Annotated in this window: 36 protein-coding genes, 5 pseudogenes and 1 riboswitch (1 of these 42 running past the window's edge); of the genes and pseudogenes, 16 read left to right on the forward strand and 25 right to left on the reverse strand. The window is 58.2% G+C overall.

The window, feature by feature from the left end:
- The first annotated feature begins 1,387 nt into the window (after nucleotides 1–1,387).
- Nucleotides 1,388–2,509, forward strand: coding sequence for a nodulation factor fucose acetyltransferase NolL (gene nolL / locus AC0L21_RS31700; RefSeq protein WP_473265640.1), 1,122 nt, complete (start codon nucleotides 1,388–1,390; stop codon nucleotides 2,507–2,509).
- 247 nt (nucleotides 2,510–2,756) lie between these two features.
- On the opposite strand, the pseudogene AC0L21_RS31705 reads toward nolL, so the two are convergent.
- The 6 genes and pseudogenes from AC0L21_RS31705 to AC0L21_RS31730 form a co-directional block, all read right to left on the reverse strand.
- Nucleotides 2,757–3,997: pseudogene (locus AC0L21_RS31705) on the reverse strand (aminotransferase class III-fold pyridoxal phosphate-dependent enzyme).
- A pseudogene (gene bioD / locus AC0L21_RS31710) lies at nucleotides 3,994–4,509 on the reverse strand (ATP-dependent dethiobiotin synthetase BioD); the annotation flags it as partial. The pseudogenes AC0L21_RS31705 and bioD, both read right to left, overlap by 4 nt.
- Nucleotides 4,508–5,089 carry an aminotransferase class I/II-fold pyridoxal phosphate-dependent enzyme gene (locus AC0L21_RS31715; protein WP_473265641.1) on the reverse strand — a complete coding sequence of 194 codons (582 nt, stop codon included), beginning with the start codon at nucleotides 5,087–5,089 and terminating at the stop codon, nucleotides 4,508–4,510. The pseudogene bioD and the gene AC0L21_RS31715, both read right to left, overlap by 2 nt.
- 170 nt (nucleotides 5,090–5,259) lie before the next feature.
- Nucleotides 5,260–5,597: pseudogene (locus AC0L21_RS31720) on the reverse strand (aspartate 1-decarboxylase).
- A gap of 24 nt (nucleotides 5,598–5,621) precedes the next feature.
- Nucleotides 5,622–6,434 carry a biotin synthase BioB gene (gene bioB, locus AC0L21_RS31725; protein ID WP_473265642.1) on the reverse strand — a complete coding sequence of 271 codons (813 nt, stop codon included), beginning with the start codon at nucleotides 6,432–6,434 and terminating at the stop codon, nucleotides 5,622–5,624.
- 490 nt (nucleotides 6,435–6,924) lie between these two features.
- Nucleotides 6,925–7,407 (reverse strand): DUF7694 domain-containing protein, encoded by a 483-nt coding sequence (locus AC0L21_RS31730; protein ID WP_473265643.1) that lies wholly within the window; start codon nucleotides 7,405–7,407, stop codon nucleotides 6,925–6,927.
- Nucleotides 7,408–8,908: 1,501 nt separating this feature from the next.
- Here AC0L21_RS31730 and AC0L21_RS31735 point away from each other — a divergent pair.
- The 5 genes from AC0L21_RS31735 to tcuC all read left to right on the forward strand — a co-directional run bounded on the left by AC0L21_RS31735 (nucleotide 8,909) and on the right by tcuC (nucleotide 20,077).
- Nucleotides 8,909–10,795 (forward strand): hypothetical protein, encoded by a 1,887-nt coding sequence (locus tag AC0L21_RS31735; protein WP_473265644.1) that lies wholly within the window; start codon nucleotides 8,909–8,911, stop codon nucleotides 10,793–10,795.
- A 3,147-nt stretch (nucleotides 10,796–13,942) separates the two neighbouring features.
- Entirely contained in the window at nucleotides 13,943–15,028 is a 1,086-nt protein-coding gene (gmd, locus tag AC0L21_RS31740) for a GDP-mannose 4,6-dehydratase (protein ID WP_473265645.1), read from the forward strand.
- Nucleotides 15,009–15,992, forward strand: coding sequence for a GDP-L-fucose synthase (gene fcl / locus AC0L21_RS31745; protein WP_473265646.1), 984 nt, complete (start codon nucleotides 15,009–15,011; stop codon nucleotides 15,990–15,992). Before gmd ends, fcl begins: the two co-directional genes overlap by 20 nt.
- A gap of 209 nt (nucleotides 15,993–16,201) precedes the next feature.
- Complete coding sequence (gene glmS / locus AC0L21_RS31750) at nucleotides 16,202–18,028, forward strand: glutamine--fructose-6-phosphate transaminase (isomerizing) (protein ID WP_473265647.1); 1,827 nt, start codon at nucleotides 16,202–16,204, stop codon at nucleotides 18,026–18,028.
- Nucleotides 18,029–18,760: 732 nt separating this feature from the next.
- A complete protein-coding gene (gene tcuC / locus AC0L21_RS31755) occupies nucleotides 18,761–20,077 on the forward strand; it encodes a tricarballylate/proton symporter TcuC (RefSeq protein ID WP_473265648.1) in 1,317 nt (438 codons plus the stop codon).
- Nucleotides 20,078–20,697: 620 nt separating this feature from the next.
- Here tcuC and AC0L21_RS31760 read toward each other — a convergent pair.
- From AC0L21_RS31760 to AC0L21_RS31820, 13 genes are all read right to left on the reverse strand, one after another.
- Nucleotides 20,698–21,555, reverse strand: coding sequence for an electron transfer flavoprotein subunit beta/FixA family protein (locus tag AC0L21_RS31760; protein WP_007605808.1), 858 nt, complete (start codon nucleotides 21,553–21,555; stop codon nucleotides 20,698–20,700).
- A 450-nt stretch (nucleotides 21,556–22,005) separates the two neighbouring features.
- Nucleotides 22,006–23,820 carry a nif-specific transcriptional activator NifA gene (gene nifA / locus AC0L21_RS31765; protein ID WP_473265649.1) on the reverse strand — a complete coding sequence of 605 codons (1,815 nt, stop codon included), beginning with the start codon at nucleotides 23,818–23,820 and terminating at the stop codon, nucleotides 22,006–22,008.
- Between the two features lie 186 nt (nucleotides 23,821–24,006).
- The gene (locus AC0L21_RS31770; protein WP_473265663.1) at nucleotides 24,007–24,774 is read right to left on the reverse strand and encodes an SDR family NAD(P)-dependent oxidoreductase; all 768 of its coding nucleotides are present in this window, start codon (nucleotides 24,772–24,774) and stop codon (nucleotides 24,007–24,009) included.
- 888 nt (nucleotides 24,775–25,662) lie between these two features.
- On the reverse strand, nucleotides 25,663–26,682 hold the full coding sequence (locus AC0L21_RS31775; protein WP_473265650.1) for a nodulation protein NodZ: 1,020 nt from the start codon (nucleotides 26,680–26,682) through the stop codon (nucleotides 25,663–25,665).
- A 120-nt stretch (nucleotides 26,683–26,802) separates the two neighbouring features.
- On the reverse strand, nucleotides 26,803–28,815 hold the full coding sequence (locus AC0L21_RS31780) for a carbamoyltransferase family protein (protein WP_438744234.1): 2,013 nt from the start codon (nucleotides 28,813–28,815) through the stop codon (nucleotides 26,803–26,805).
- A 197-nt stretch (nucleotides 28,816–29,012) separates the two neighbouring features.
- Nucleotides 29,013–29,801: an ABC transporter permease gene (locus AC0L21_RS31785; RefSeq protein ID WP_438744235.1), complete on the reverse strand. Its 789-nt coding sequence runs from the start codon at nucleotides 29,799–29,801 to the stop codon at nucleotides 29,013–29,015.
- Between the two features lie 3 nt (nucleotides 29,802–29,804).
- Complete coding sequence (nodI, locus tag AC0L21_RS31790; RefSeq protein WP_231189077.1) at nucleotides 29,805–30,719, reverse strand: nodulation factor ABC transporter ATP-binding protein NodI; 915 nt, start codon at nucleotides 30,717–30,719, stop codon at nucleotides 29,805–29,807.
- Nucleotides 30,720–30,723: 4 nt separating this feature from the next.
- Nucleotides 30,724–32,436: a nodulation protein NodU gene (nodU, locus tag AC0L21_RS31795; RefSeq protein ID WP_473265651.1), complete on the reverse strand. Its 1,713-nt coding sequence runs from the start codon at nucleotides 32,434–32,436 to the stop codon at nucleotides 30,724–30,726.
- An 11-nt stretch (nucleotides 32,437–32,447) separates the two neighbouring features.
- Nucleotides 32,448–33,077, reverse strand: coding sequence for a nodulation methyltransferase NodS (gene nodS / locus AC0L21_RS31800; RefSeq protein WP_438744237.1), 630 nt, complete (start codon nucleotides 33,075–33,077; stop codon nucleotides 32,448–32,450).
- A gap of 22 nt (nucleotides 33,078–33,099) precedes the next feature.
- The gene (nodC, locus tag AC0L21_RS31805; RefSeq protein ID WP_317245128.1) at nucleotides 33,100–34,458 is read right to left on the reverse strand and encodes a chitooligosaccharide synthase NodC; all 1,359 of its coding nucleotides are present in this window, start codon (nucleotides 34,456–34,458) and stop codon (nucleotides 33,100–33,102) included.
- A gap of 14 nt (nucleotides 34,459–34,472) precedes the next feature.
- Nucleotides 34,473–35,132, reverse strand: coding sequence for a chitooligosaccharide deacetylase NodB (gene nodB / locus AC0L21_RS31810; protein WP_438744238.1), 660 nt, complete (start codon nucleotides 35,130–35,132; stop codon nucleotides 34,473–34,475).
- A complete protein-coding gene (locus AC0L21_RS31815) occupies nucleotides 35,129–35,761 on the reverse strand; it encodes a NodA family N-acyltransferase (RefSeq protein ID WP_085348247.1) in 633 nt (210 codons plus the stop codon). Before AC0L21_RS31815 ends, nodB begins: the two co-directional genes overlap by 4 nt.
- The gene (locus AC0L21_RS31820; protein WP_473265652.1) at nucleotides 35,758–36,138 is read right to left on the reverse strand and encodes a response regulator transcription factor; all 381 of its coding nucleotides are present in this window, start codon (nucleotides 36,136–36,138) and stop codon (nucleotides 35,758–35,760) included. The genes AC0L21_RS31815 and AC0L21_RS31820 overlap by 4 nt, the downstream gene beginning before the upstream one ends.
- Before the next feature lie 477 nt (nucleotides 36,139–36,615).
- On the opposite strand from AC0L21_RS31820, the gene AC0L21_RS31825 reads away from it, so the two are divergent.
- The 8 genes from AC0L21_RS31825 (at nucleotide 36,616) to AC0L21_RS31860 (ending at nucleotide 49,575) form a co-directional block, all read left to right on the forward strand.
- Nucleotides 36,616–37,560: a LysR family transcriptional regulator gene (locus AC0L21_RS31825; protein WP_438744241.1), complete on the forward strand. Its 945-nt coding sequence runs from the start codon at nucleotides 36,616–36,618 to the stop codon at nucleotides 37,558–37,560.
- Between the two features lie 2,620 nt (nucleotides 37,561–40,180).
- Nucleotides 40,181–40,900 carry a MerR family transcriptional regulator gene (locus AC0L21_RS31830; RefSeq protein ID WP_473265664.1) on the forward strand — a complete coding sequence of 240 codons (720 nt, stop codon included), beginning with the start codon at nucleotides 40,181–40,183 and terminating at the stop codon, nucleotides 40,898–40,900.
- Between the two features lie 647 nt (nucleotides 40,901–41,547).
- Nucleotides 41,548–42,660, forward strand: coding sequence for a branched-chain amino acid ABC transporter substrate-binding protein (locus AC0L21_RS31835; protein WP_473265653.1), 1,113 nt, complete (start codon nucleotides 41,548–41,550; stop codon nucleotides 42,658–42,660).
- 674 nt (nucleotides 42,661–43,334) lie between these two features.
- The gene (hisC, locus tag AC0L21_RS31840) at nucleotides 43,335–44,411 is read left to right on the forward strand and encodes a histidinol-phosphate transaminase (RefSeq protein ID WP_473265665.1); all 1,077 of its coding nucleotides are present in this window, start codon (nucleotides 43,335–43,337) and stop codon (nucleotides 44,409–44,411) included.
- Nucleotides 44,412–44,628: 217 nt separating this feature from the next.
- Complete coding sequence (locus AC0L21_RS31845; protein WP_473265654.1) at nucleotides 44,629–45,657, forward strand: LLM class flavin-dependent oxidoreductase; 1,029 nt, start codon at nucleotides 44,629–44,631, stop codon at nucleotides 45,655–45,657.
- A 1,256-nt stretch (nucleotides 45,658–46,913) separates the two neighbouring features.
- A complete protein-coding gene (locus AC0L21_RS31850; RefSeq protein ID WP_473265655.1) occupies nucleotides 46,914–47,258 on the forward strand; it encodes a hypothetical protein in 345 nt (114 codons plus the stop codon).
- Nucleotides 47,259–47,895: 637 nt separating this feature from the next.
- A complete protein-coding gene (locus AC0L21_RS31855) occupies nucleotides 47,896–48,210 on the forward strand; it encodes a hypothetical protein (protein ID WP_231189093.1) in 315 nt (104 codons plus the stop codon).
- 1,134 nt (nucleotides 48,211–49,344) lie between these two features.
- Nucleotides 49,345–49,575, forward strand: coding sequence for a hypothetical protein (locus tag AC0L21_RS31860; protein WP_231189095.1), 231 nt, complete (start codon nucleotides 49,345–49,347; stop codon nucleotides 49,573–49,575).
- A 618-nt stretch (nucleotides 49,576–50,193) separates the two neighbouring features.
- On the opposite strand, the pseudogene AC0L21_RS31865 reads toward AC0L21_RS31860, so the two are convergent.
- Nucleotides 50,194–50,388, reverse strand: a pseudogene (locus AC0L21_RS31865) (response regulator transcription factor); the annotation flags it as partial.
- A gap of 610 nt (nucleotides 50,389–50,998) precedes the next feature.
- Here AC0L21_RS31865 and AC0L21_RS31870 point away from each other — a divergent pair.
- Nucleotides 50,999–51,820, forward strand: a pseudogene (locus tag AC0L21_RS31870) (isocitrate lyase/phosphoenolpyruvate mutase family protein).
- A 735-nt stretch (nucleotides 51,821–52,555) separates the two neighbouring features.
- On the opposite strand, the gene AC0L21_RS31875 reads toward AC0L21_RS31870, so the two are convergent.
- The 5 genes from AC0L21_RS31875 to AC0L21_RS31895 all read right to left on the reverse strand — a co-directional run bounded on the left by AC0L21_RS31875 (nucleotide 52,556) and on the right by AC0L21_RS31895 (nucleotide 55,602).
- On the reverse strand, nucleotides 52,556–52,903 hold the full coding sequence (locus AC0L21_RS31875; RefSeq protein ID WP_473265656.1) for a GntR family transcriptional regulator: 348 nt from the start codon (nucleotides 52,901–52,903) through the stop codon (nucleotides 52,556–52,558).
- 388 nt (nucleotides 52,904–53,291) lie between these two features.
- Nucleotides 53,292–54,305 (reverse strand): succinylglutamate desuccinylase/aspartoacylase family protein, encoded by a 1,014-nt coding sequence (locus AC0L21_RS31880; RefSeq protein ID WP_204513551.1) that lies wholly within the window; start codon nucleotides 54,303–54,305, stop codon nucleotides 53,292–53,294.
- 12 nt (nucleotides 54,306–54,317) lie between these two features.
- Nucleotides 54,318–54,758 carry a M24 family metallopeptidase gene (locus tag AC0L21_RS31885; protein ID WP_473265657.1) on the reverse strand — a complete coding sequence of 147 codons (441 nt, stop codon included), beginning with the start codon at nucleotides 54,756–54,758 and terminating at the stop codon, nucleotides 54,318–54,320.
- 33 nt (nucleotides 54,759–54,791) lie between these two features.
- Entirely contained in the window at nucleotides 54,792–55,034 is a 243-nt protein-coding gene (locus AC0L21_RS31890) for a hypothetical protein (protein ID WP_473265658.1), read from the reverse strand.
- Between the two features lies 1 nt (nucleotide 55,035).
- Nucleotides 55,036–55,602 carry a hypothetical protein gene (locus AC0L21_RS31895; RefSeq protein ID WP_473265659.1) on the reverse strand — a complete coding sequence of 189 codons (567 nt, stop codon included), beginning with the start codon at nucleotides 55,600–55,602 and terminating at the stop codon, nucleotides 55,036–55,038.
- Between the two features lie 794 nt (nucleotides 55,603–56,396).
- Between AC0L21_RS31895 and AC0L21_RS31900 the strand changes: the two genes are divergently transcribed.
- On the forward strand, nucleotides 56,397–57,572 hold the full coding sequence (locus AC0L21_RS31900; protein WP_473265660.1) for a trans-sulfuration enzyme family protein: 1,176 nt from the start codon (nucleotides 56,397–56,399) through the stop codon (nucleotides 57,570–57,572).
- Nucleotides 57,573–57,625: 53 nt separating this feature from the next.
- Nucleotides 57,626–57,671, forward strand: a riboswitch (glycine riboswitch) (it continues 54 nt past the right edge of the window).

A 57,671-nucleotide genomic window follows, 5' to 3' on the forward strand; every position in this document is an offset into this window, starting at 1 on the left:
ATCGGGTGGCCGCTTTCGATCGGAATCGGTGGCCGCCTTCCGTCGGAATCGGTGGCCGCTTTGCCCCGGATTCCGCACCTGCCGGCACACGAGAGACACTGGTCCTAGCGACAGCATCGCCGCCAACGACACTGGCGTCGGCCCTTGCTTCGCGCCGAAACGGTCAGGGGTTGTGAGGCAATAATGTGGAGCTAACGCCTGAACGCCAGCGCTGTTTGTGATCCGCTGAGTCGCTGGTGCGCGAAGAACGCCTTGCTCCCTGCTTGGTCCGCAACACGTGAGTGTGGAGCCCCCTAGGTCCGCCGAAGGCGACCTCGTTGGCGGAGCGGAGTCGAATGGTGTAGTAGGCCTTCAAAGTGCTGCGCGACGAGTTATTGAATGACGATCGCATCTAAGCCAGTCCACAAGTGAGGAGAGTCCGCCCGCCGCTGCGATCTACCGCCTCATCCCCACGCCAAGCTCAGCTGATATTGATCGAGAAGCCTGCCTCGGCGACGTCGCGCACGCGCATCTGACCGTGCTCTTTCACGCACTCCTGCGTTAGATCTGGGCTCCTTGGAGCATTAGGTCATGTTGCTCGAACGCAGTTGGTCATCCGCCCAAGTACGATCAACCAGGCCTCCCCCGGATGCACATAAGCGACGAGCTTCAGCTAGAGATGGTACTCCACACGCGCAGCCCGTTTCACGCCTGGCCTTCATGAGCACGGGTCCATCACACGGGTGCGGACTTTGTCAGGACCGTAGACATTCCGCAGCTGCGATCCAGCCGAGCCGTTTACACCATAAATGCGGCAGCAATCACTGCGGCGGCGGCTTTACGACAAAAGTCGTCACGGCAAGCGCGGTTCAGGCGTGAGTTGCACGAAGCCGAACGAGCAGCTCAATTCAAAGGCGTTGGTCCTCGGCTTTTGCTCCACAACTCGGAGCACCGATATCCGTGTGCCCCCCAGCCCGATGCCATAGCCCCAAGTTGGCGTGATCGAGTTCAGCTATCAGACGCCCCGTTAGCTTGATCACCCCGGCGTCGACGGGACCAAATGTCGACTATGCTGCGCGAACCGAAGAAGCCCGACGCATCTGCCGGGTCCGAGATGCGTCGGGCTGAGTGGGAGACTGAGTGCGACAGTCTTCCTCCCAGAGCCGCGTCTGCAACTAGCATGCCGTGCCCGCACTGCTAGCCCAGCGTCTCAAACCAAATATCGGCTCTCTACCGCACAGTTTGCTGAGGCGTACAGAGATGCTCGGCCCACGGCTAGTTCCTCAAGGCCTAACCAGTTGAGCTTGTTGCCCTTCCAAAAACTCCCACCATCACCTTTCGTCTCAACCAAAAATGAGGCAGAAGAAGCGGACAACGGGCCGCCGGCTCATCAACAACAGATATCTAGATGTTTGATAGATTGCAACGCGTGACTGGAATAATGGCCCCGAGCTCGCGCACGACCGGGGCAAGCGATCGAGATCTGAGCTTAGATTTCGCGAAAGGTGCGCTCATTGTCTTGGTAATCGTTGGGCACCTGATCCAGTATGTCATCTATCGAGACGGCGGCTTTTGGTATTCGCCGTACTACAAAGCAATCTATATGTTTCACATGCCACTCTTTATGGCGATAAGCGGCTATCTTTCTTCTCGATCGTTGCTGCAGAAGTCGTTCACTCAGGCCGCCATCGCCCGTGCGACGCAGCTCTTACTGCCCATGCTGTTTTGGTGGGCGCTCATGGAGACAGCTAAGTCAGCGGCATTGTGGCGCGCGACCAGCCTAACTACCGGACTTTTGGAATTTGTAGACGATCTTGCCGGCACATACTGGTTCATCTGGGCCACGTTTGTTTCTTACCTTCTCATCAAGATACTCACCAGGCTGAGCCACCGATCGTTGGTCATATCTGGCTCAGCGATACTGATTGCACTCGTTCCTCTGACGTTCTCCATATCACCCTTGATCAGGTTCACTTACCCGTTCTTCTGCTTGGGATTCTTGTTTGCTCAATCGAACGAACGATGGACGACTACATCGCGATCTCACAAGCCGCTCTTGATTTTATTTCTCTCGGTCTTGACTTGCGTATGTTTTGTAGCCTGGGGCAAGGACACTTATGTCTACAATAATCTTGGACTAATTCACGATTTTCGGTCGGCCAAAGACGTGCTTCTGATGTTTGTTGGCGCTGCAGCTGCCTCAGCAATCGCCATCGGACTCTTGCTGCAATGCTGGCGCTTTAGCCACTCAACCCGAATCGCCCGCTTTATAGCTATGGAGTTGGGCCAGACCACGCTGCTGCTCTACCTTGTCCAGGGTACCGTGTTCCGTCTAATGGATTTCATACAGCTCGGAGAACGTTGGGATCTCACGACCCAGTTGATCATGGCGGGTCTGCTCGGGGCGGCAATTGTTGCGATCGCGCTAGTGGTCCGCTCGACTGTTCGCGGCGTTCCATATCTGTCTCAGCTCGTCCTTGGAATGCCACCGCGGTCAGGTCTCCCGCGAGCCAAACCCGCAATGAACTAGCTGTATGCATTTGATCGTCCGAGTACGGCAGGATGTTGCGATGGCATCGCCTTGTGCTGCCGCCGGAATAGCGTTCGAAGCCCGATCGGGCGGCGTCGGCGTCCACCGGCCGAGCCGGTCGGCATAGAGTAACGTAAGATGCGAGTAACCATCGTCCATTTCGGCACCTTATGGCAAGGCACTCTCAACTCGTTCCGGAAGCCGACGACAACTCAGACTCCCTAGTCTTGCGGAGCCGCGCGCGTCTTCAGGCCAGCGCATCGGCAGCGTCATAGACGCCCGCATATATTTCGTTTAGGTCTCCTGGTGTTACACAATATGGCGGCATCACATAGATCGTATTACTGCAGCAAGAGATTGCGCACTTTAAAGAAGGCGTGAAGCTTCGGGCCGACGCCTGCCAATGGCCGGTATCCTTCGTCTTCAGATCGAGTGCACTGTGACGGCGCCGCTACGGCGAACGTTTGCAAAGCGCCGATCGCCGCGGAATGGTTCAATTGCCTGCTCTTGCATGGTTGCGAGCGCAGCAATGCGTCTGACCTGTCTTTCCACAGTTCCAGGTTAGCCTTGGCGGCGGCACAGGCCAGCGGATTTGCCGTGGACGAACTCGAGTGAAGGATTGTGCGTACGGTCTTTCGAGTAATGAGCATCGAAAATCCCTGGCCAGCACAGTGTCACAGCGAGCGGCAGCGCCCCTCCCGTGAGGCCCTTGAATAGCACGCTCGATCTGGCACAACATTGGCCTGCTCACAGGCGAGATTGTTCCGGTGCGGCTCCAGCCCGTCATGACCTCATCGGCAATGAACAGGACGTCCGACGCCTCGCAGATCCGCTTCATCTCACTTAGCACCCAAGTTGGGTACCTCAGCATTCCGCCTGCCTCAACACCAGGCTCGACAATAAGGGCTGCGCGATTTTCGTGCCGACATGCTGATTCAAGCGCATCAAGCGTTGCCTGCTCACGACCGCTCGCAGGGAATGGCATTGAGGTCAGGTCGAACAGGAGCGGTCCGTACGCCGCGTTGAAGACACCGCGGGCACCAATCGACATCGCGCCGAACGTGTCGCCGCGATAGGAGTGCTTGACAACGATGCGTGTTCCCTGTTTGCCTCTATTGTGCCAATAGCCGAGTGCCATGTTCAAGGGCGACTTCAAGCGGCTGAGCCACTGTCCGAGTAGAACACATGGTCCAAGCCTTGGGTTATGAGTTTCAAAAGGAGCCGAGCGACCTCCTCGGCCGGATCATGCGCGTAGCCGGCGAAAATGACTCGCTTCAATTTGCCGGCCTATTCGTGAATCGCGCTCACGATCTGCGGATGGCAATGGCCGTGAGTGACGACCCCACCAGGATGCGACTGCATCTATGATTCGATGATCATCCGCAGTGTGGAGATAAGCACCGTCGCTACGCACAACCTTGGTCATCTCTTGTGAAGCGCATGCTGCGCGAATGGATGCCAGATGGGCCACCTGTTGTTTGGCTTCATGGCTGGAAGTCGCTGGAAATGAACGAGTCTTTGAAGACGACCGTAGGCTGTCTGCCGTCAGAGGAGAAATCCAGGGCAGCCGGCCTAACCAACGCACCCGCGCGATGTCACAAATTGCGCTTTCAGTTTCAGCATTTCTTTCCCCCGATAATGCGATCCCAAGAATGTCGATCTGGCGCTTTCGCAAGGCCTCAATCGGCAGCAGGGAGTGATTGATGGTCCCGAGTAGCGTGCGGGCGCGGAGCACGACGGGAAGCCGCCACCGCTCGAAGATGTCGATGTAGAGTGGGCTACGGTTCAGCGGCACCATCAGCCCGCCGGCGCCTTCGATGACGAGCGGTCGCTCCCCGGCCTGCGGCCCGATGAGCGAATCCGGGGTCGATGCGAATTCCGTCTATCTCGGCCGAATGATGCGGGGAAGCGGGTATTTTAAGGCGGTAACGCTCCGGAACGATCCGATCGGCCGGAAGACCCCTCAGCCGTGCAACCAGCTGGCTATCGGTCTCCCCTTCAAAACGATTCTCGCCAACGATATAGGGCAGGATCTGCGAATTCGAAGGACTTCTCTCGCTTCGCACAGCCATCTCCCGATGCAAGAACGCGACCAGCTTCGTCAACCATTCTTCGCTCCGGCTCCTCCTGCAGGATCAAGAGAGACTCCCGCACGGCCACCGCCATCAACAGCGACCGAGCGGTCGCGAAGATGAGCGGGCGACAGCGATTGATCGTGCGCAGCACGCCTGTGGCAGTGACAAGCGCGCCGGAAGCTCCCAGCGCCTTACCGCAGGTATGAACAACGAGGAGATTCTCGCGTCCTTCATAGGCCGCCGTGAGCCCTCGCCCTTGCTCGCCGTAAACGCCCGTTGCATGAGCTTCGTCGACAACCATGAACGCGTCGTGCAGGTGCGCGATCCCGAGCAGGTCTCCAAGCGGTGCGACTTCGCCATCCATGCTGTAGAGGCTCTCGACTACGATCCAGACCCGCCCGGCTCCTGCGGCCGGGCGCCAGTCGCAAATTGCCGCTTTCGATAGCCTGCGGATTGTTATGGGCACTGATTCGAAACGTTGCTCGGCCCGTTCGCGCTCCTTCATGAATACTGGAGTGAACCGGCGAATTCGAGCAGGTCGTCTTGTTGCGACAGCCTTGTCAGCACAGCAACATACCCGCAATGACGGAATTCATTCATCACTCGCTGAGCAACGATGGACGCCGCAAAACTCCCAACTGGCCGGACAGGGTCTTCCCGCGTTGGCTTGTGGGTTCAAACTTGCAGGATGGGATTTTCTCGATCAGCCGGCACAATGCGCGGCCTGAAGATGCTCGCATCCTCCTCGTCAAGTGACGCGTATGCAACAATACTTATCTTATCTGCGGGCATCGCCAGTCGCGCCGCCGCACCGTTTACGTCTACGGTGCCGGACCCTTGTGGCGCTTCTGTCACAAACGTTGCAAAGAGTGTTCCCGTCTCGAGGTTGTACAGTTCGACGCGAACGTTAATCGGATACCGGCCGCGTCCAGCAGCGCACGATCAATCGAGATCGAGCCTTCATAGTGCAGGTCGGATTCAGTGACCGAGGTGCAATGAATCGTTCCCTTCAATCAGGACAATCTGCATTTCTTTACCTACGCTGAGGCTTGCGCGCGCCACGCCCATTGTTCTGGATGACTTAAGCGGTCAGACATAATACCGAGCCGGGCTAGCACACTTGCATCCCGGTCAACTTGCGGATTTTTGGTCGTCAGCAACACATCGCCGACAAAGATGGAATTCGCACCAGCCAAGAAGCATAGGGCCTGGAGTTCATCAGTCATGTACTCACGCCCGGCGGCCAACCGTATGACGCTGTTGGGCATCATGATCCGCGCGGTCGCCACCAGGCGCACCAGTGCAATCGGATCGGGACGCTCCGCCGTGAACCTCACCGGCACGCCATTCACCTTGTTCCAGAGCTTGATCCGGATGCTTTCCGGATGGTTCGGAAGATTGGCGAGCAGTAGCAGCATGCCGAGACGGTCCTCGGCGTCGTCACCGATGCCAAAAATTCCGCCGCAGCAGATTTTGATGCCCGCCTGGCGCGCGGGCGTAAGAGTGTCGATTGGCTCTTGCAAGGTCCGGGTCGTGATGATGCTGCGGTAGAACTCAGGCGAGGTGTCCACGTTGTGATTGTAGAAATCGAGGCCGGCGTCGGCGAGCCGTGCGGCGTGCTTTGGCGTGAGCATGACGAGCATTACGCACGTCTCCATGCCAAAATCTTTAACGGCGGCAATCATATCGCAGACCTGATCGAGGTCGCGGTCCTTTGGATTGCGCCAGGCCGCGGCCACGCAGAAGCGGGTCGCCCCGGCGGCCTTGGCCCGTTGCGCGGCGGAGACCACGTCAGACCGATCCATCAAGCGAGCCGCCTTCAGTCCACTGGATGCAAGCAACACCCACATGCGCAGCTCCAGAAACGCACTCTTGCCCGGTAATGAAGGAGAAATATCGCCGAGTTGCGCGGGCCATCGCGCGCATATCAGGCTAATAGCCGGCCCGCCTTCCAGTATTTGATCGCAGCATCGAGGCACGCGCAACAACGCTGCCCGACGCGCCTCACCCAGGTCACTAGCCGATGCGTACGTAGTTGCGCCCCGTAGGTCTTTTACCGATGCGAGGATTTGGCCGCCCGCAATGTGTACCGGATCGACCGATCCGCTCTAATTCGTCACCTGGCCGATTCCTCGCTGGCGTTGTTATGCGCGTCATATTGCGCACAATAGACGAGCCGATTCTGCGGCGTGCCTTGCCGCTTTGAGAAGCGCAGCGGCCTTTGGTGCGCAGAGTGGTGCCCGCGGGCCCTTGGCGGGCCTGTGGCCGCCTAGGCTCCAGCGCCACTGCGCTCTCGATTGCGTGCCGCCGCTCGACTTGGCATCGATGCGGCCGGGTCCGTTAAGACATGGCACTCATCTGCGCAAACAGAATTGCCGCTTCAGACGGCCCCAGCCCGACGATGCCCACGAAGGCTGACGGAGGCATCGGAATGACCTGACGGGTCGGCCTCCAGAGATGCAGGCAATAGCGACTGTTGTTCACATACTGTGACTGAGGAGGATGCAGCTGCATCACGCATTCCTCCTGATGCCAAAACAGATCTTTGGCGAGACACATCTCCTCCCAATTTGGAGATCGCCGAGGCGTCGACACACAGAGACATGCTCCCATCCCGGACGAACGAAGCCGATGATCTTGAGCTGGCAGCCACAAGGCCCCTGCACGAAGAAGAGACCGGAAGGACCAGATCCGGGTGCGGTGGCGAACCGGCCATCGCGCACGCGTCCCGCTTCGAGCCTTTCTACAATTTGCTTCCTCACACCTCCTCCCTCTTTTGACCGATAGGGTCGAATCCGGCACCACTCGTGTTGTCCGACTCATACATTGACCGGCCGCCGCGCCGGCATGGGCAATCCCAACTACTGCGGACCATCTGCACCAAACTTAGTTGGAAGACGAACATCGGCTTTGTCCGGATCGTCCAGCGGAGAGTTTCTCCTGCAGTTTATCTTTCGACATCTGAATCTTTCCTTGGATTTTCGCGTCATTCGTGCCTTCGTTGCGAACTTGCCTCATGCAGACAATCGGCACAGACATCTACGATGGTTGTCGCGGCAAGCCGGGCCTGCAGGAGCTGCTGCCGCCCCTTCGCCTAAACAAGTCCGCAAGGTATGGCGTTGGTGCTTGATGCCAGAACCGACTGAAATGCCTTAGATCAACAATGGCGGCGGAGGCCATTTGGCGCGGCATGATCCGGGGAACCGGCTAGTTTGGCACCAAACAGACGTCATCGGCTTCAGCACATGATGCAAAGCGACGCCAATGTATCGCCAGCTCGTCAACGAGAGGCTTTGCTCTTGCGACGATCTGACGGTGGGCTTTCATCTCAGTCCTTTTCATGTCGAGCGGTTAGCCGGTTACCGCCTGAGACACCGCCAATGCGTCATCTATGTGGCCGGTCACAATGGATCCACGGCCAGGGAACGCGTGACGAAGTTTCGCAGTTCAGCCCTAGAGGGCCTCGAGCTCCAACACGGCGAGACTTCGGTGGCCGCAGTCACAGTTCGCTCCGGTAGCGATCAGAACTGCCCGTCAAGCTCGCTTCTTTGCCGCCCCTCCGCGAGGCGAGCCAGCTTGTCATATTCCTCAGCGACCTTGAGGAGCCTGCATCTAGATGTGTCGTCCTCGATCGACTCCGCTTTTAGTCGGGTCGCTTCCGCACGGCCTCGCCAATGTTTGGCGTCTGAGAATAGATTTTTCTGCTTCATGCAAAAGAGGATGCAATGTTTAGATCAAGAAAATGCGACACGGGCCCTACGTAAGATCCCGTAGGCTGGCTTTCACTAAAGCACCTCATTTGCCGTTAGCGCTGTCACTCGCTTGTTAATGTCCGACATGCGACAAGCCGCTGGGCGAAACGTAAGCGCGGCGAGTAAGCTTCACTGCAATCCCTCGGTTGAGAAGGCCGATTGGAAGGGCCACGCGGCATGATGGACGAGATTTGGCTTCACCGGCCGTTCACGCAGAATTCTGCGCGAAATGCGCGGCTCTCGACATAAATGGCTTGAATCGGACGCAGCGTCAGATTGTAGGGTCTTCTTGCGGGCGAGCGTCCACGATCGCCTGCCGATGGCTTGGGAGCGACGGCTTGCAGACGGAACGCACTTGGCCTGTGCAGCAGACATTACGGGGTGAGGGCGCCAGCGCTACCTGTCCGAACTCGAGTCAGCTTGCGTGAGCAATGTCGCGATCCGATTTCAGTTCGAGATCCTGGCCAGGGAAGGGTCGACAGATGACGCGCCCTGGACAAGCAGTCTCACTCGACCGGCTCCGCTTCGAGCAGCACGTTCGCGCGGAGCACTCAGAGCCACCAAATCGAACGATGGCCACACTCGATGAGCTTCTCGCAACAATCAGGCACGCTTGCCGTTGTCAGGACGTGCGCGCGTTCTCAGGTTCACTATTCGACGATTCCAAGCAACTCACGAGATCAAATCGCGCACGCTTCCTGCGAAAGGCCGCGACTGCGTTCAGGATCGCATTTGTTCCACGATTTGAGGAAGACATCCGCCTCAAGCTAGCATCGAAATACGCCACAGTATGTGATGCGCTCAGCCGGCAGTCTGGCGGTCAGGCAGGTACCGATCTTTCCAAAGCTCTGGCGGCTCAGCTCTCCCGCCTTAGTGATGCACTGATGGAACAAGTCGACTTCACATCACTTTCGCTCTTTGCGTGTTCATTTGGCCGCCATCCTGCGTCTTCCGACTGCCGCGATGGCATGATCAGAATTGCTGAAGTTTGCCGCGACAAGAGCGAGCCGCTCCAGGACCTAACCGGCCAGCACCTATCATTGCTGATAAGCGGCTTTAGCAAGTGGCCGGATCAACCGGCGGTTCGTGAAGCCGCTCTCAGGATCGCGACTGAGATTTCTTGCCGTACGCGTTCGGATGATCGCCTCGCAGCGCTCACCCCGCGGCATCTATCATTGCTCGTGAACGGCGCCGGAAAATGGCTAGGAGAGGAACGCTTTCACACGGCAGTTGTGATCGTCGCAGATGAGCTTGTGCGCCGAAGCGATCGACTCTCCGATTTTACCCAGGAACAGCTGGCGAATCTGATCAGCGTCTTTAGCAAGCGGCCGGAAGATTCGAGTTGTCGCAAGGCAGCGATCGCGATCAGCAACGAACTTCTCCGCCGCTCCGATCAGCTCTCCGATGTCAGTCAGCAGCGCCTGGCTAAGCTCGTAAACGGATTCAGCAGGTGGCCGGACGAGCTCGCGCCTCGGCAAGCCACCGCCAAGATTGCAGGAGAACTCGTTCGTCGCGGGCTTTCCGTCGATCACCATGAGTTGGCGAGTCTGGTAAACGGCTTCAGCAAATGGACGGCGGAGGTTGCCTGTCTCGCGGCGAGCGTCGCGATCGCGGATCAAGTCATCCGTCACGCTCGCGGTGCCGAGCGCCTCTCTTATTTTCGTTACCAGGAACTCGGGTTGCTGGTAAACGGTTTCAGCAAATGGCGGCAGGACCCGAGCTGCCGCCAAGCCACAATTGAAATTGCCGGTGAAGTGCTCGCCCGCTGTGACCGCGCCGACGGCGTCTCCTGCATTACTGAACAGGCACTGGCGAACCTCGTAAATGGGTTCAGCAAGTGGCCACAACAGCTGTCTCTTCGCGCCGCGACGGCTGCGCTCGCCCGGGAGGTCGTTTACCGCGCCCGACGGGCCGGTCAGCTCTGTGATTTTACGCAGCAAGGACTGGCTATTCTGTTGAACGGCTTCAGCAAATGGCCAACGGAAGTTCCGCTGCGCGAAGCTAAGACTGCGATCGCGCACGAGGTCCTTTCTCGGGCCTGCCGTTCCGACCGGCTTTCTCATTTTACGCGTCGAGCACTGGCGATCCTCGCCAACGGCTTCAGCAAATGGCGACAAGAGGAGATCTCTCGCCATGCGACGGTAGCCATCGCGCAGGAGATTCTTCGCCGCACTTTCCAGGTTTGTGATTTTAGCGAGCAGGAGCTTGCTCAGCTCATGCGTGCGTTCAGTCACTGGCCGAAAGAGGTCACCTGTCGCGAAGTCGCCGTCGTAATCTCCCAGGAGGTCCTGCGCCGCCTCACCGGGACTGCGCGTTTCACCGAGCAAGAGCTCGCATACTTGGCGAATGGGTTAGCCAAGTGGCCCGAAGTGGCGATCTGTCTTCGAGCCGCTGCGGCTATCGGCAATTGGACAGCGCTAGGTGACCGACGACGAACACCATGTCATGCGGCGTTTTGAAGCAAACGGAACACGGCTGCACACCGCTCGTAAGGCACGAAGGGCAACGCTGCTCCAAAGGACGATAACTCAATGCAGGATGACGCGAGCAAGCGGCGCGACCAACGGCACCACACTTTTAGGCGCGAGGTGATCGAGATAGGCGACGAGATGGGCTCGCAAGCTCGTTCAGCGGAGCGGATTTCTGGTCGTACTTTCAGCCATCAAAGGCAATGATCCACGCGTAGTGAGTAGCGAGGTTTTGACGGGCGGCACTATGTCGAATGGTGCATTGAACGGCCGCGGCAGATCTCTGCAGGTGCTCGGCGCTCTGCGTTCAACGGATTTTCCAGAAGAGCACGGAGGCGCGTCATCGCCGCCGCTCTCGGCAGAGATGCATCAAGTGTTCGCTCACGCCGCGGCCCTTTCGGGCGGATTGCTCCGGAGCCCGCGTACATCGTGTTTTTCAGGACGGCAACAGCGCCTCCAGAGTGCAGTGGCTTCTGCAGCTTTGGATGCCAAGCAGTCGTTCAACAGACGACCACGTAGCGCGAGCTCAAACCACAAGGAACTCTCTAATTATGCTCTGCCAGAAATGTCACGGAGATAACTGGTGCGAGATCGCAATGCACGACCCCTGGGCCGGCCGACCAGTGATCACCTGCAACATTTGCGGCGAGTATGCCGAGTACGACAGCCTCCAGCGCAAAACGGCTCACGCGATCATGGCAGCTACCTTGGCCTGTAGCGTGAGCATAGAGGACCAGCGCGATCCCCGGGTGGTTGCTGATAGGATCTTGGATGCACTGGAGAATGCCGGCTTAACAGTCGCTCGCGCCTCAAGATGAATGGGGAGGAGCGCCGATCGGCGCGTACGAGGCCCTGCTTGGCGATCCGAGAGCATGGGCTGCGCCGCTCGTTCCAACAGCCGTTTGATTGCCGTCAGACTTTCCGCCTTTTCCGTGGCCGCTCTGGAGTTGCACGCGCCCATAGCAACTGTTGGAGACCAGCCACGATTGTAGCAAACGCACCAATCCGGACTTAAACCGCGATGCCCTGAACGGGACCAGGGCTGAGCACCGCTTGGGCGCCGTCTTCCAACGCATGACGGCCCCCACATGGATCGAACCCGCAATCATCGCTGACCTGACGCGGCCTGCACCTGACGGCGCCTTTCGAGGTCCATCGTCCAAGTTGTCTGGAACGGCAAAGTCACTGCTCAGTGCCTTGACGGGAATTGCACTCATTGACCGGAATAACCGCTGCCGATGGACCTCGTTTCCCATTCTGCCTAGCGACGCCAGCCTCTAGAAATCCCGGGAAGCAGCCCCATCCAGACAGCGTAGCGGGAGAGCTCGGCCGGATAGACGAGGCGCCAATTCGCACAGATGCCACAGAGCATCCTCGCCATGGACGCTTGATTCGGCCGGCGAGCGCGCTCCTATTCCATGGACCTTACAAGAACTTCATTGACACGCGTGATCGCTCATTGCCACGACCAGCAGCCTCACTGCCGCGGCGTGGCTATGCCGGCACACTTGAGCAGACCCTGGCTGCGCAATTCCGCGGAGGACGAATAGCGAAGGCCAGCCGCTTTGGCGCAGCGCCTCCCGCCCTCCTCCCGTCGCGGCTGGCTCCTGGCGTGACATATTCCCGCGATAACCCCCGCAGGGGATTGAATCGTACGTAGCGTCAGATTGTAGAGTGCCCCTGCTAGTTGGCTCCAATCTTCAGTCGCCCTAGAATTCCTGTGGACAAAAGCGGAGCAAGCCGATCGCGTGTCATGAGAGGTGTTCTGCCAAAGCGGCTGAGGATCGCGCTGAGTGCGAAGGACGCTGTTCCTCTTCTGTCTACGCAAATCGCCAAGTCGCATGAGGTCACGATTGCCCAGATGTAAGAAGGACCAATCCAGCATTGGAGACTTCGAAATACGGTTGCGAGCGCCAAGTGCCAACGAGCCGCCGCGAGACTGATGCGCTATCCTGGAGCGGTGATGTGAGAAGACCCGATGGATCCAACACGGTGTTGCTCGTCGACCATTGTGAGGGCCAATGTCGGGCAATTGTTGGCTTCAAGAATGGCGATCCTGGAAGAGCGTATATGTGCGGGGAACCAATTGTGACGGGACTGCGCCAAAAGCCGTCATCATGGTGCGCTTATCACCATGTCCGAATGCACGTCATGCCATGGTCGGACGGACGCGCCCGTCCTTAAACGAAAAGCAGACTAGATGACAACGAGTAGTCCGGGACGAGCGCGCGGCATGGTAAGCGGCTGATTGCGGCAGCAAGAGAGCTGCCGCTAGCTCCGCGAGCTGGGCCTGCTCGAGATGCAGGCCTAACGATTGCCCCAGGGCCGAACGCCGATGCAGGCAACGAGCCCCTCAACACCCGACGAACGAGCATTGGAAGCCTCATGTGATCGCCTTGGAACGGAAATGATGTGGAAGTTTAGACACGCGAGCGATCGAAGATTGATCTCGGCGGCGTTCAAACCCGATAAGGCAGCGATCCATTTCGATGGCGCGCCTCTAAGCTCACGCCCCTTTTGGCGCATTCGAGCAGGCGGCGCGTGCTTAAACAGCCCGAGTCGGCTCCCTCCACGATCAGCTCATCCCGCGTGTTTCTGCCGTGGGACTGCAATATGCGCGCCTTCACCTATGCTTATCCGACCACCAACACGATCGTCCCGAGATTGATCGATGATACGGACTGCGCGACAGAGAACAACTTTCAAGGCTTTGTTTGCCGGGCTTGCTCGCAGTTGCACTGGATGAACAGCAAGACTCGAAATTTCTAGGCAAGGACAAGAAATGAGGGACACTCCTTGGCTCGACGCGCGAGCTGAGCATGGAGAGACTGCAGAACGCTTCTCGGCCGAACGGCCTGCTTACCTTTTGACTGCGCCGCAATTCATTGAGCGCACTCAAGCAATAGAGAAGCGCCTGACGAAGGCCGAACGAAATCTGCCGGACTACAAACTTTCGTATAGTCCTTCAAAACTCTTTCGAGGTGGGAGGTTTACCTCCGTACAGTTGAGCAATCGACGCAATACCTGTAGAGGTCCACACTTCGGCAGTTCGAGAGCGTGACGCTTCCGCATTTCGAAGAGCCAGCCGCGATTGACGTCGTCGATCGGGGACGACATTAGCCTGCGCAGAGGAATCATTTGTTAAGCCAAGAGAGCAAACGGCGGGTCGCTCTAATCACCGGCGTGACCGGCCAGGACGGCGCCTATCTTTCCGAACATCTGCTGTCGCTCGGCTATGTCGTGCACGGCATCAAGCGGCGCTCGTCCTCGTTCAACACCGCGCGCGTTGATCATCTCTACCAGGATCCGCATGTCGGCGACGTGCCGTTCCTGATGCACTACGGCGATATGACGGATTCGAGCAATCTGATCCGCCTGGTGCAGCAGATCCGGCCGACCGAGATCTACAATCTCGCCGCCCAGAGCCACGTCGCCGTCAGCTTCGAGAGCCCGGAATACACGGCCAATGCCGACGGCATCGGCGTACTCCGCCTGCTGGAAGCGATCCGCATCCTCGGCATAGAGAAGGAGACGCGGTTCTACCAGGCGTCGACTTCGGAGCTCTACGGCCTCGTCCAGGAGATCCCGCAGAAGGAGACCACGCCGTTCTATCCGCGCTCGCCTTACGGCGTCGCAAAGCTCTACGGCTACTGGATCACGGTGAATTACCGCGAAGCCTATGGCATGTTCGCGAGCAACGGTATCCTGTTCAATCACGAGAGCCCGATCCGCGGCGAGACGTTTGTGACCCGCAAGATCACGCGCGCTGTTGCCCGTATCGAGGTCGGGCTGGAGGAGACGCTCTATCTCGGCAATCTCGAAGCCAAGCGCGACTGGGGCCATGCGCGCGACTACGTCGAGGGCATGCACAAGATCCTGCAAGCCGACAAGCCCGACGATTTCGTGCTCGCCACCGGCGAGATGCACTCGGTGCGCGAGATGGTCGAGCTATCGTTCGCCCAGCTCGGTCGCCGCATCGCATGGCGCGGGACAGGCGTCGAGGAGACCGGCGTGGACGAGATGAGCGGCAAGACGGTGGTGAAGATCGATCCGACCTATTTCCGGCCCACCGAGGTCGATCTCCTCGTCGGGGACGCCAGCAAGGCGCACGAGGTGCTCGGCTGGAGGCCGAAGCGGAGCTTTGCAGAGCTCGTCGCGGAGATGATGGCGAGCGATCTGGCGCTAGCAAAACGGGACGCGACGAGTGGCAAACGCTCCGTTTGAGCTGACAGGCAAGAGTGTCTACGTAGCCGGCCATCGCGGCATGGTCGGCAGCGCGCTTGCGCGCCGGCTGGCGCGGGAGGACGTCAAGCTCGTCACCGTGGACCGGCGCGAGGTTGATCTGTGCAACCAGGCGGCGGTGTTCGACTGGTTCGCAAGAACGCGGCCGCAGGTGATCTTCCTCGCCGCGGCAAAGGTCGGCGGCATCGCCGCCAACAACACACTGCGTGCAGAATTCATCTACGAGAACATTGCGATCGCGGCTAACGTGATCCAGGCCGCGCACCAGAACGGCGCCGAGAAGCTAATGTTTCTGGGCTCGTCCTGCATCTATCCGAAACTGGCGCCGCAGCCGTTGCGAGAAGATGCGGTCCTGACGGGCCCGCTGGAACCAACCAACGAGCCCTATGCAATTGCAAAAATCGCCGGGATCAAGATGGTGGAGGCCTATCGCAGCCAGTATGGCAGCGACTTCATCAGCGTAATGCCGACCAATCTCTACGGCCCCGGCGACAATTATCATCCCGAACTGAGCCATGTCGTCGCGGCGCTGATCCGGCGCTTCCACGAGGCGAAGGTCGCGGGTGCCAAGAGCGTTGCCGTGTGGGGCACCGGCACGCCACGGCGCGAATTCCTCTATGTCGACGACATGGCAGACGCCTGCGTGTACCTGATGAAGACCTATTCGGGAGCAGAGCTGATCAACATCGGCACGGGCGAGGACGTCACCATCGCCGAGTTCGCGCGCGTCGTCGCAGAGATCGTCGGCTACAGCGGCGAGATCGCCTTCGACACCTCGCGCCCCGACGGTACGCCGCGCAAGCTGCTCGACGTCAGCCGCCTCGCAAAGCTCGGCTGGCGCGCGAGGACATGGCTTACAGATGGAATGCGGCAGACCTATCAGGACTTCTTAGCGGTATCGGCCAAATCGGACAAAGGAGAGAATCATGCAGCTGTTAATTGCTGACGGGGCTCATTGTCCGATTCCCAGAAAGTTGCTTCGGATCGTCTGGCGACTTCGATTGGGTTTCCGGTGTTGCTTTGAGCTCGTGCACGCCGAGTGATGCGTGCGCGATGGAAGGCCGGCACGACTACACCGGTTGATAAATAGCGAGCGAATTGGTCAGGCGCGTCTTGCGAGACGCTCTGTTTTGAAGTTGAGGTAAACTGGTTACCATGTGCGGAATTGTAGGCATCTTGGGGCGCGGTCCGGTCGCGGATCGCCTCATCGATTCACTTAAACGACTGGAATATCGCGGCTACGACTCAGCTGGCATCGGAACGCTCAAAGGAAATCACATCGAGCTTCGACGCGCCGAGGGAAAGCTGAAAAACCTTGAGACACGTGTTCGCTGCCATCCGCTTTCAGGCCATGTCGGGATTGGGCACACGCGCTGGGCTACTCATGGCAAGCCAACCGAACACAACGCTCATCCGCATGCAACGGACAATGTTGCGGTCGTCCATAACGGCATAATCGAGAATTTCCGGGAGCTGCGCGCGGAGCTGAAACAGCATGGCGCCTGTTTCGCCTCTGAAACAGACACGGAGGTGGTGGCACATCTCATCGAATCTTATCTGAAGAATGGCTGCTCGCCGCAGGAGGCAGTAAAAGCGTCGCTGCCGCGGCTAGTGGGCGCGTTTGCGCTTGCAATCCTGTTCAAGGGCCAACACGACCTCATGATCGGTGCGCGCAAGGGCTCACCACTGGCGATCGGGCATGGCGAAGGCGAAATGTATCTCGGATCGGATGCTATCGCGCTCGCGCCCCTTACCGACTTGATCACCTACCTTGAGGATGGCGATTGGGCTGTGCTCAACCGCAACTTCAGCGTGGTCTACGACGCACAAGGCACAGTCGTCCGCCGGGATCTGGTGAACTCTGGCGCGTCGTCGGCTCTCGTCGAGAAAGCGAACTACCGCCACTTCATGGCGAAGGAAATCCACGAACAGCCGGAGGTGATCGGGCATACGCTTGCGCATTACGTCGATATTGCCAGCGAGAGCGTGGCACTGCCGCAGGAGCTTCCGTTCGACTTCAATGAGATCGGACATATCTCGGTCACGGCTTGCGGTACGGCCGGCTACGCCGGCCACATCGCCAAATACTGGTTCGAGCGGCTGGCTCGTATTCCGGTCGAGCTCGATGTCGCCTCCGAATTTCGGTATCGTGAGGCACCGATGCGCCAAGGAGATCTTGCGATCTTCATCTCGCAGTCCGGCGAGACCGCCGATACGCTGGCCGCGCTCCGCTACGCCAAATCGCAAGGTCTGCATACCCTCTCGATCGTGAACGTACTGAGTTCGACCATTGCGCGCGAAAGCGGGACAGTGTTGCCGACATTCGCGGGGCCCGAAATCGGCGTTGCCTCGACCAAGGCGTTCACATGCCAGCTCGTCGTCCTGGCGGCGCTTGCGGTCGCCGCGGGCAATGCGCGCGGTGAATTGTCGGAGGGCGACAGCATCGATCTGGTACGCGAGCTGATCGAAATTCCTCGGCTCGTTTCAGCGGCGCTGGCCAACGAGCCGCAGATCGAGAAGCTCGCACGCGACATCACCAAATCGCGTGACGTGCTATATCTTGGTCGCGGCACCTCGTTTCCACTGGCCATGGAAGGGGCACTGAAGCTGAAGGAGATATCCTATATTCACGCCGAGGGCTATGCGGCCGGGGAGCTCAAGCACGGCCCGATCGCCTTGGTCGACGAGAGTGTTCCCGTAATCGTCATCGCTCCTTCCGACCGGGTGTTCGAAAAGACCATCTCGAACATGCAGGAGGTCGCTGCACGCGGTGGCAAGATTATCTTGATAACCGACGCTAGGGGAGCCGCAGACGTGTCCATGGATTCACTCGCGACCATTGTGCTGCCGGAGATGGGTGCGACATTCACCTCGATTGTCTATGCGATTCCGGTGCAGCTCCTGGCCTACCACACGGCCCTCCTCATAGGCACGGACGTCGACCAACCCCGAAATCTCGCGAAATCGGTAACCGTCGAATAAGGCAAAGTGATGCGACCTCAGTTGTCGTGGTCAGATTCCGAATGCGCGAGCCGCGGTCAGATCGTATCACGATGTGCCGCCCAGCTCCAGGCCCCGATGCCACCGCGAGGCTTGTGCCTTTACGGAGACGCCGGGTTTGGACCACATAGGAACCGGAGCGCCCCTCGAAGTACGAGGCGCGCCTCGCTCGAAGGACAACGTGGCTGTTTCCAAGCATGGCCGTCGGCGCCGCGCTTGATCGCCAGCGCGCTCACAAAATCCTTTCCGGCGAACCACGGGTTAACTTTGAGCATATCGACATCGCTGGAGATCGGGTGAGATAATAGCGCGGTTCGGCCCCAATCGCAGGCTCGCGAGCTGTTCTAGCACGACATCTCACGGAGCTCCTCGCTGCGGCTCGTATGCCACCGATCTCGTCCTTCCCCTTTCACTGCATATCGGTACGCTTGATGAGAACTTCGGCCACCCCACAGACAACAGCCTTGTCGCCAACCTTGGCGCCGAGAATTGCCCCAGGGTTCAGTAGCTTGAGAGCCACTCCTGCTGCACGAGCGGAATGACGAGCGAAAATTGTGAGGGTTGCGGCAATTGCCGAAAATATGCCGGAAACGTCAGGCGCTTACGGCTTGGTCGATAGTGCCCTGATGGCCGATTCGCGGCCATGAAACTGCACGCGGCTGCGGTGAGATTTTCTCCGGAAGCGGCCATTTCAAAATCGAGAGGAAACTCGCCATGTCACCAGCGCCCATTGCGCACGCCTCAAATGCCAAATCGCGCATTGGCGCCATCTTACGTGCCACGAGCGGCAACTTCCTCGAGCAGTTCGATTTCTTCTTGTTCGGGTTCTACGCCAGTGCGATCGGAAACGCGTTCTTTCCATCAGGAAGCGAAACCGCTTCACTGCTTAACACCTTCGGTGTGTTCTGGCTGGGTGCCTTGATGCGACCTGTTGGTGCGATCGTGCTTGGAGCCTATATTGACCAGATTGGCCGTCGGCAAGGCCTGATCATCACGCTTTCGATCATGGCCATTGGCACCATCATCATCGCCTTTTGTCCGGGCTACGCGACGATCGGCATTGCCGCACCTGCGATCGTGCTGTTCGGACGGCTGTTGCAGGGCTTTTCTGCCGGCGTTGAGGTTGGTGGTGTTTCCGTTTACCTCTCCGAGATTGCCACTCCGGGCAACCGCGGCTTTTACACATCTTTCCAGTCCTCGAGCCAGCAGGTTGCGATCTTTGTCGCGGCTCTTATAGGATATTTTTTGAGCGAAGCACTTCCGGCCGAAATGGTTGCCGCTTGGGGCTGGCGGATCCCGTTCTTCCTTGGCTGCTTGATCGTACCGCTTATCTTCTTCCTGCGCCGGACGCTGGAGGAAACTCCGGAGTTTCTGGTCATGAAGAACCACCCAACGGCCCGCGAGGTCTTTGCCTCCACACTTGCGAACTGGCGCATCGTCATTCTCGGCATGATGATCGCGATGCTGACGACCACGACATTCTATTTCGTGACGGTGTACACGCCTACGTTCGGCAGGCACGTATTGCAGTTGTCCACGCAGAACACGCTCTTGGTGACGCTTTTGGTCGCGGTGACGAACTTCATGTGGAACCCAATTGGCGGCGCGATTTCCGACAGAATCGGCCGGAAACCGGTCCTGCTGGCCATTGCCGGCCTAGCCTTGGTGACTGCATATCCAGCGTTGTCTTGGCTTGTAACGGACCCAAGCTTTGGCAAGATGCTGATCGTGGAGATGATGTTCTCGTTTTACTTTGGCACCTATAGCGGCGCCATGTTGGGCGCTCTGGTCGAAATCGTGCCGAAGCACATTCGCACAACTTGCTTTTCTTTGGCGTTCGCACTCGCCGCGGCTCTGTTTGGCACCTTTACGCCGCTTGCATCGACTTGGCTGATCGACCGGACAGATGACAAGGCGTCGCCCGGTTTCTGGTTGATGTTTGCGGCTTTGCTCGGCATTATCGCCGCGCTCACGATTTATCCAGGAAACACCAAGAGAGTTGCGAAAGCCGTTGCGACCCCAGCGGCCTAACTTGGCGGTAAGCGCGCAATTTACCACGCGTTAGCACGCGCGCCCGCGGGACGTTGGGGGCCGAAGGCTGAACTGAAGTTGGTGCGCGACTATCCCTGCGGTGATTTTCACGATGCTGCGCGGCCGTTCTGCCGATCACGGTTCTTCCTATGTGATCTGGGGCAGTATAGGGACGAGCTGGCGGTGATGTTGACCGGGAAAGGCTTAGCTTATCAGCCAACCTCGATTCCGTCCGGTGGTCGGACGGTGCGCTGCCCGCACTTGCAGTTGCGTGAAACACGGCGGATTTCGCGCGAGGACTGGGATCCCTCGCGCGAGCTCCACGCTCTGATATTCTGTGCGGCCGCCACAAAACTCGAAGGCGCACATCCTCGGGCTGCGTGAATTCCCCAGCGGACTGGTCGTCTCGCAGGTAGCGACAAACGTTAGCGTAGCGGGCCGTCTTGTATCCTGGTCCGATACCGACCTCTCGGCGCTCGGGTACGCAGGTTGAAGGCTCACCTTCTTGTCGCATCTGGCGGGGAGTGGTCGAGAAGTTTGGTCGTGCCTGTACAACGAGCGATGGGCCAATGCGTAACCAGACCCAGGCTGTTGCTCGCTGCGCTCGATCAGCCGTGACTTCACGCACCGCGAGCTTGCGCAGATGAGGCGAGCTGTGCGAGCTCCGTTTCGAGCATAGGGTTGCGCTTGAACATAGCGTCGATCAATGCTTGGGCCGGCTGCTCGGCCGCCTCCACCCACGTCGCCTTCTCCGCTCGCGCGGAGGGCGCGAACACACGCTTGACCACGGTCGGCGATCCCCTCAGACCGCAATTGGCCATGTCATCCACGCCAGCACTTTGGGCGCTCCATTTTACGATTGTGGTGCGGGCGGCACGCAACGCATCTATCATTGCGCCGCGGCGAATTTGATTTGTTGCCTCTAACATGCTGACGAGACACGGCAGCTTGGAACCCAACACCTGGACGCCCCCTTCGCAGCGCCGTTCGGCCTCGATGGTCCGTAGCTTGAGGTCCAACGCTTTGATCGTGGAAACATAAGTGAGCTGCTGGACCCCGAGCCGCCTTGCAATGCCAGGTCCCACCTGCGCCGTATCGCCGTCGATCGTCTGCTTGCCGGTGAATATGACGTCCGGTGGGCCATATTCCTTGCCGATGTTGCGAATCGCGCTCGCCAACGCGTAACTCGTCGCCAGCGTATCCGAGCCCGCGAAGCTACGGTCGGTGAGCAGGACAGCGCGATCGGCACCAAATGTCAGTGCCTTTCGGAGAGATTCTTCGGCGGACGGCGGTCCCATTGTCAGGACGGTGACTTCGCCGCCGAATTGATCTCTTAGCTCGAGCGCAGCTTCCAATGCGAAGAGATCATAGGGGTTGATGATTGTCGGCACGCCCTGGCGCATGATCGTGTTCGTAACAGGGTGCACGCGGATTTGCGCGGAGTCGGGGACTTGTTTGATGCAGACGATGCTGTGCATGTACTTCTCCTAAGATGCCGAGCCGACTCCCGACGCAGCAAATGTCATACCATCCAAGGCATTTCGCCAACGAGGAATGAATGCAGGCTGACGACGAGCCGGTTGTCGCAACTGCGATGGTTTACGCACCGGCGTGATCTCAAGCTGATCGGAGTCAGGGGCGGCAACGGAGCCGCAGCGATCACGCGCCGCTTCGACGCCAAAGCCATTTTCAGGTCGCGTACGTTGCAAACAGACGATGACAAGACTGGCCGAAGCGAAGACGCCCTACGCGTCGCCGGCGAGTAAATCCCAACCCAAGGCACAACGCTAGCATCCCCGTCATGCATCCGAGCTGGCGACCGCCTCTTTTCCACGCTCTCCTATGCCAGTCGGCCGAGCGAGAGAGAGAGAGAGAGAGAGAGAGAGAGAGAGAGAGAGAGAGAGAGAGGAGCGAGCTCGACGCTTGGCTCAGAAGCGTTTGATCTCGATGCCGTGTCTTCGCAAGGCGTAGCCAATCTGGCGCGGGGTCAGTCCAAGCAGGCGCGCCGCCTTCGCCTGTACCCACCCGGATCTTTCCATGGCTGCGATGACGCGCTCGCGATCGGTGACTTTCGCGGCACCCACCACGGGGCGCCCGGGTGGCCCCAGCGGTGTCAGCTCGCTGCTCACCGGCTGAACGGGTGTGACGGCTTGTGTTGGCGGCATGCTCAGCCTCGCGGGCGGTGCGATTGTCGGGCTCGGCTGTCGCGCCACTTCCGCCGGTCCACCCTTCCATAGCAAGGCCGACAGGCATTGCCCATGGCAGCACGCAAAATCATCTCTTACGATCGACGATCCTAGCGCTAGCGTCGCGGTCCGCTGCACGCAGTTTTCGAGCTCACGGACGTTGCCGGGAAATCCGCAATTCATGAGGACCTCAATCGCACTTGAATCGAATACCAGGGCACGGCCGTTCTCATCGTTGAAGTTCTTCAAAAAACGAGCGGCGAGAAGCGGAATATCAGTGCGTCTTTCGCGCAGCGGCGGCAATAGCAGAGGAACCACGCTGATGCGGTAATAGAGATCGGCACGAAACTCGTTCCTGGCCACCGCCTCTTCAAGATTCTTGTTCGTGGCCGCAATCACGCGGACGTCGACTTTGATCGTCTGATTGCCGCCCACCCGCTCGAATTCCTGCTCCTGAAGCACGCGCAGGAGCTTCGCCTGGAACGAGCCCGAGATCTCTCCAATCTCATCCAGAAACAACGTTCCCTTGTCGGCGATCTCGAAGCGCCCCTTGCGCGCGTTGAATGCGCCCGTAAACGCCCCCTTCTCGTGTCCGAACAATTCGGATTCCAGCACCGTCTCTGTGAGGGCTGCGCAATTCAGCTTGATAAAGGGGCGTTTGGCGCGCGCTGAACGCTCGTGAATAGCCTTCGCGACCAGCTCTTTGCCGGTACCCGATTCGCCACGCAACAAAACCGTGCTATTTGATTTTGAGATCACCTCGATCTTGTCAAGTAGCGCGCGCAGCGCCGGGCTGTCGCCGATAATTCCCTCGACTTGGACCTTCTTACGGTCCCGCCCATGAGGCTTGAGCTCGGAAAGTTGCTTCTGCAGCCGAAACTCCTCGTCCATAAGACGTCCGCGATCGCGCACAAACGAGCAATGCAGCTTCGTCGTCTGGCCCAGCAGGCTGGCGACCATCGTCAGAAGACCGAGGTCGTCCTCGAGCTGCGCACGCGTTCCATTGTCCGCGATGCGGTCGATGCTCAGCGTACCCACAACTTTGCCGTCAACATCTATGGGAACGCCGATGAACGCAACACGCGTATGACCGCCGGCATTTAGCATATCGATCTCCGAAGAACTGAAGGCCGAATGCAGCGCTACATTCTCCACGACGAGCGGCTGCCCCGACGCGACGATTTGATCGATTGCTCCTTGCGGCAAGCGCACCCGGCAGCGCGCATCGCGGTCTTCGCTCCTGCCGTCCTCTACGATGATCTCCGGCCCGCCGTCATGCTCGAACAGACATACGATGCCGCGCCGCATCCGCACGAGCGATCCCAGGCGCTCGATGACGCTCGCCAGCTTAGCCTCGAGCCGACATAGGCCAGTGAGCGTGTGCGCTATTTGAACAATCGTGCTTAGCGATTTCTCTTGGGACCGCACAATACAAGCGGAAGCGTCCGCGTCGGAGGTTGAGTTTGGCTTTTCGCGCAGGGAAATGCTGTCTAGCATGACGACTTCTTCGTTCCTTTCTCGATCCTCCCCATCGGACTTGTCGGATTCGTGTTGCATGCCCGATCTGACATCCAGTTCTCAGGGCGGGACGAGAGATTACCCCTCTTCATGGCACGTCGGCAGCACTTAGAGTAACTCGCTTTGCCGCCTTGTTTTCCAACTCGCTGCGCGGATTCACCCCGGCCAACATGACTTCCATCGAAGACGCTCAGAACAGCCGGGGCTCTTTAGGGGCTGATTGAATTATAAGTGTTGCCCGCCATTGATCGGCACTTCGGCGCCGGTGACATAACTTGCCGCATCTGAACATAGGAAGAAAATGACCTTGGCGACCTCTTCGGGTGTACCCACTCGGCGGAGTGGGATCTTTGGCACAAGATGCGCTTCCGTGTCAGGCGACAAAATGTCCGTCTTGATTTCGCCGGGCGCGATCGCATTGACGCGAATGCCATGCGCGGCGTAATCGTGGGCCATTTCGCGCGTGAGACAAGCGAGCGCAGCTTTCGAAGTCGCATATGCCGAGCCAGCAAATGGATGCACCCGCGAGCCGGCGATCGACGTCACGTTGACGATCGAGCCTGACGCCCTTTTCAATTCGTCGAACAGGCCTTGAGCGAGTAGGATCGGTGCCACCAGATTGAGGTGGAACACGCTCATCCAAGTGTCGACTGAGGTCGCCAGCGATGTCAGCCTGGTACCGTTTGCCGCTTTTGGTGAGTTGCCGGCATTGTTTACCAGTCCGTGCAACGGTGCGCCAGCAAGGCGCTCCTTGATCTCGGCAATCACGCGCGGCAGCATCCGATGATCGCCCAGGTCGACTTCGATATAGCTGTCGCCCTCTGAGTCTGATGGGCGACGCGCCGCGTCCAATGGTTGGCGCGCGCAAGAAATGATGCGCCAACCGGCTTTCGAAAACAATTTTCCGGTGGCGCGACCGATACCGCGCGATGCCCCGGTCAATACCAGCGTCTTTCGCTCACGCAGCGGACGGCCCGCTCGATCGGCGTAAATTGGACCGCTAGGGTCCGTTTCCGACGATTGAGGTACGACCGCTTTGTCATCTGGTAGATCTAGATTCACACGCGGCTCCCTTCCGCTCCCATCGGCTGTGCACCTGGTGCAGGATCCGGGCCAAAGCGGCGCAGGGCATAAGGGGCGCACTTTTGCGACAAATGGCAGGTTCTGAACATCTGGCCTGTTTGCTTTTCGACAACAGCAACGCCGCGTCAAGCCCCCGGGCGCGTTGACTGGGTCGCACTCCAGGGGTGGTCTGTGGCTCATTCGAATTGGCGGAGATAGTTTAGCTGCCTTGTGCGGAGATCAGGATCGATGGCCAGTTCGTTCAATTTCCTCGGTTGGACGCGCCGCCGCAGATGCGGCTCTGGTTCGACATCGATGGGCTGGGGCTCGTGCCGTTGATCAGCTGCGGTCGAAAGTATTTCGCAACCAGCGCATGAACAAGGCCGTCGTCCAGAAGACGAGCTGACCGCGAAGGGATTAACGCAGAAACGGCGATACGTCTACCTGACGCGCGTCCTTGCTGCTGGGACATTCTGACGTGACCGTCTGCTACGTCAGATTCCTCGGCGGCCCGGGCCACCATTACCGTGCTCTTCACCGCGTGGCCACCGATGGCGGTTTCGGCCCGGCGATGCCGGGACCCTAACCTTTTCTCCGGCCAGTCGACTTACACGTCGCGGTCCGACGTATCCCGGGACAAGGCCGCCGAGCTCGCCGGCATTGGCCTACGCTTCGCCGGGCATTCGCTGTACCACTGCATCCCGGCAGTGCGTCGGTCAGCCCTCAGCTGCGGACGTTGCGAAACCCGATGCTGTGGAAGCCACCAGTATCAGGCCGACGATCTAGGCGACGATTGCTCAGGTTCAGATTCGCGGCACCTCATGAAGCCGCGAAATGCTCGTATGGATTATCGACCAGGATCAACTGCTCCGGATTGCTCAGATCGAATTCAATAATGCGTGGCACGAGCAGACGGGCATAGCGCGTAAAGGCGCTGGTGGGGGGAAAGCGGATCACGGTGGCGCATCGCGCAAGCAGATACATGTCGATGAGCGCGGAAGCTCCACCTTCAGTTCCCATTTCCGCACTATGCAACGGCCCTGCCAGATCGGCCTGGAACCGTTTTGGTACGGCGAAGATATCGGGAAACAGACCCGATATGTGATCGAGCACCTGTGCGCTATCCGTGCACAGGAAGATCTTAACAGGCTTTGGATATGGCAAAGCCATGGCTTTACGGATTGCCATGCAGACCTGACGAAGAGCGAGCTCCGAATCGGCCCAGTACGGAGCATGCCCCATGATATCTTCGCCATTGCCGTGCCGAACATGAACGCCGATGATACTATGGCCGCTAAAGTGTTGCTCATACAAGTCCTCGATCCGCGCTCGAATCTCAGACCTGAGTTTGATGTTTCGGAAGATCAGTCGTTCGGCTTCCTCACCACAACGCCACATCAGGCAAGCGTCACAGACAATGGTGTTGGCCTCGTTATCGTCTCCTGCTTGGAACAGCTCAGTCAGTTCGTCACGTTCTCGGAAGATCTGCTCGTCCGGACGATTGATACAGTCGATCGATGGCCTATTCCACCACGGCGGGAAGAACGGGCCGGGAAGCGAGAGCTGGTTGAGCCTGTCATCGCAAATCACCGGCACGCCAGCGATCTCCTCAACCGGCTCGAAGAACACCGGAAAGGCATTGCTGAACGGTTGGTCGACATAACAGGAACCGCGCCAGTCAATAACGAGCGTTCGCCCGGTCCGCTGCGCGTACGACCAGGCTGATGCCAACGACCAGAGGCAATCACCAAAGCCGGTGCGCCTCCGAGAAACAACAAAGCGTTCCTTCGTCACGTTATCAAACCCTTCTCGTTGCGCGAGTGTGGCGCACCAACTCATCCGCGATGCCGATCTACGCCGGGCGCTGGTCACCTGGACGCAAGTCACCCAACCCGCAAACTCATCCTGCACGGCACTGCGATTGGCAGGTCATGCTAGAGGTGTCACATTACGCACCTTTTACGACGGCCCAGTCTGTGACGGATGCAGCCGAATACGACGCTGATCCCACAGCCCGCGCAGTTCGTTCAGGAGAGCTTCGCGCCTGGTCCTGTCAGAGGTGACCCTGGCGAGAAGATCGGCCAGAACAGCTTCCTTCTCGATTTGCATCAGCATGTCGAATAGGTCATGCGAGACGCGTACGCTGTCATGGCTGGAGTGACCCATGCGGATCTCGCAGATTGTCTCCTGGCGGTCTCGGCCCGCATGAGCGCGAACCCGGTAAAGAGATACATGGGGCGGCAGTGATACAGCGAGTGCGGTCCAATTTTCGAGCGTTGTTGCCCGCTTTTTGATGAGGAATGACCCGACCACAAGGCCATCCAGCTCGGTCGACAAAAACGCCGTAATCGCATCGGCAACGGAATCTACGATCGGTTCGGCATTGTTGTTGAACGACGTATTAAGCAGAATCGGGACGCCCGTTCGAGCTTTGAACGCGCTGATAAGTTCCCAATAGGCGGCATTGCTCGTGCGGGACACCGTTTGCAGCCGAGCCGTACCATCGATATGCGTGATCGCGCCCAGCAATGCACGCATGGATTCGCGCACGCGCACGACGAAATTCATGAAGGGATATTCTGCGCGACCATCCGGCAATTCAAAGAACGCGCCCGCATCCTCCTCGAGAACCGATGGCGCGAACGGTCGATAACTCTCGCGCTTCTTGACCATCGCATTGATCCGGTCCTTGTTTGCCGCGGGCCTGGGGTCCGCAAGAATGCTGCGGTTGCCGAGCGCACGAGGGCCGAACTCGGACCGGCCCTGTACCCACCCGATCACAGCGCCATCAGCGATCCACTCGGCTGCTCTAGCTGCGACGTCAGCGGTCCGTTCAATCTCGAGGTGTCCGGCCCATCCCTTCAGTTCCTGTTCAATGCTGTCGTCGCTGCCGACATCGGGCCCCCAATAAACCGCCTGTAGTCGCTCGCGGGGCGGAGCCTGCCCGGCCTCGTTCGATACCATCATCGCCGCACCCAATGCGCATCCGGCATCATGCGAGGCCGGCTGCACAAAAATCTCTTCGAACAGCCCTGAGTACAGCAGTTTTCCGTTTAGCGTGCAGTTGTGGGCTACCCCGCCAGCCAGGCACAACCGTTTCATTCCGGTCTGCTCACGATAATGCCGAAGAATGTGAAAGACGATCCGCTCCAGCGCCTCCTGCAATGAAGCGCTCACATCTCGGTGTTGTTGCGTGAACGGCATTCCCTTTCGCCGGACCTCGATATTGCGCAGCAATGCCGGGCCGATACGGTCGAGGTGAACGCGGTAGGCACCGTTGGGGGAGAGCTCATAAAATTGGGAGAAAAGCTCGCGATAGCGAGCGGGATCTCCATAAGGAGCCAATCCCATGACCTTATATTCGTCGAACAGGCCGTAGCCGAGGTATCGGATCGTTTCCAGATAGAACAGTCCGAGAGAGTTGGTCTCTGGAAACGTCATGAGCTCGGTCATTTCGGTGCCCGACCCCACCGCCAACAGACCCGAGAGGAAGTCGCCACAGCCGTCGATCGCGAGAACCAGGCTTTCTTCAAAACCGGACATTGCCAAAGCGCTTACGGCATGGGCCTGATGATGGCCTACGAATGACACCCGCGAAGGGTCAACTTGGGTACCGAACTCTGCCGCGAGAAGGTGCCGCAACAGGAGATTCGCATCCAGCGGAATTGAGATCTCAGGTTGTGAGATGAACAACCGTTCGAGCATCGAATTGCAGTAGGCTTCAGTCGCGTAGAACGCAATACGATCGACGTCGCGAAGCTCCACACCCGCGGCTGCTAGACAGTATTCAATCGCACTGCTCGGGAGCTTGTTCGAATGTTTGATGCGGTTGAGGCGCTCCTCTTCAACGGCGGCGATCACGCGACCGTCCTTGACGAGCACCGCGGCGCCGTCGTGCAGAAACGTGTTCGGTAGTTGCAGCGGGTTTTCATAGACCCTGTCAAGCCCGCCACTCAATCCTAGACACAGCATCTTGTTCTCCGTTCATTTTGAGAGGCCTGTTGGCCTATTTCATCTCGCTTGCTTGGCGAGTAGGCTGCACGTCGCCGCGGGGCCGCAGGCATCGCCAACGAAACGAGGCTCGTATAAGCGTCGGCCGCGAACCGAAAGTTCGTTACGTCCGTGTCTGATCTCGCACGCGCGACGCTTCGCTTTAGGTCTTGTTCCTCTCACCGCATCAGGCGTTGCCGAAGCAGCGCAGCTGAGACGATGAAGGGAATGGCTGCGTAGATGCACAGTGTGCCCACATGCAAACCGACGCTGTCGACCGGCCGACCGAGCATTGCTGGACGAATGAGATCGACCGAATGTGTCAGAGGCAACAAAGCCGCGATGCGTTGAAATGAACCTGGCAGCTGGTTGATTGGGAAGATCGCCCCGCTCAAATACATCATGGGCGTGAGGATAAGGGATTGGTAGAAGATGAAATAGTCGTGGCTCGGTGCAAGAGCGGAAACGACCATTGCGAGGCTCGCGAAAGCAACGCCAGTGAGGGCGATGGCTGGTAACGCATAGGGAATGGACGACCACTCTGCATACCCCAGCGCGACGGCAACAATCGTGATCGCGGTCCCGGCGAGCAAGGCCTTGCTTGCTGCCCATGCCACTTCACCTAGAACAATGTCGCCGAGCGTGAGAGGCGTACAGAGCACCGCCTCCCACGTGCAACCTGTCTGCATGCGAGCGTAAGCCCCATAGATGGTTTCAAAGGTTGAGGAGACCATTGCGCTTGTGGCGACCATGCCAGCCGCCAGAAACGCAATGTATGAAGTTCCCTCAACGCCACCTACGATCATTCCGAGGCCAAAGCCAAGACCGAACAGAGAGCTCATCGGCTCGGCCAGATTCCCAAGAATCGATGCCAGAGCGACTTTCCGCCAGACCAGAAAGTTGCGGCGCCATACCGCGATCCAGTTCCATGGATTAGCAGGGAGCGCGGGCGCAAAACGTTGCCACATCGTTCAGTCCTTCATCTCTCGCCCGGTTAGCCGCAAGAAGACATCCTCCAGATTTGGAGGTCGCTGCAGAAGACGGAGATCCGGACGGTTGGCAAGCCGGCGACGCACCTGCTCGGGATCCGCGGCATAGCAAAACAGCGTCTCCCCGCTCACCTCAGCGTGCTGCACTTGGGTTCTGACCAGCGGCAGCAACTCATGCGGGTTACCACCGTAAATCTCGATCACCTGACACCCGATCTGCTGCTCGATCAGAGCATGAGGCTGCCCTTCGGCGATCTTGCCGCCGTGCTCAAGCACGCACAGGCGGTCGCACAATCGCTCCGCCTCTTCCATGAAATGGGTGGTGAGAAGAATCGTTTTGCCGCGCGCTAATAGCCAGCGCAAGCGTTCCCAGATGAGGTGCCGGCCGTGCGGATCGAGGCCAGTCGTCGGCTCGTCAAGCACCAAGAGCTGCGGGTCGTTAATGAGGGCACGTGCCAGCGTCAGTCGCCGCTTCATGCCGCCGGACAGTTCGGCGACGCGCGCGTCCGCCTTGTTCTCCAAGCGAGCGAATTCGAGCAGTGACGGCGTCACCGCTTTGACCTCGGTCGCGCTCATGCCGAAGTAGCGACCGAATACGAGCAAGTTTTCGCGCACGGTGAGCTGAAGATCGAGGTTATCGAACTGTGGGACAACCCCGATGCCCCGACGCGCCAACGGCGCACGTGCCGGCACCGGCTCGCCAAGCACGTAGATCTTACCTGCGTCGGGCGATGCAACACCGAGGATCAATCGCGCAAGCGTGCTTTTACCCGCGCCGTTTGGTCCCAGCAGACCGAAGCACTCTCCTGGCGAGACCGTAAACGAAAGAGCGTCCACGACGGTCCGGTCCTTGTAGGACTTACTCACCTCGAAAAGGTCGATTGCCGGGCTTGACATTTGCTTACGCGATCGCGACGGACGTTGTTCGCACCGCGTCCTTGGTCGCGTGCTTTTTCGTCCAAAGCAGGCCGTCACACCACACGTGATCGACGCGTCCCCACTGGCACGCGGCGGCAGCATCCGGGAAAAAGCCGCGTCCATGCAGATTGGCGCTGGTATTGCAAAGCAGCGGAATGGCTGTGAGCTTTTCGTACGCGATGAGAAGCTCGACCACTTTATGCTGAGATGTTCTGGAAACCGTCTGTAGGCGAGCAGATCCATCGAGATGCACGACGGCGGGAATTTTGTCCCGCCATTCCGGTCGCGTCTGGTGATCGAACAGCATGTACGGATCGGGTATTCCGGGGCTAAAAATCTCCGCCGCACGATCCTCCAGGCATATCGGCGCTACCGGCCTGAAATGCTCTCGAAGCTTGACGTCGTTGAGATGGTCTTTCATTCCCTCCCAGCTCGCAGCCGCGAGAATGCTTCTGCCACCCAACGCACGTGGTCCGAGCTCGGCACGCCCGGCAAGGAAGATCACGGGCTTGTCACTCGCGAGGATTGCCGCAAGTTCGCCCATAGTGCAGGGCGCGCCGTCCCATCCGGGCGGGACTTCGCTGGGACGAACGGCCGGTCCACTGTAGACCGTCCATTCCAGAGCTCTAAAGCCTTGCTGTGCCGCCAGTGCAGAGCAAGCAGCACCGATCGCTGAGCCGCTGTCGTTCGGAAAGGGCGGCACCCACACGTGGTCGAACAGACCGGTCGCACGAAATGCACTATTCCACTTGATATTCAGGCCACAGCCGCCGGCTATGCAGAGGTTACGCCCCCCCGCAAGATCCGAATGTCGCTGCACAACATCAGCAATTGTGCGAACCAGCAGGCGCTCTAGAAAGACGTGAAATGACGCAAGGATGTCTTCGGCCTGCTTGGCCTTCAATCGCAGTGCGCACGCATCGAAGAAGTCGTGCAGAGCTTCAAGTGGTGATAGTGAGCTGTTGATCTGTGCAAGCTTATGACAAGCGCCCTCAGCATCCGTGGCAAAGTGCGCGTGATAAAGCTCCTGAAACGTCGCAATAATCTCCTCGTCGGGAGCTCCCATTGCGATATAGGCCATCAGCTTGCCGGCGATGCCGAGATCCCAGCTGGTCCGGTCCGCCCGCCTGTAAGGTCCAAAGTGATGTCCTGCCGTCGCATAGGCGTGGCCTATCATCGGAAACAGGCACTCGATGAACCGAATCCCGTGCGGCTCGACATAGTAGAGGCGCGGAAACATGCAGCCGTCCCACACCAAGCAGAAAGCAGATTGTGCGGATTTGGCAAACGAGCTGGTGCAGTATGCGGATGCTACGTGCCCGGTGACATGCGGATAGCTTTGATAGGGATACAGTTTCCCATCAAGCATAAGGCCGATGCGATCGCGGGATGCGAGGGGGCTATCGCCTTGGCGTTCGATATACGGCGCGCCCTTGAGCTTGACGGTCGTCGTCCCACTAAGAACTTCAAACTGGGATTCGAACTCTCCATCCCAACCATCAATGACGAACTGATCGACATCGCTCGGATCGAGCCCGTGCTCCGCCAAGGCGCTAACAACGGAATCCAGGTTGTCGATGGTTTGATAACGCGGATTATTGTTCAGCTTCTCCTGCTCGACGCAGAACACCACTCGCCCGTCCTCAATCAGAGCGACGGCCCCATCATGCGTCAACTTGATACCGCAGATACGCATAGTGGCTCCTCTCAGCCTTGGCCGTTGGGTGGGATCGAAGATGGCTCCGGATTCCGAAAGCGGACCAAAAGGCAGTCTTCGTCAGCCGACTGCCCCTGGCACTGCACGCGTTCGACCTCAATGAGCGCTTCAGTCAAAATCGTGATGACCGTCTCGGCGCCAGCGACATGCCCCCATCGCTTGCAGGTCGCATCACGTGCAGATCCGAAGACCAGATGACCACCCGGAGCAAGCATCTTGACCATGTTGTCGGCTGCAGTACGCATTTGTGTCATGTCTTCGAGATAATAGAGAACTTCGGCGACCACGATCAGATCGAACCGCTCTGCGGCCGAGAACTGCAGAATGTCAGTCGCCGCCCAGCTGATATGCGACCACCTCTTGGTCCGCTGGACCGCTCGACCGATCGCTCGCGGCATAACATCGATGACCGTGAGCCGTTTGCAGTGAGGAGCAAGCTTCTCTGTAAACGCACCGGCCGCGCACCCGATTTCGAGGCCATTTGAGACGGCGCTGTTCGACAGCGACAGCCGCAGCAATTGGGTGTGACGCTCACGTTCGAACGGATTATCGTCGAGCCGCCACGGATCCTCATTAGACAGCTCCCGTTCCAACGATTGATATGTCTGATGCACGTTCACGACCTAATCTCCTACAAGCTGCTCACTCAGTCTCGGCCGCAATGCCATCCGGCGCGATCAGCTGTGATGGAGCGCGCGAAAGACCTGCCCTGCGAATTGCGCCAGGCATTTCCAATCCGGGGTTAAGGCTTGGTCCAGTTGTCGCGTCTTCGGTCGAGGCCTTCGATTCATCAACGTCTGGTGATTTCGCTATTTTGCGCGAGAGCCAATCGCTGTTGCTCAAGGTACAGAGCGCATAGGCTTTCATCGGGAGCAGGAGGAAGATGTTGATCGGGGTGTGCAGCGAGAAGCCGAGAAATCGAAGCTCGCCGGCGCGCAGGGCTGCCACGCTGCATCGAATCATGGTCATCGCGACGATGGTCAGACCGGTCCACCAGGGCACGGAGCCCGTGAGCGCGAGCTGAGCGAGCGCGGCAATCGATGAGATGGCGAGCAGCAGCGGGCCGAGGTTCTGTCCAACCACGTCCAGCGTGAGGTAGCGGTCGAGGCCGGGCAGCAGGTGCAAACCGAGCAGGGTGTCGCGGTAGGTGCTGCGCGCCCAGCGGAGCTGTTGGCGCAGATACGGCAAGAGCGTGTCCGGGACCACCGTGGCGGCGATGGCGTCCGGAACGTACTCCGTTCGGAACCCTGCCTTGAGCATGAGGATGGTCAGATGACGGTCCTCACCGAAGTCGCTGGGTTTTCCCCGGAAGAACTGCGTCTCGTATTGCTCGAGCAGCAACAGCAGCGCGGAGCGCCGGTACATGGCGCACGGCCCACAGCAGCACATGACGGCACCAAACCGCGTCTGCGCGGCGCGCTCCTCGTTGCAAGCCAACCAGTACTCCATGTCGATCAATCGGGTCAGCCAGCTGTCGTTTCGGTTGCTGGCCTTCAATTGGCCCATGGCCGCGCCGACGGCTGGATCCTGCATCTTGCGCACGAGCTTGCTGACCACGTCGCTGTCGATTTCCGTGTCGGAGTCGACGTTAAGCACGAGATCGCCGAATGAGCGGCGAATCGCTGCGATCTGCGCCTTGCGTTTTCCAACATTGCTTGGCAGCAGAATGATGGTGAATCTCGGGTCATACGCGTAGCTCGCGTGGACCGCGGCCACTGCGCCGACATTTGCAGAGCCGTCGTCGACCACGTAGACCTGCAATCGCCCTGGGTAATCCTGACTTGCGATAGACTTCAGGCAGGCCGCCAGCGTGCGCGGGTCCTCGTTGAAGCAGGGCACGATGACATCGACGCTAGGCAGAGCATCGGCGTCGACCGGGTCGTACGGCGGCAGTGGAGCGTCGCTTCGCAGCGCATAAAGCGCCTGCGCGCTCTTGTGGACGCTGGAGAGCAACGCGTAGGAGGCAACAGCAGCGGTGCTGATGGTGGCAAGCAGGCTCATGGGAATCGATCTATTCAGTGAGGTTGAGGAAGCGACCGGATTGCAAATCCACGGTCATGCAGTGCTGGAATGAGTTGGGCGAGCGCCGTCACGGTCTGGTCGCGCCGACCAGCATGAGGGCAGCGTCCCAACTCGTCGGGAGGGCAGCCGTCGTGCAGGAGCACGATTGCGCCTGGCCTGACCGAGGCCAACACTGCGGCAATAATCGCCTCGACGCCGGGACGAGCCCAATCTTGCGGATCGACTGACCAGTGCAGGGCTGCCAGTTCGGCCTTCGCCGACGCGGCGAAGACCTCCTTGCTCCAGATTCCGTACGGCGCACGCATGTGCCGCACAGAGGCTCCGGGGCAGGCCATTCCGATGACCTTGTTCGTCGTGAGGATCTCGTATTCCACCTCATCCAGCATGCATTTGGCCAATTCCGGGTGCGTCATTGTGTGGTTTGCGACCTCGTGCCCTTCTGCAATCATGCGCTGGATCAGCTGCGGCTGGCCCGCCGCGTATGCACCGATCACGCAGAAGGTGGCGGGCGTCCGATGCTGCGCCAGCACATCCAGGATAGCCGGCGTGCAAAGCGGGTTGGGACCATCATCAAAGCTCAGATAGACGCAAGGCTCTCCGCCGGCCTCGGCGTAGTCGCGCCGCGCTTCAGTCGCATCGTTTGTGGACCTCACAGTTCTGGCCCGTTCCGTTCGATCGTGTCACCCGCCGGCCATTCGCTCATGGGTCTCGCAATCGGCAGAACGAGGCCGACCACGTCTTCCACACGCGTCGGAGGCACAGTGAGGTAGATGTCCGGACGAGCGGACCGGACGCGAAGCCCTGGCAGAACAGTCGCCAATCCCTGTCGCCCGAGCAGCCTGGTAATATGTTTCTGCAGGGCAGCTCGGACCGTGCCAAAGCCGAACGGCACGCCAAGATCTCGCAATACGGGATACATCACTCGGATCGAGTGGGTTATTCCAAGCCCCTCCAGATCCGGGCGAACCCCGTACAATCCGAGTTCAGCCACGAGCAGATCGGTCTGGCCAATTTTTATGAAGCGGCGTAGTGCCGCGATGTGAATCGCAATGCCACGATCATCGTAGCCGATTGCCCGAATTTCAGGCCTTGCGCCGGCCCAGCTTCGATGACCTTCAAAGGGCTTTGCATTGAATTCCCCGGTCGGACCATAGGTCTTCCGGAAGAAGTCGGATAATTCAATATGGTCAGCAAGTTCAAGGTCATTCTCCCAGCACAACCTCCAACGGACTGGAGGGCGCGCCGAAACACCTCGGGTGGATTCGGGCACGATCATGTTCATAGGGCGTCATTCCTGTTCGCTATCTGGCTCCTGACGCAGGCCAGCAGTTCGCTACCTTCGAAAGGCTTGCTCATGAACTGGAGTCCAGGGCCTCGCCTCACATCGTGTTCGGAATGGCCTGTGAGCAGAACGGTGGGAATCGCGCCTCCGGATGCAACCAGATGATCGAAGAGCTCGAGGCCACTCATCGCGCTCGAGTGCATGTCCGCGATCAAGCACGACGTGATCGAACGGCGGTCTGATTTCGAGAACCCCTCTGCGCTCTCGAATGGTTCAGGCACGTAACCTGCGGAAAACACCATATCCGTCAGATCTTCACGCACTGCTTGATCTGCATTCACAATGCAGATGACGTCGAGCGTGTGCGCAACTCTCATCAGATCCCCCAAGGACGCCTTCGCTTGCATTTTCCGCACGATTTCACCGTCGCAAGGACGCAATCCAATCGGATGCGACCAAGGCACATTTGGCACCCGCAACCGGAGGGGTGCGACCGGACGGCAATCTACGGCCAGGTTGAGGGTTCGCTCAATTCTACGGCGGTACACGGTGGATATAGAATGGGTTGGCGAAGCCATACGATGGTTTGCTCGTCGTATACGCCCACTCAACTTTGCGGATTCCGATCGTGCTAGCTCACGGCGATATGGCTTGCGCAACACGCGCGAAACTGCGACCCCACGATCGAGACGTCTTGATTGATACCTAGCGCGGGGCTGAGACGCGCAACGATTTCTAACCATTCTGATGGATCTGACATCTCGCTAAACTATCGTTTGCTATCCTCATTCGGTACAAATGGTAAAATCGATTATATCGATAGAACACATTCACAGCGTGGATCGCTCCGGATTATGCGTTTCAAGGGCCTTGATCTGAATCTCCTCGTCGCGTTCGACGCCCTGGTGACGCAAGGCAATCTCACTACGGCGGCAAGAAGCATCAATCTCAGTCAACCTGCCATGAGTGCCGCCGTCGCGCGGCTTCGCACTTACTTTCGCGATGAGCTATTCACCATGAAAGGACGGAAGCTTGTCCCAACGCCGCGGGCTGAAGCGCTCGCAGCCCCGATTCGCGAGGCTCTCGCTCACATTCAGCACTCCATTATTTCTCCAGACGGCTTCGATCCGTCTCAATCGAATCGGCGATTTAGAATCATCCTGTCCGACTTCATGACCGTCGTGTTTCTTCGAGGGGTCGTGGACCGCGTCGCGCGGGAAGCACCAACAATCAGTTTCGAGTTGCTGCCGCCCGCAGAGGAACCTGATGAGCTTCTCCGGCGCGGTGAAGTCGATTTTCTCATGTATCCGCAGATGTTCATGTCGAGCGCGCATCCGAAGGCGGCTCTGTTCGAGGACACTTTCGTCTGCGTGGGCTGCCCCATGAACAAGCAGCTAGCATCGCGTCTCACGTTCGAGAAATACATCTCGATCGGGCACGTGGAAGCCCAGTTCGGGCGCTCCCTGAGGCCCTCCTTCCACGAATGGCTCTTGCTCGAGCATGGTTTCAAGATACGCACCGAGGTCGCGGTGCAGGGTTTTGGTATGATCCCGCCTATGTTATTGGGCACCAATCGTATAGCGAGCATGCCCTCAAGATTGGTCAGCCATTTCGCATCCACGATGCCGCTGAGGGTCGTCGAACCTCCGCTGCGACTTCTCACATTCACAGAGGCCGTCCAATGGCCCGCCATCCATAATACTGATCCTGCAAGCATGTGGTTGCGCAACATATTCATGCAGCAGGCATCCACGATGGTCTCTCCGTCCGAGATCAGCCATTGTCACGGCCCGTCCTAGGACTGTTCGGGCCGGTTGCGGCCTGCTCCCGCTAACCGGACTTACGCCAGGCCCGAACCCCTCGGTCCTCTGATTGACGTGTGGCATAGTGAAAAAAAGCGGAGTTAAGCGTAGTTTGGTCGGATCGCAGCCGATTGACTCGCGGTGCAGTGACGATCCTGCGCATCACACAGCTCGCTTGGCGGCTAAGGACTTTCCGCTGGTTCGGAGGGGACCGCATCACAGGTGCATGCGCCAGCTTCAGAGTACGCAAAAAATATGTGGCCTGTCCGGCGAACAATGTTCGGCTTCAGCACCAACCCGCTTGAATCGCACGCTGCGTCAGGTTCAAGGCCAGCACCTGCGATCGAGGTTGCACGCTTCACCTGGTAGCGAACCCGCATCGTTGTTTGCCTGAACTGGTGCATCTCATTGCCTTCAACAGCGATGGAGTTAGTCCCGAAGCGCTCCACTAGATACAAATGGCTGATGACCGGCAGGGGCGCTTCGTTCGCGTCGAATCAACATGAAAGCTGAACGCAAACGCCGCCCACGATCGGCCCCCCCCAAAGCCAACCGTCAGCTCGCGCAAACCCGCATGGGCAGGGAAGACTGCGTGTCTTTGCACAATGTCACAATGGAAATTCGGAACACTTCCTCTCTCGACGGTGCTTATCTTCCTCTCGATGCGCGCGATGCCGCGTGATCGAGTGCAACTGCAAGCTTGCAGACCGCAGGATCAACCCGGATCAAGTGACATCAGCTGGCGGCACTTATCCGGCTGCGCGCGTGTTGCGGTGAGGAGTGTTCATGATGAGAGGACCGCAACTGTGCCAAGGTGCGGCCGCGTAAGCGCTCGCCGCTCCCACTCGCCAAGCCTGCTCCTCCTCCAGCTTTCGATCATTTCGGCCGACATCCCCAGCCAAATCGGATGATCAGTGCCGGGTCCTTCTTTCCGATGTCGCGACAATCGCGTTTTTCGAAGATCGCGGCGTGACTCACACCGCGCCACCGCCGTCCATCTCGAGCTGCTGCCTCGCACCGCTGGCCCCGCAGGGCTCCTTTGCTGCGGCAAGATGATTTGCCTATCCTACCCGAAGCATCGATGTCCAGCGCGCATGCGAAAGCGATACTGTTAGAGGCTGGAATTGAGTGAGTGAGCGGCCGGACGAGCAAGCCAATACCGCGACAGCTCGCCGTCGAGCCTTATGTTCGATGGGATCCTTACGGCGAATCCGCCAGACGCTGCCCCCCCCGATCTGGGGAGTCGCTTTGACTTGAGCACGGTCTTAAGACGCGCATTAAACTCCTCCACCAAGCTACAGCATCTCTGCTTTGCTATTGCGGACCCGTATAGCGAGGCTACCAAAGGCTTGCCAAGTGATTCTGCAAAGGCAGTGTCGCTAGGGATCCTTGCACTTCGGGTGGATTACATCTGCCGAGGGCCGTCCGATGTACTGCGCTCCGACACCGAGCCGGCGCACGCCTAAACACGCAAGTTATTGCTGTATTAGTTATGCCAAGGCTTTCCCCGGGCGTGAGCGCGCGGCACCTGGGGCGGCCGTAGACGCGTTTTGAGTGCCGCCACATGCAAGGGATATGGCACGATTGTTCGAGACCCGGTCCTTAAATTGGGAGCAACGTTTTGCCAGGCGCTTCAGATGCGCCTGCGTTGAGATGATGTCTTCAGGACTGGTCTTGAGCTCCGCCTTCCCTCATTCTCCCGACGTTTACGGCGGCGGACCTGCGTCGTTGAAGAGCAGCCATCATCTTCCGGCACTCAAAAGCTGGGAGCAATCGCGCGAGCGACGCCTTCGAGCCCACAGTGCCAACACAACAGGGCTAGCCGACGGTCGAAAAAGCTGTTAGGCGCCGAGCCGGCCGCCGCGCCGCGCCGCGCACGTGATCGCGCGACTGATCTACGATAATCAACCCAATCAACCGCACCGCGCGCCTAGGTGATTGACGTCACAGCAAGGATTGCGACTGAAAAAGAGCCATCTGGTCAGATCAGTGCTGTGTCTGGGCTTCCCGTTTCGGGAGGCCGTGTCTCAGCGGGTTGCCACGCACATGCTTTCGCTTCTCCCGATGATCAGGCCGCAAATAGCCACCGCTGCTGCAGGATCGAGGAGATATTGTACAGTTTCGGTTAGTGCGCTCTTGGGCAAAAGGGAAGCAAACGCCGTGTTGCACAATGGCACCAGGTTGACGCACCCGTCACATTCTTTCGCACACGTCGCCGCTCCGTCTCCTTTTTGCCCCACCACAGCCAAACGGCTTCGTCACGTGCGGCGCGAGTGCAATCATCAAGGGAGCTTTCTGTTGGATAAGCCGAGCGGAGTCTACGATCCGGATGATCTCGCGAGCTTGGGAAGGCTGTTCGATCAAGCAATCGCGTCTTTGCCGGCATGCATGCGAACCAGCGAGAATCGCGTGGCGATCGCCAGACTTGTCATGCAACGCGCAGCGAGGGATGAATTGGCGTCGCTCGCGCACTTGATGCTTGCACTTGACTCGGCCGCTTGAGCAACGGCATGCGCTCGGTCCTTCTGGGGCCCGCAGCAAGAGACGCATCATCTAGATCATTGAAATAACTTGATTCTCACGTGACGTCAGGTTGTAGGCTTGCAAATTGAGGATCATGACAAACGCGATACAACGACGGCGCCGATGGCGCATTGGAGAACTTGCAGAGGCGACCGGTGTAACCGTACGCACTCTGCATCATTACGAACATACCGGGTTATTGACGGTGTCGGAACGTACCTGTGGCGGTCACCGCATGTACGATCGGGAAAGCCTACAACGCGTCTCCCAGATTCGCGCTCTACGTGAGCTCGGCTTCTCGCTTCCTGAGATCCGCAAGGCCATCGAAGGGCGCACATCTCTCACAGACCTGTTGCGAAACCATCTGGAGCGGATTGAGCTTCAAGTCGCGCGGGCGACATTATTACGGGATCGATTGCGCACTATGACGACGCAAGGTGAGACAGAAGTCAGTGTCGACGAGCTGCCGGCCACGCTAGATGCCATGTCGCGGATTGAGGAGCGTACCCCCTCTGCCATCTGCACGTGCGCCTCTAACGCTAGCCGCGAAGATCGGTGGCGAAAGATTCGGGACGAGCTGCGAAGCTGCATGGACCAGGGTGAGCCTCCGTGCTGCGAGCGGGCAAATGCAATCGCGCGACAGGCCCGTTCGCTGCTGACTGAGATCGCAGGAGTTGATTCGACTGTCTCGATGATACTTAAGGTGCTGACGCGATTGACCGAACCACACAATCTCGCCGGCTGGGATGCGAGCCTCATGCGATACCTCGATCTCGCCCTCGCCGCGCTGGAGGACCAGCTGGTAAAGAGTTGAGCGCACCCGTTGCGACGCCCTATTACTGAAATGTCTCTAAACCGGATGAGGTGATGGTGATCCTGTCTGACCGCGGATGGTTTGTCCCTAGCAGTCGCCTCGGACTCTGCGTTGTCGGTTGGGTCTTTCGCTCTGTCGATCTTGGCAATCAACCCCAACGAGCACGCTTCGAAGTACTTGATTCGTACGTAGCGTCACATTGTACCTTCTAAAGCATCGACGCAGCGACGGGGCGACAGACAGAGCGCCGGTTAAAACCGAGGGAGACTCCAATGATCGGCATTAGTTTCGGAAGTTCTCGGTGAGAGTTCTCGACGAGAACAAGTCGATGGATGGTCGTACGCGCCTTCCAAGCGCCTCCTCGGCACACGCCTGTCGAGCACGGGAGACTGGCGAATCTACCGGGTATCAGCAGATGTTCGATATTGGTCCTGTCAGCCCCTAGACGACCGCTTCTCCTGACCAGTGTCGGAACGTCTGCTCGTCCGTGCCCGCCCGAGGCTTATGGCCCAACCTGGCAACAACCTGAGCCTATTCGTACGCAACCTGAGTTCGATCCAAACATCATTGGCCAGATTGTTGGCCGCCGCGTCATACCAGAATGGCGAAGCAGACCAAGTCGCCTCGCGAGACACCGGGAGTCACATATGACGATCCTTCGCATTCACAGGCTTGCAGCTGCTGCGCTCCTTTCCGTGGCCCTGAGCTCGAGCGCCAGGGCAAAAGATGTTTACATTGCCATAGCGGGTCCGATGACGGGGAGCACTGCGGCGCTCGGCGCGCAGATACGCGATGGAGCGGCCGCAGCTGTGGATTCGATAAATGCTTCGGGTCTGCTGCCTGACACAAGGCTCATATTGAGAATCGCCGACGACGCATGCGATCCCAAGCAGGCTGTCGCTGTTGCCAATCGCCTGACAAGTGACGGGATCAAGCTCGTCGTTGGTCACTTCTGTTCATCTTCGTCGATTCCGGCTTCAGACATATACGCCGAAGCCGAGGTAATTCAGATTTCACCTGGGTCCACCAACCCCCGTCTGACAGAGCGTGGCCTAACGACCCTGTTTCGGATTTGCGGCCGCGATGACCAGCAAGGCAGAGTTGCCGCCGAATACATCGCGCGGCATCACCAAGGTGCAAAGCTCGCAGTCCTCGACGACAAGAGCACAGCAGGCAGGGGTATCGCCGATATCGTAGAATCGCGCCTTCGTGCAGCCGGCGAGCATCCCGTTCGACAAAGCTATGTTGCAGGCGAGAAGGATTACACCGCTCTCGTTTCGCGACTGAAGCGAGAGGGAATCCAGCTCGTCTATATTGGCGGCTATTACAACGAGATCGGCCTGATCGTGCGTCAAGCCGCGGAGGCGGGCGCGCGTCTGACCGTGATCGCCAACGATCCGCTGATGACAACCGACTTTTTGGCCATTGCCGGCGAGGCCGCAAACGGCACGCTCTTTACCTTTATGCCGGACCCGACGAAGAATGCTGCAGGCGCAGCTGCGGTCGCCAAGCTCAAGGGTTCGAGCCTAACCGCCGCAGGTTACACGCTCTACGCTTATGCCGCGGTTCAAGCATGGGCCGACTCCGTCAAACGGGCCGGCACCTTCGATGCTATGCGAGTCGCTGCGGCCCTCCGCTCCGAGTCAATCGACACGGCTATTGGCACTGTTAGATTCGACTCCAAGGGAGACAATGCCGCCCCTGGCTTCATCGTTTACCGCTGGCGCGACAATTCCGTCGAAGCGGTCGAGCAGAACTGACCGCCCGTGCCAACACCGTACGGAGCGTTCGAATGATGAACCATCCTCGATATATCGATTACGCGCTGCTCACGTGCCTCGCAATCGCCGCAGTCGCAGCATTTCTCACCCTCGCAGCAATGCTATCACAGCTATCGTGCGCGCCCGCAGGGCCGCCCGAAGAGTACGTTCCCATTCGTCTGGTGCCACTGCAATGAGCATCACTTCCACATTCGGAAGGCCGACGAATATCCGTGCCTTCTTCCAGCTATTGGAATTGATGCGCGCCTCGCTCTCGGGAGTGAGCTGTCAGGGCCTCTTTAGAACGAACGTACGTCTTGAAACGATGTCAGTCACGCGCGTTCCCTCTGCCGATTGCGCGGGTTCGAGCCAATCGTTAGCCGCGGTGTTCGGTCGAGGGACGTGGCCTTCCATCTCTTTCCTGGAAACAGGTATTGGTTCGGAAAACGCCGTGCGACGCCTGATCCGTGCTGATCGCTATCCGGCCTTGGGACGGAGTCTGAACCGGTACGGCCCTTAGAGCCAGGTCTGCCTCCCAACACTCACATTCATGCAGGCCTCGCGCTTCTCGGGTCCGAACAAAGCGCACGCACCCACGTAGGCTCGCCGAACGCCCTCAACTACTGTCGTCGACAAAAAGGGAGAACACCACTTTGGATGCAAAGTTGCAGACTATGCTTTCCTCGCTCTCGCCGCTGGCTCGCGAATTGGATGCTCTACCGTCCGGGCGGCCCACCACCGACAACAATTGCGTGAAACTAAACACGAATGAGAACCCCTTTCCTTTGCCAGGCGTCGTGATGCGAAGCGCAATTGCAGCTCTCGAGCTGCAATACCGCTATCCAGAGGACGACAATGTCAGCTTGAGGCAGGCGGCCGCAGCTGCCTACGGCATTGCAACTGATCGCGTGATGGCTGGCAATGGATCGTCTGAACTGCTCAGCCTCATTTACAGAGCCTTTCTTGGCCCGGGCGACCACGTTGCAATGATGTCGCCGGGTTTTTCATTCAATCGCAAGCTTGCCATGTTGCAAGGGGCCCGCTTCATTGAAATTCCCTGGTCTGAACCGGACTGCTTGCCGATGGACGAGCTGCTTTTCGGTGCGGCTAAACAGGCCAAGTTCATTCTGCTGGCCAATCCGAACAATCCGACCGGAACCTTTATTCCGCTCGCTGAGATCGAACGCCTCGTTGCACGATCTGACCGATTGATCGTACTGGACGAAGCTTACGTCGATTTCGCACCTGAGGACGGCCTACGCCTCGTTGAGCGCCATTCGAATCTTCTGGTCCTGCGCACATTTTCCAAGAGTTATTCGGCCGCTGGCATTCGCGTCGGCTTCGGTTTTGGCCATCACGAGCTGATCGGGCGGCTTCGCAACATGCAGAATGTTTTCAACATGAATGTGGTCGCTCACGCCGTGGGGATGAGCGTCCTTGCGCATCGCGACGCCTATGAGGAGAACCATCGCCACGTCAGGCTTGAGCGCCAGCGCGTAGCCGCCGCCCTCTCTGAATTTGGGTTCTCTGTAACGCCTTCCCACGCGAACTTCCTTCTCGCCCGTGTGCCGGTAGGCCAGGGTGGCAGATGGTGGCAGGCGGCGTTGCAAGACCAGAGAGTCCTTGTTGCCTTCTTTCCGGATGCCGGCCTGGAAGAGTGCATTCGGGTTAGCATCGGTACAAAGCGTCAGATGGATGCGTTTCTTGCGGCCGTCGGCAGCGTTCTTAGGAAAGTGGGATGTCGTGGCTAGTGGTCCCTTCCACTCATCTCACAGATCTCCGTCGTAATCGATCCGGTCCCACACATCATGCGGCTTCGCGACGCAGCCCTGAGTCAGTTTTTCTCCAGTCGCCGCATTACGACCCGTTGTGAACGACTTCGCAGTAATAAAGCGCATTACCAGCGAGCACCTCTTGCACTCCCGAAACCCGGCGGACTCCGGTCCTCTCTATATAGGAGATAACTGAGTGAGAAACGTTGTTCCCTCGAACCTGACCTGCGGCATCTTTGACCATCTTGACGAGGACGGCCGCGATATCACCCGGCAATACGCTGACCGCCTTACCCTGGCGGAGGCCTACGACCGGCTCGGTTTCTATGCCTATCATCTGGCGGAGCATCATTGCACTCCGCATGGACTGGGTCCGTCGCCGAATTTGTTTCTGTCAAGCGTCATACAACGCACACGGCGACTTCGCGTCGGTCCTTTGGTCATGCTGCTCAACCTCTATCACCCGCTGCGTGCATTCGAGGAGATCTGCATGTTGGATCACCTGAGCGGCGGCAGGGTTGAGGTCGGCCTTGGTCGCGGCTCTCTGCCGATCGAACTGAGCTATTTTGGCGTTGGAGCCGATGTCGCCTCGAGCCGTTACGAGGAAGCTTCTCAAATCTTCGTTGGCGCGATGAATGGCGGCCCGCTCACATACGAAGGGCGGCATTTTGCGCTGAGCGACGTCCCTTTGACGCTTTCACCTCACCAGCGTCCTTGTCCCCCGACATGGATTGCAACAAATCGGCCGGAATCCGCCCGCTGGGCGGCGGCAAATGGCGCCAATCTTGCCTGCATGGGCCCCTCTTCTGCCGTTCGCAAGATCACCGATGTCTATCGCGCTAATCGAAACGTCACGGGCGACGCCAACAGCTCAGCGCCATTTCTCGCGTTGCTCCGCATGGTCGTGATTGCCAGCTCTGAAGCAGCGGCCCGTTCCCTCGCCGCGCCTGCCTACGAAACATGGCTCAAAAGCTTTAAATTCCTGTACGAGCTCAATGACATCCCGCCTCCGTCCAACCTGCCCCTGACCTTGGATGCCGCAATTGAGAGTGAACTGTGCGTTGTCGGAACGCGCGCTTCGGTGCGCCAAACTCTTCTCGATCAGGTCGAAGAGGCAGGCATCAACTATCTCCTTTGCCAGCTCGCCTTCGGATCTCTGTCACTGGATGCCTGCCTCAATACCGCAAATGCCATTCACTCCGAGCTCATAGCGGCAGATCGCTGACGGTGACCCGACAGCGGTTCCAATAAGTTCGCCCTTGACCCGGCAATAAATGGCGACAGCCAGGCCAGTGAGTACCGCAGCCGAATGCATCGATCAGGCTGCTCTTATCGTTCAAATGGCCATTACGCGCATGCGATCCGTTCGACTACATTACCAAACAGGGCGCTTAACGGCAGTAAATGCCCTGACTCTAATTTTGCGTGCGTTGGTATCGACCGAACAGTGGCCGGCATGGACAGGTGAGTTGGCTCACGCTGACCCCGCTTTGGCGCGCCAGTTGGTCGATCGCATTTCACACAATTCCAGGGTGTGCCCTATCGCCCGGTTGGGCCCGTCGTGACGCAGTGCCGGCGGCGCTCCGACCGGACGGAGGAGATCGCGCGTAAGCTCGAGATCGTGCTGGCGGAGTTGGCTTCGCTGCGCATTCTGCTGGCTGCGCACGGCATTAGCACCCCGCCACCTCTCGATGATGACTACCTCACTGTTCAGCGGTTCGCGGCGACGAATCACATAAGTCCCGAAGCCGTGCTCTCTCGGATCCGCCGCGGCAAGTTGCGTGCGGAGAAACGCGGTGGTCGCTGGTGGGTGAAATGCACGGTTTGCACAGCATAGCCGTGCAGTGACGAGGACAGTAAGAGAGAATGGATCAAGATACGGAAGCGGCACATGGAAATGATCTGTGCGTTCACGTTGGTATCTCCTCTGGGCTCGACGCGACAGCCAATGGAAAATCAAGAGATTTATCGAGGTGAACGTGGCGCACGACCAACACACCGACGTAAGACCGCGAGGCTCGATCTCGATGGCCTACGCAATCACAAAACGCGTCGGCGCCCCGAGCACTTGCACATCGGATGACAATCCTTACGTGACCGGGATGACTCAGTCGATTCGGTCTTGTCAACAGAGCGATCCGAGTGAACAAACGAAAGAGCACGGACGCGTGCCACCAAACGTTCCACCCGGCTGCAGCAAGTCTTGTAGCAAATGGCGCACACGCTCCATCTCGGTTTTGAACGTGAGCCACCACACGCTTACGGCCTGGAGCATAGGAAGAGAGATGCTTTGCTCGCAAGTCGCACAGTTGCGAGTTTCCCTGATCATAACTTGAACGTCCGTCTCACACCCGTAGCAGCGGCAAATGTATCCAGGTCATTTCGCCTATTCGGGCCTCGGCTCGCGCACCGGTGTCAAACGGAACAAATCTGATTTCGCTGGGATGCGCGCCAGAACCTGGCTGCAGAAGGAGATAGCCGATGATGTCACCAAGACTGATGTCAGTCCTCGGGTCGATGGTAGCGGTCGAGCGTATGTTTTGGAAACTTAGAGAATTGATCGACGGCGACAGCTCGATCCCACCTGATGTTCGAGAGACGCTTCACATAATGTTAGACGCAAAGCTTCTTGCCGCAAAGGACAAGATCGTGGGCGACGCGCGCGCTGCAATTGATGCAACTCCCGATTTGCCGCAGGCGGCCCGCGACCGCGCATACAGATCGCTCGGCTCTGCAATGAAAATGTTCATGTCCAGCGAACCGCACCGCACTCCGCATGCTCGTAGCGAAATCGGTATCTCCAGCGCTCATCGCAAGATGCATTGACGCATGCTCCGCTCCATCGAGCGCTTGCCGCGAAAGGGCTAGGTTAACCTACTCAAACCGGCGACAAGAAGACATCGCCTCCATTTTTTCGAGACTGCCAAGCGATGCATGTAAGGCAGCGTCTTTCTCATCACAGATTGTTCCATCAGTAGGCAAGGCCTGGAAAGATGGCTACGGCACCTTCTCCGGCACCATCGCTCGTAATTCCGGCCCTCGGTCTCAGAGGATGAGTGCGGTCCCCTTGCACTTCAATGCGGCCGGCTGGCGGCCTGCCGACCCGCAAACAGCGCGTGACGACAGTTGCGCCAGCGCGTGGGACGATGCCGTCGAGACAAGTGCACCACTCTGACCAGACCACATCGATCGCCATCACGAGTTTCCTTTCCTGCAACGATCACCGCGTGTGGACTGCTCCGCAAGTGATCTGCAGAGCTGTGTCAGGCTAAGGGAAGAGAGATCCAGAACGCTCGCCCGACGTCGCTTTGATCTCGCATCAGGATCAACGTTGAGCTCACCGTGACCAATAGTTCCTTGCCCAGTTCGATTTGCTGAACTCGCCTACCTAAACTGAGAGGTTTCGAAGGTGCGGCTTCCTGCCTAGAACTCGACTTGCGATGGTCAGTACAGCGGATGCATCATGAAGCCTGACGAGCGCCTCGCCGAAGTAATCGAAAATAGCGCGTGTTTTGATAATGAGGCATGGGAGGTGTGGGCACAGTGCCTCTCACCCACCGAGCGGCTGGCGTATATTCGCAAGCATCGCTCTCACTTCCGGTTCACAGATTACGATGAAGTAATAGCTGTTGTACGCGGTCGTCGCTTCACCGGTTGCTCATCGCAGCTCCTTACATGGCGCCACAGGATACGCGCAAGGACGCTGCAAAGCGCTTTGCTCTTCTCGGTTGCGGTTTGGCTGGGGGTCATCTGGCTTGCGGTGCGCTTCATCCGCTGAATCAGCAGCCGGGTTTTCGTCCACACCTGAGCGTCACTGTGTTCGCACGCGAGTGAGCACTGCGGCGTCGTTGGAGATGATCTGAAAAGCCGCAACCGGACCCAGCGTTCGGTTCGAACATTCCATTAGGCGCTAAGGTTAGGATGCAGTTACAGCAATTCTCACCGACGTTGTTAAGACGCACGAGGCTGGGGACGCCAAGACAAGAGAGTTGAAATGAAGAACTTGTTGCTTGCGATTGGAAGCATTGTGGCGTTTGGCGCGGCGGCGCCGGCATTCGGTGCAGATCTGACTGGACTGCCAGCCAAGCTCTCTACACCAAAGCTCCGGGGCCTGTCGCGGCTGCAATCTACGACTGGAGCGGCTACAACGTGGGTATGAACGGCGGCTTGGCCTCAAGCTCGAATTGCTGGGATTGCGATGGCGGCAAGCCTGAGGGCTGTCATGATGCGACCGGCGGAAGCGTGGGTGGCCAGATCGGCTATCGATGGCAGATGGGCCAGATCGTGCTTGGTCTTGAAGGCCAGGGGAACTGGGCTGATTTGACCGGCTGGAATCCAGCGCTGCTTTTTTGGATATCAACCCGACCAAGATTGATGCGATCGGCCTGGTAAAGGGCAGATCGGTTATGGCTTCGACCACGCACTGCTTTAGGCCAAAGCGGCGCCGCGGTGACGAGCAACACGTTTCGAAACATCTGGACGACGGGCGAGCCGGGTGGAGAAAGCAAGCACGTTCTTTGGGGCGGCGCCCGCGTTCTGCCCGAGCAGGATCGCTGGATGGGCGTAACGAAGCCATCGACCGAATCGTCTGCCCCCTAAATCAACAGCGCCCACAGGATACTTTTCGCTCTCGGCGCGCTCGGACAGCGCACCTCGCGGACCCCCTTCCCTCTTCTCAGAACTGATAGTAGAACTCCGTTCCCGTTTGAGCTATTCCTTCCAGGTCGATGAATACTTGCCGCCCAACCACGGCCACAGCCGATTGGCGGCCAATAGCCGAACTTTGAAGTCGCTGATGCTGGTTTCGAGTGCTGCGATGTGAGTAGCAAGACAAGTCGACAGTCGCTTGAGCCGGAGCACCTCCGCTATGGGTTGTTCCACATGAATGTGAGCTGTCACCCAGCGAAGGGGCATGGTGATTCAGGTCCTCGATACCCGTTCAAGTGACTGCGCTCCGCCCATTGTTTTTGTCGGCAAAAATCGGGCTGGTAACTGGATTGCCCGCGAAAAACGGGGCGCGTTTGGCGGGCTTTTTATCAACCGCGCCGAAGCTCTGAAATACGCTCTCTTCAAGAACGGACGCCAACCAGAGAACATCATCGAAGTGGCGCGTGAGATCGAGCTCGATATTCCCAGCCCGTGAACTGCAGAACACGAAGGATTGACCGCCCTTCTGCATCCGCTGACCCGTCGGAGCCGGGCACTCGCTAATCGATGTTATTGAGTGTGCGCACTTCAACCTTCAATTAGGCAGCCCACAGGCTTCCCGCTGCAGGTTCTATCGTCGGCAATCATCGGCCAATCATGCTTCCGGTCGATGAGCGCCACATCGTTATAAACCTGAACATCAGCCGTCCTGATTCGACTGCGACGACCCAAGATGAGAAGGACGCACCATCGACTGTTCCATCTGGCACACGTTTCATTTCGCGAGCATAGCGCAGAAGTTAAAGAACTAGTCTAGTCAGTTTCATCTGCATCGGGCTATCTTGAGGTGGAATGCGTTCGCGGGCGTAGCGCCATCTCGTTCGCAGCGATACTCAGAGACACTCAGATTCGCGGCGTCCGCCGCAAACATATTCAGCTTATGATTTGAGCCGCTAGATCATCGCAATCTTCGCATTGGTGGTCCGCGAAAAGGTAGTTCATTAAGCTAGCTGCGGGCGCGTAATTCGCTGCGCATTTCGCCGGAGCAACCCACAGTCGCCCCCTTACATTTCGACAGATCTGCGTCAGCGGGAACGGAAGCGCGGCCGTTACTTTAGATAAGACGCAGACGCCGTGCCTTGACGACGCACTGCGTACGGCTGGTCGTTTCCAGCTTTCGCATTGCATTTTTGACATGAAAGTTGACGGTGTTCTCGCTTACTTTCAGGATGACTCCGATGGCCCAGGATGACTTCCCCTCCTCGACCCATAGCAAGCACTGTTTTTCCCGTTCCGACAGCGCAACCTCTTGCACATCCGCCATGAGTTTCTCCTGAAGCCGAGAGGACGTGGATCGAGATCAGCAAATGCCATACCAGTCAGTGGCACCGCAAACGCTCGCGGCAGGACAAGATCTTGGGAGATTGCCGGTTCACTTCTCCGGAGACTGCAATCCAACTGCAGCCCTATGGACGGGATTGCGACATATGTCGAAAACGCAACTGCAGTATTTGAGACAACCGTAGCAGGTCGATATTTGCTGAACATCTGCGTGAGCTAGATATCACCCTTTGGTCAAGCGTTCCTCCCGCAAAGGGTGAATGCTCTGTGAAGAGCCGTAGCACCCGGCTCGCGAGCCGAGATCCTTCATTTGCACTAAAGCTTTCCTTTCCAACGTGTCGGCTCCGATCCACCCATCACAACAGCCCCGCGTTCGGCGCCACCCTACGGCGATAATGCAAGCTTTCGCGTCAATCAACTACCAACGCTGGTCATTGATCGGCATCACAACAAAACGGTATGAGCAGGGGGGCTTGCGCCAACCGAAGCTCGGCCTCCAGGACTTCTGTATGAAGTATCAACCACAATCCGCCCGGCCCAACGCAGGTCATCAATGCACTCGGCCGTCGCCTGTCGAAATGCTTCGTGCCCAGGTCTGCTCGAATGGCGAGCTCTCGTTTCTGATGGAAGCGCATGACGGCCTGGCCGCCACAATCGCTCAGCGGTCAGGATCTGGTTTGTCGATTGCTAGCTCGCTCGGCTATCGCGATGCCAATGAAGGTTCATGGACCCAGCTCGTCGAGAGCGTCAAACGAATAGTGGATTCGACCGAGCTACCTGTGGCTCGTTGACGGCGACGGGGGGTTCGGTAATTTCAACAATGAGCGCCTCTTGGCACGCAAACTCCGTCAGGGTGGCGCGGCCGGTGGCTCGCTCGAGGACAGCTGCTTTCCAAGATGAACTCGCTCATTGGAGAGCGGCATACGCTGGCTGATGTCGACGAATTCTCCGGTCGTCTGCGGGCTGTGAAGGATACGGTCACTGAAAACCTTGTTCTCGTGGCTAGGATCGAAGCGCTGATCGCCGGCCATGGATTGAACGAAGCCGTCTTGCGTGCTCATGCCGATGCCGACGCAATCTTGATTGATTCGCGAAAGAGTACCGCGGACGAGATGCTTCGTTTGTCAGCGAGTGGCGGAACCGGCTACCTGTTGTGATTGTTCCGACGACATACTATTGAACGCCTCAACCTCTCGTGAGGCGGGAATCTCCACGGTCGTCTGGGCCAATCACTCATTGCGAGCTGCGGCAGCTGCAATGCGGCGCGTCTGCGACAGTATCGCAGCGCAAGAGGGCGTTGCGGGCATTTAATCCCATATCGCCCCGCTCAGCGCGTTATTCGAGCTTCTGGGGTTGACGAATTCGCCGCGGCCGAAAAACAATATCTGCAGCCCAGCTAGTCCATGTCAGCAGGGTTGGCACCTAAAGTTCCTTTTTTCAAAACCGGCCGATGCGCCCCTAAGCCTCTCGTCGGTGTCGCTCCAGTATCAGCCAGCAAGGCCCGCGACCTAACTTCCGGGGACAGCTCCGGAACATCGGTAAACATCTGCCCCTGACGCTGAAGGAAGCTCACACGGCGGCTGATTCAGGTGTATGCGTTGCTGGCCATTCACACCTACCCCTCAAATTTCTGGGATGGTCGGACAAGCCTGCGGCACTTAGCACCGAACAGAGGCGTTCACGATGCTTGCGAGGCGAACGCGGGATGAAGAAGGCGAATGAAATGCCTCTGAATGCTCCCAAGCATGCTCTCATTCTCGCCGCTGCCAGTTGGCTCTCGACTGCGACCGCTTACGGATCTAAACTCGAAACCGCTAGCCCAAATCCATGGCACTGCCATCCTGAACAACGCGCTACATAACGTGATCTATCAAGATCGCCCCGCTGGCGGTTATCTCCCCCGCGCCAGCGAACCGCGGCCTGTCAATACCGTCATGCGGCACGGGCCGTCACGCCTCACCGATATCGCGCCGGGCGCCATTGTTGGAGGAGAATTTGCGAGTAATTGAAAGCTTCACCGGATGGGTACCTTGTGGAAGAAGAATTGACGCGCTTGAGCTGTGTGGTTAGGTGTGCTGCCGCAGCTCACGCATCGCGTTTTGCCATTGTGCGCGAGCTTAACAAAGTACAGATTTTCATCGAGTGCTTGCGCGTGCTAGGAACGAGGCCGTGAAGCATTGACGCGCGGTCCCGCTGCGCGCGAGGCGAGGGAGCCGTAAATCTAGCGTGCGCAGAATTCTGGCCTGCTTCTTGACGTTGTGCCCTTCTCCGCAACAGAGATGGGTCACGCCAGCAGCTTGGAGGTCGCGAAGCGCCCGTTTAATCGTGATGAGGCTGACTCCGAATTCCTCTCCAAGCATAGCAGTGGACGGAATTGGAGCATCCGGCTGATAAGTCTCATTGGAGATGCGCTTCAGAATCTCCTTGCTTACCGTCATGTGAAGCGATGAGCTGGGACGGAGACGACAAGGTGCTGTCGACATTTCGTTCCGATCTCCCTCTGGCCGAACGTATTCGCATTCCGATTGCGGCTAGTGGAACTGTCCCTAGCAATCTCGATCGTCAGCGAGGTGCCTTGATTGCGAACACGTAGCCCAGGGCGATGGCATACCTTATGCTTGGCATTTTCTGTCAACGTGCTGCATTGAATTGCGTTACGGCAGCTGGAATTGGGCCTTAGTAGCAATCTCCAGGATACAAAGACGAAATCTTGCTTGGCTTTGAGATGTATGAAATGATGGTCACGCTTTCCGTTTTTGGTCCCAGCCTGACTTCGGAACCGGCCTTGAACTCTGGCGGATCATGCTCCGTTGAAGCGCATGATAGGGAGTTCGCTGGAGGACGGCGTGGCATGGCCACCGAGCGCGAGTATCAAGCGACATCCTCCATCAACGACATTAGACCAAAAAGCGCATCACCCGTGTGAGCCAAAGTAGGAAAGCGTCGGTAAGCAACGACACCAGAGGCAGGAAACTTCAGTTCGGCCGGTTCGGCAGCAACATCACCTAATGGATAGACCCGTCCCGCCGGCTGGTTCGCCTTGACTTCATCGGCCGGTTTGGCAAATGGCTCGAACAGGCCGTCGCAAGGCGCGTAGATGGAGTTGTGCGGGCTTTGATATTTGAGAATCACGGACGAGCTGGGCTCGATGCGGTCCATAGCCGGAAGAATTTCATAATCGTGCAGAACCCGTCTCAGGCCACGCTCAGCGATCCGCAGCCCACGTTGTGAGAGAGTGGCCCCGAAACCCAGCTCAGTCGTCAGAGCAGGAATTCCGTGTTGCTCAGCAGCGGCGTAGAGAGTTGACCCGGCACCTGCACCCGCGCCATGGGTAATCGCCCCAAATGGTGCGTCAAAGCTTTTCAGAAGCCGCAAAATCGCGGCAGCCTCAGCGTCGTTCCGGCCGGAGCGGGCGAGCGCGACCGGCAAATAGTCCAGCGACCGGCCTCCGGAGTGAAGATCAAGGACCACATCCGCCAGAGGAAAAAGTTCTGACGTCACATAGTGGGCGATCATTGCGGTTGGCCCACCATTTGCGTGGCCCGGAAACTCACGATTGAGGTTACCGCCGTCAAGTGGAGAATTCCGGCGACCAGCGCTAACGGCGGGCCAATTCAGAGCAGGAAGGATAATGATTCGACCGCGCAGATTTGCGCTTGAAGACAACTCCCGTGCGAGATTGCGTAGCGCGATTTGGCCCTCGTACTCGTCGCCGTGCGTTCCTGCTGTCAATAGAGCGGTTGGTCCGCTACCGCCGTTGAAACAGAGTATGGGAACAGGTATCCAGCCGTAGGCGGATATGTCGGACGAATATGGGACGCGGGCATAGTCCGCCTGCATTCCAGTTGCCGAAAAATCGATCTTGCTCCACACGCGGCTTTTCATTGTTAACCCTGTTCAGTAAGCGATCTGGCTGTCATCGCTCGGCTCACGCAACGAAATTTTCTTCGCTTGCAGGTCGACGACTAGGGCGGGACCATGCGGGCTTGATATAGATTTTACAGATCGACTGGGCAATCGCTCGGGCGCGATCTCGCTCAGAAATTCAGGACCACTTTCGGTAGCTCGAAAGACTTCTTCGGTCTGATACACGCCGCCCGTCATCTCAAGCTTCGGTTCAAGATGCAGGACCATGTCTTCCAGAATGATCTCGTTCGAGCCGGCCATCAATGATGGCAGTTCCGTTAACGCGTTACCTGAGCCGTGGCCAACACGACGCGCCGCCGTCAGGCGAGACTGGTTGCGCTCCGACCAGAGTTCCTCAAAGGGACGATAGACTATGGCGCCGGTCATCCCAGGCCTTATCTTCTCTGCTAATCGAATTGTCACGCCTCTCACGAACCCGTCAGGTCTTCCTGCTCTGGCGTTGCTCTACTGATCTTTCGCGACCCGATCCGGATCACTGATCTGATCAGCACGGCGTGCGCCTATATCAACCCAGATGAAGTTGCCGCGGGCCAATGGAACGTTGTAGTTCGGTTGTCCGTAAGTCTTTCCTGCGGGATCAAAGCGAAGTGGAAGCCGGTCGACGCTATCGGCCCCCAGCGCGATCATTCGCTGCTTGAGCAATTGGCCGAACTCATATTCATCCATGTCGAGGCGCAGATCGGCCAAACTAGCAAAAAAGCTCGCCGTTGCTATGCGACGGGCCTGACGTTTGGTGGCCAGCTCGTGCTGACTTTTGACGAGCCGCTGCTGCCAGATGAGGTCGGCTGTGCGATAGCCTACACTTGCGCTGCGCCGCCCTCATGTAATCGATCAGTGCGATCGATCCGCGCCCAAACATGTCGGGTCCATAGTCAAATCGAACAGCAGCACCGGCCGAGAGATCATTCAGAAACTCGCCTGCGGCGGATACTGCGACTTCGGTGTAGCCATGATGATAGATGGGCTGAACGTGGCGGTTCGGCCATGCTTGCGCATTGCGCTCTTCCGAGCTGCTAATGATTATTGCAATCCTGGCGCGATCATGTCGCGCAATCGCTAACAGCGGCTTGGTATCCAGAGTCCAGAATAGCGTTCTGAACCCGGAGTAATAATCACAATTCTGCCATGACGTCAGAATCACGGCATCGACATTTGCATCTGCTATGTTGGCGCACAGGCGGGCAATGACCTCCGCTTCACCCAGGCAGGTGGAGGCAATGCCATGTTGTTCTCCATCGCTTAATTTCATTTGCATGAGGTCGACTTCGCAGGCGACTGGCCGGTATGAGGGGGGTTCTGCCAAGGTCTGAAGCTGCGGCGGCTAACATCATACGTGATATACTGCTATGTCAGCCGGCTTCCTCAGAGCCGACATACCAGATATACTCGCCCAAAGTGGCGCAGCGAATCTGCCCGACGCAAGCGCCTACCAATCGTTCTAGCGCTGCAGAAGATTCTAAAAAGGGACCCAATGGTTGCAACCAAGGACGCAGATGCGCCCCGGCGGTGGTCAAACGCATCATATGAAGGCGATGGAGGCATTGGCACAAAAGCGCACATAGGCATGATCGTGATGGATAACGCTCAGACTCTGTCACATGAAGCGCGTGGCATGCTTACCTTACCTGGCGTGGCGCTGTATCGAATCTCGACACCGGGAAATGGTGCAACTTCGCTTCGGTTGATCTATTGAAGGATGCGTTCTCTGGACTTGACGAAGCGCTGGCTCACATCAACGCAACGCGTCCGTCCTTTGAGTTTCGACCTGAGGACAAATAACTCCGCGACTTGATCGAGATCAATGCCTCGCTCAGAAAAATCGTGAAGGCTTTGTCGCAAGAACGATCATGAGCTACGACTTCCCTGAGCGTGATGCAACGCCTGCTACAGCGAAATAGCTTTGCGGAATCGACTATCGTTAGACTACCCAAATAGCCCTCCAGACCTGCCGCTCGCGGGCAGTTCATACGATGCCGGCCGGCCCTCTTCGGGTGGTACGTATCGCGATAGGTCCGCGCAGAAAAGCAGAAGCGCTTGATATTAGGCCCCATGGACATCAGCTCGAACAACAACGAAACGCTGTGCGTCGCTCCGCCCCCCGCGTCGCTCGAAGGGTTTGCTAGTCTCTCGGTACCGCTTTATCGAGCTTCAACGATTGTTTTCCCAAACGCAGCGGCCTATCGCGCGCGTGCGACACGGTCGCCGGATGGCTATACCTATGGCCTCTCTGGAACTCCAACAACCCGGACGTTGGAGAACCAGCTGGCGGCAATTCATTCCGCAAGCCGATCTATCATCGTGCCGTCGGGGCAGTGCGCGATAACATCCGTTATGCTCGGCCTGGTGAACCATGGCGAGCACTTGTTGATCGCCGACAATGTCTATCCTCCGGTGAAGCTATTCGCGCGGACAATCCTTCAGTCCTTTGGAGTCGATACAGAGTACTTTGATCCGACTCGTCTCGCCGACCTCGACGCCAAGTTCCGACCTGGCGCAACCAAGCTAGTTTGGGTTGAGTCGCCGGGCTCAACCACGATGGAAATCTGCGATATCCCGGCCATCGCAGCGAGGTGCAGAAGATCTGGCGCGCTTCTGGGATGCGACAATACATGGGCGACTGGTTTGCTGTGTAGACCTCTAAGCCTGGGCGTGGATATCGTGGCCGAGGCGCTTACTAAATATGCAGGTGGTCACTCCGACCTACTTCTCGGTGCGATCATTCTTGATGATCTTGATCTGTATGCGCGTTTTCGGAGCACTTTGGGCGCTCTGGGGGTGGGCACATCCCCCGATGATTGCTCGCAGGCGTTACGGGGCATCCAAACGATGGCTCTTCGGATAAGGCACGCGGGCGCACTTGGCGAGCTATTCGCGCATCGCTTGGAAAAGTCAGGTCTTAAGGTCTTGCATCCATCTCTTCCTTCGTTCTCTGGGCATGCCTTATGGCAGCGTGACTTCGCGGGCTGCTCCGGTGTTTTTAGTCTTCTACTGCAGGGCGTCGATGTCGGCAAAGTTGACCGTGCTCTCGACCAGTTGAGGACGTTTGTCATCGGTGCTTCTTGGGGAGGAACGCGAAGCATTGTCGCCCCCATGACTGTCGCAGGCGAGCGGCAGGCAATGCCCTCGGAATTGCACCGAAGCTATATCCGACTGAGCCTTGGTCTGGAAAGCGCTGAAGAACTTTGGCGCGATCTTGAAAGAATGTCGGATGTTCTCTTGGGCTGATGTGCAACTGCACGTAACCCACGCTTAACGTTCGAGATATCGACGGGGCAATCTCAGGAACAGCGGGAGAGTTCGTTTCTGCTTCAAGGCTGAAACGGC

This window comes from Bradyrhizobium sp. WSM4873 (assembly GCF_055811355.1).

What these genes read in the sequence shown, in the direction of transcription:
- nolL (WP_473265640.1), top strand. Translation starts at nt 1,388, where the DNA reads ATGTTTGATAGATTGCAACGCGTGACTGGAATAATGGCCCCGAGCTCG.
- AC0L21_RS31715 (WP_473265641.1), bottom strand. Translation starts at nt 5,089, where the DNA reads ATGAAGGAGCGCGAACGGGCCGAGCAACGTTTCGAATCAGTGCCCATA.
- bioB (WP_473265642.1), bottom strand. Translation starts at nt 6,434, where the DNA reads ATGTGGGTGTTGCTTGCATCCAGTGGACTGAAGGCGGCTCGCTTGATG.
- AC0L21_RS31730 (WP_473265643.1), bottom strand. Translation starts at nt 7,407, where the DNA reads ATGAGTCGGACAACACGAGTGGTGCCGGATTCGACCCTATCGGTCAAA.
- AC0L21_RS31735 (WP_473265644.1), top strand. Translation starts at nt 8,909, where the DNA reads ATGGCCACACTCGATGAGCTTCTCGCAACAATCAGGCACGCTTGCCGT.
- glmS (WP_473265647.1), top strand. Translation starts at nt 16,202, where the DNA reads ATGTGCGGAATTGTAGGCATCTTGGGGCGCGGTCCGGTCGCGGATCGC.
- tcuC (WP_473265648.1), top strand. Translation starts at nt 18,761, where the DNA reads ATGTCACCAGCGCCCATTGCGCACGCCTCAAATGCCAAATCGCGCATT.
- AC0L21_RS31760 (WP_007605808.1), bottom strand. Translation starts at nt 21,555, where the DNA reads ATGCACAGCATCGTCTGCATCAAACAAGTCCCCGACTCCGCGCAAATC.
- nifA (WP_473265649.1), bottom strand. Translation starts at nt 23,820, where the DNA reads ATGCAACACGAATCCGACAAGTCCGATGGGGAGGATCGAGAAAGGAAC.
- AC0L21_RS31775 (WP_473265650.1), bottom strand. Translation starts at nt 26,682, where the DNA reads ATGAGTTGGTGCGCCACACTCGCGCAACGAGAAGGGTTTGATAACGTG.
- AC0L21_RS31780 (WP_438744234.1), bottom strand. Translation starts at nt 28,815, where the DNA reads ATGCTGTGTCTAGGATTGAGTGGCGGGCTTGACAGGGTCTATGAAAAC.
- AC0L21_RS31785 (WP_438744235.1), bottom strand. Translation starts at nt 29,801, where the DNA reads ATGTGGCAACGTTTTGCGCCCGCGCTCCCTGCTAATCCATGGAACTGG.
- nodI (WP_231189077.1), bottom strand. Translation starts at nt 30,719, where the DNA reads ATGTCAAGCCCGGCAATCGACCTTTTCGAGGTGAGTAAGTCCTACAAG.
- nodU (WP_473265651.1), bottom strand. Translation starts at nt 32,436, where the DNA reads ATGCGTATCTGCGGTATCAAGTTGACGCATGATGGGGCCGTCGCTCTG.
- nodC (WP_317245128.1), bottom strand. Translation starts at nt 34,458, where the DNA reads ATGAGCCTGCTTGCCACCATCAGCACCGCTGCTGTTGCCTCCTACGCG.
- AC0L21_RS31815 (WP_085348247.1), bottom strand. Translation starts at nt 35,761, where the DNA reads ATGAACATGATCGTGCCCGAATCCACCCGAGGTGTTTCGGCGCGCCCT.
- AC0L21_RS31820 (WP_473265652.1), bottom strand. Translation starts at nt 36,138, where the DNA reads ATGAGAGTTGCGCACACGCTCGACGTCATCTGCATTGTGAATGCAGAT.
- AC0L21_RS31825 (WP_438744241.1), top strand. Translation starts at nt 36,616, where the DNA reads ATGCGTTTCAAGGGCCTTGATCTGAATCTCCTCGTCGCGTTCGACGCC.
- AC0L21_RS31830 (WP_473265664.1), top strand. Translation starts at nt 40,181, where the DNA reads ATGACAAACGCGATACAACGACGGCGCCGATGGCGCATTGGAGAACTT.
- AC0L21_RS31835 (WP_473265653.1), top strand. Translation starts at nt 41,548, where the DNA reads ATGACGATCCTTCGCATTCACAGGCTTGCAGCTGCTGCGCTCCTTTCC.
- hisC (WP_473265665.1), top strand. Translation starts at nt 43,335, where the DNA reads ATGCTTTCCTCGCTCTCGCCGCTGGCTCGCGAATTGGATGCTCTACCG.
- AC0L21_RS31850 (WP_473265655.1), top strand. Translation starts at nt 46,914, where the DNA reads ATGATGTCACCAAGACTGATGTCAGTCCTCGGGTCGATGGTAGCGGTC.
- AC0L21_RS31855 (WP_231189093.1), top strand. Translation starts at nt 47,896, where the DNA reads ATGAAGCCTGACGAGCGCCTCGCCGAAGTAATCGAAAATAGCGCGTGT.
- AC0L21_RS31860 (WP_231189095.1), top strand. Translation starts at nt 49,345, where the DNA reads ATGGTGATTCAGGTCCTCGATACCCGTTCAAGTGACTGCGCTCCGCCC.
- AC0L21_RS31875 (WP_473265656.1), bottom strand. Translation starts at nt 52,903, where the DNA reads ATGTCGACAGCACCTTGTCGTCTCCGTCCCAGCTCATCGCTTCACATG.
- AC0L21_RS31880 (WP_204513551.1), bottom strand. Translation starts at nt 54,305, where the DNA reads ATGAAAAGCCGCGTGTGGAGCAAGATCGATTTTTCGGCAACTGGAATG.
- AC0L21_RS31895 (WP_473265659.1), bottom strand. Translation starts at nt 55,602, where the DNA reads ATGCAAATGAAATTAAGCGATGGAGAACAACATGGCATTGCCTCCACC.
- AC0L21_RS31900 (WP_473265660.1), top strand. Translation starts at nt 56,397, where the DNA reads ATGGACATCAGCTCGAACAACAACGAAACGCTGTGCGTCGCTCCGCCC.